Source organism: Streptomyces sp. NPDC029296 (assembly GCF_055569255.1).
The window spans coordinates 1-54,285 of sequence record NZ_JBVHXT010000030.1 but is presented as its reverse complement, the minus strand read 5'-3'; the positions used below and the strand labels follow the sequence as shown (position 1 = coordinate 54,285).

Below are 54,285 nucleotides of genomic sequence, written 5' to 3'. Positions count from 1 at the left end.
ACGATCGCCGCTGGATTTTGGAAAGAAGTTACCGCATAGCGAAAAAACCGGGAAGGCTAGAGCTTGACGACCATCTTGCCGATGTTGTCGCCGCGCAGCACCCCGAGGAACGCCTCCAGGGTGTTCTCGATGCCCTCGACCACGGTTTCGCGGTACTTCAGCGTGCCCGAGGCCACCCACGGGCCGACCTCCTGGACGAACTGCGGCTGGAGGTCGTAGTGGTCGCCGACGAGGAAGCCCTCGATCCGGCCGCGGGTCTGGATCAGCCGGGCCAGGTTCTTCGGGCCGGGCGCGGGCTCGGTGTTGTTGTAGACCGAGATCATGCCGCAGATCGCGATCCGGCCGCCCTGGTTGAGCGACCCGACGGCCGCCTCCAGGTGGTCCCCGCCGACGTTGTCGAAGTAGACGTCGATGCCGTCGGGCGCCGCCTCGCGCAGCTGCTCGGCGACCGGGCCGTTCTTGTAGTTGAACGCGGCGTCGAAGCCGTACTCGTCCACCAGCAGCCTGACCTTCTCGTCGGACCCGGCCGAGCCGATGACCCGGGAGGCGCCCTTCAGTTTGGCGAGCTGGCCCACCTGGCTGCCCACGGCACCGGCCGCGCCCGACACGAACACGCTGTCGCCCTCCTTGAAGGAGGCGGTGCGCAGCAGGCCGGCGTAGGCGGTCAGGCCGGTCATGCCGAGCACGCCGAGGTACGCCGACAGCGGCACGCCCTCGGTGCCGGCGTCGACCTTGACGGCGGGTACGGCCGTCGGCCCCACCTTGACGGCGTTCTTCGCGTCCACGACCGCGTACTCGCGCCAGCCGAAGAAGTGCAGGACGTGGTCGCCGGGCTCGATGCCCTCGGCCCTGGACTCGACCACCTCGCCGACCGCGCCGCCCTGCATGACCTTGCCCAGCTCGAAGGGGGCGGCGTACGACTTGGCGGCGCTCATCCGGCCGCGCATGTACGGGTCGACGGAGAGGTACTTGTTCCGCACCAGCATCTGGCCCTCGCCCGGGGCCGGGACGGGCGACTCGACGAGCGCGAAGTCCTCGGGCTTCGGCCAGCCGACGGGACGGCTGAGGAGGTGCCATTCGCGATTGATCATGACGGAGCCTTTCAGGGTGGTACTTCACTACCTGAAACAACCATGCGTCTGAATATTTCAGGATGTCAAGTAAGTCGGTATCCTGATGGGCATGTCCACCCCATCGCACGCCCGCCGCCCCGACCCCCTGACCATGGAGGTCGTCGAGCTGATCGGCGAGGTCGTCGCCCGCTTCTACGCGGACTACGAGGAGGCGGCCGGCGCGCACACCCTGACCGGCCCGCAGGCCCGGCTGCTCAGCCTGCTCTCCCTGGAGCCGCTGCCCATGCGCAAGCTGGCCCAGAAGCTGAAGTGCGAGCCGTCGAACGTGACCGGGATCGTGGACCGGCTGGAGTCCCGGGGACTGGTGGAGCGCCGCCCCGACCCCGCCGACCGCCGGGTGAAGGTGGCCGCCGCCACCGAGCGGGGCCGCGAGGTGGCCCGGGACCTGCGCGAGGGCCTGCGCTTCGCCCGCGAACCCCTGGCCGGCCTGTCCGAGGAGGAGCGCCGCTCCCTGCGCGACCTGCTGCGCCGCATGCTCGGGGACTGAGCCCCGCAACGCCCCGGCGGAGCCAGTAAAGTCCTCCGCATGCGCGATCTCGGGGTGGGTTTCGGTTATCTCCTGAAGGGCCAGCGGTGGGTGACCCGGCACGGGCGCCGGTACGGCTTCGGCCTGCTGCCCGGGCTGATCACGCTGGTGCTGTACGCCGCCGCGCTGGTCGCGCTGGCCCTGTGGGGCGACGACGCCGTCGGCTGGGCCACTCCCTTCGCCGACGACTGGTCCAGCCCCTGGCAGGGCCTGTTCCGCGGCTTCCTGACGGCCGTCCTGTTCGCGCTCGGCCTGCTGCTGGCCGTGCTCACCTTCACCGCCGTCACCCTGCTGGTCGGCCAGCCCTTCTACGAGTCCCTCTCCGAGCGGGTCGACGCCGACGTCTCGCCCGACGGCACCGCCCCCGTCTCCGGCCGGCCGCTCTGGCGCGAGCTGTGGATCTCGGCCCGGGACAGCCTGCGCGTCCTGGTCCGGGCCGGGCTGTGGGGCGTCCTGCTCTTCGCCCTCGGGTTCCTGCCGTTCGTCGGGCAGACCGTCGTCCCCGTGATCGGCTTCTTCGTCACCGGTTTCTTCCTCACCGAGGAACTCGCCGCCGTCGCCCTCCAGCGCCGGGACGTCGACCTGCGCGCCCGGCTCGCCCTGCTGCGCTCCCGCAAGACGCTGGTCTGGGGCTTCGGCACGCCCCTGGGCCTGGCCTTCCTGGTTCCGTTCGTCGCGGTGTTCCTGATGCCGGGCGCGGTCGCGGGCGCCACGCTCCTCGCCCGTGACCTGCTGGGCGAGGAGAACGCCGGCGACGGCTCCGCCGCCCCGGGCGGGCGGCCCGACACGGAGGACGTCACCTCGTGACCCAGTTACTCGCCGTCGCCGCCATCACGGTCCTCGCCGTGATCGCCCCCGGCGCCGACTTCGCGATGATCGTGCGCAACAGCTATCTGCACGGCCGCCGCACCGGCCTGCTCGCCGCCGCGGGCGTGGCGGCCGGCGTGCTGGTCCACGTCACCTACACCCTGCTGGGCGTCGGCCTGCTCATCGCCTCGTCCACCGCCGTCTTCACGGTCGTCAAGCTGATCGGCGCGGCCTACCTCGTCCACGTCGGCGTCCGCACCTTCCGCGCCCGCGGCGACGCCGAGGTCGACCTCGGCGACAAGACGGAGCTGACCCCGCTCGCCGCCCTGCGCACCGGTTTCCTCACCAACGTCCTCAACCCCAAGACGACCCTGTTCGTCGTCTCCACCTTCGCCCAGGTCGTCGGCCCCGGCACCCCGCTGTACCGGCAGGTGGGCTACGGCCTGTTCATGTCGCTGGCCCACCTGGTGTGGTTCGGCGTGGTCGCCGCGTTCTTCTCGCACTCGCGGATGCGCTCCGTGATGCTGCGCGGCCAGAAGATCCTCAACAAGGCGATCGGCACCGCCCTGGCAGGCCTCGGCGTCAGCCTCGCCCTGGCCCCCTCGCACTGACCGTCCCACCCGCCGGCCGGCCACCGTCGAACCGCCCCGCCGCGCCCGCGAGGTGGGGGACGACACCACGAAGACGCGGGCGTATGTGAAGGGTTCGTACGAGATCTCCGCCGGCCGCTCGATCACCGACCGCCGGCCCACCGCACCGATTAACGTCTGATCCGGGACACTCCCCGCACACCGCGGACAAAGTCCCCCACGAACAGCCCCGGTCCGGGACCTGACCCCTGGACCGGGGCTCACCGTCCTCAGCCGCGCACCCCGAAGCCGTACACCGTCTCCGAGCGGTAGGTCTCGCCGGGACGCAGGGTCGTGGCGGGGAAGTCGGGGCGGTTGGGGGAGTCCGGGAAGTGCTGGGTCTCCAGGGCCGTGCCGGCGTTCGGGGGGAACGGGCCGGACAGGTGGTCACCGGTGTAGAGCTGGAGGCCCGGCTCGGTCGTCGCCACCGTCAGGGTGCGGCCGGAAACCGGGTCGGACAGCTCCGCCACCTCCTCGGGCGCCCCGGTCGCGCCCTTGTCCAGGACGAAGTTGTGGTCGTAGCCGGAGCCCGTCGGGCGGGCCGCGCGGAAGTCGAGACGGGTGCCCGCCACGTCCGCCGGCGCCCCCACCGGAATCAGGTCCGTGCCCACCGGTGTGTACCGGGACGCGGCCAGCCGCAGTTCGTGCCCGCCGGTGTCACCGGACCCCGCGCCGCCCAGGTTCCAGTACGTGTGGTTGGTCAGGTTCACGACCGTCGGCGCGTCGGTGACCGCCTCGTAGCCGATGCGCAGCGCCCCCGACGCCGTCAGCGTGTACGTCACCGTCACCGACAGCCGCCCCGGGAAGCCCTCCTCGCCGTCGGGGCTGACCCGGCTGAGCCGCAGCCCGTGCTCCACCGGCGCCATCTCCCACACGCGCTTGTCGAAGCCCCGCTCCCCGCCGTGCAGGCAGTTGGCGCCCTCATTGCGCGTCACCTGGTACGTCCGGCCGTCCAGCGGGAACCGGCCGCCCGCGATCCGGTTGGCGTACCGCCCGATCACCGCGCCCAGATACGGCTCCGGGTGCCTCAGATAGCCGTCCAGGTCCGGGAAGCCCAGCACCACGTCGGCCGTCCGCCCCGCCCGGTCCGGGACCTCGGCCGACTGCACGATCCCGCCGTACGACAGCACCCGCACCCGCACCCCGCCGCGCTCCAGCGTCCACCGGTGCACCGGAGTGCCGTCGGGAAGTGTGCCGAAAAGTTCGTTCATGCGGGAAACCCTAGGACACGGACGCGGCCGTGACCTTCCGGTACGCGATCTCCGCCAGCCGCGCCTGCCCGTCCTTGCTGGGGTGGAACCAGTCCCAGTGGCTGAGCTGGTCCGTGCCGAAGCGGTAGTCGTACACCGCGCCCCCGTCGAAGCGGCAGCGGCGGTCCTTGGCGCAGACCTCCTCCAGCACCTTGTTGTACTCCACCACCCGCTGCTGCACGGTGTCCCGGCGCAGCATCGCCGCGCTGGTCAGATCGTCCGCGTCGCCCAGCATCGACGGGCAGATGCCCAGCTTCCACACCTGCTTGCCCAGCACGTTCGACCGGCCCTCGGACCACAGCCGCTTCAGGTTCGGCACACTCGACACGTACACCTGCGTCTTCGGCAGCGCCGAGCGCAGCGTGCGCATCGACTCCTCGAAGCCCGCGCGGAAGTCGGCCACCGACGTCATCGCCGACGCCGAGGCCCGGCAGGCGTCGTTCCCGCCGATCATCACCGTCACCAACTCCGGGCGGCGCGCCACCGCCTGCGCCATCTGCCCCGGCAGGTCGGCCATGCGGGCGCCGGTCACCGCGTAGTTCCAGCTGCGCTCCGCCGCCCCCCTCGTCCCCAGCAACCGCACCGCGAGGCTCTCCACCCCGGCGTCGCCGCCCGTCGCCCACGACGCCTCCGGGCAGTCCGACAGCACCGTGCACGCGTCGAACCCGCGGGTGATGGAATCGCCCACCGCCGCGACCGACTCCGGACTGCGGTCCCAGGCCGGCGGCCGGGCCGGGTGCGCCTTCGTGCCCTGGGCCGCCGGCGAACCGTCGCCCTGGCAGCCGGCGGCCCCCAGCACCACGGCCGTCACGACGGCGAGGGCGGCTTGCACACGGTGGCTTCGCTTCCGCATCCCTGCTGTTCCCCTCGCTCGACGGTCCGGCTCTCCGCTATGACAACGACTGAGGGTTCCCGGCCCGGCGCCCGGGAACGGCCGACCCCCGTACAAGCGTCCCCCTGGGTGAATGGCGGCGGTTTCCTGGCATCGGGACCGACGGTACGTCACACTCCTTGCCCCGCCGCAAGGTAGCCTCGCCATCAACGCGGCCGTCGTGCCACTGCCGCCCAGCCAGTCCGCAAGATGTCCCGCTCTGCCCGGAGGTTCCGGTGACGACACGTGGAGTTCTGTACGTGCACTCCGCGCCGCGCGCGCTGTGCCCGCACGTCGAGTGGGCCATCGCGGGGGTGCTCGGCACGCGCGTCAGCCTCGACTGGATCCGGCAGCCCGCGTCCCCCGGCACCTGGCGCTCGGAGTTCTCCTGGCAGGGCCAGGCCGGCACCGCCTCCAAACTCGCCTCCGCGCTGCGCGGCTGGCACCTGCTGCGCTTCGAGGTCACCGCCGAGCCCTGCCCGACCGCCGAGGGCGAGCGCTACAGCTGCACCCCCGACCTCGGCATCTTCCACGCCGTCACCGGCATCCACGGCGACATCCTGATCCCCGAGGACCGCCTGCGCGCCGCCCTGACCCGCTCCCAGCGCGGCGAGAGCGACCTGGAGGCCGAGATCGCCAAACTCCTGGGCAAGCCCTGGGACGACGAACTGGAGCCCTTCAGATACGCGGGAGAGGGCGCCCCGGTCCGCTGGCTGCACCAGGTGGTGTGAACCTCCCCGGGCGACCCGCACCCGGCGGCGGGGAGCCACCGCCGACGGAAAGGGCCCGGTCCCCCCACCAGGAGACCGGGCCCTTCCACGTCACGGGAGTCAGACCGTACGGAACGCCAGCACCACGTTGTGCCCGCCGAACCCGAACGAGTCGTTCAGCGCGGCGATCCGGCCCTCGGGCAGCGCCCGCGCCTCACCGCTCACGATGTCCGCGTTGACCTCGGGGTCGAGGTTGTCCAGGTTGATGGTCGGCGGAGCCGTGCGGTTCACCAGCGCCAGGATCGACGCGACGGTCTCCACACCACCGGCGCCACCGAGCAGATGACCGGTCATCGACTTGGTCGCGGAGACCGCCATGTGGTCGACGTCGTCGCCGAACACCTTGCGCAGCGCCTTGATCTCGGCCACGTCGCCCTGCGGCGTGGACGTGGCGTGCGCGTTGACGTGCACGATCTCGGCCGGCTTCAGGTCCGTGTTGTCCAGCAGGTTCTGCAGCGCGTGCGCGATCCCGTTGCCGGACGGCTCCGGCTGGGTGATGTGGTGGGCGTCCGCGGAGATGCCCTGCCCGACCGCCTCGGCGTAGATCCGGGCACCGCGCGCCTTCGCGTGCTCCTCGGACTCCAGGACGATCACACCGGCGCCCTCGCCGAGCACGAAACCGTCGCGGCCGGCGTCGTAGGGACGCGAGGCGCCCCGCGGGTCGTCGTTGTTCTTGGACATCGCCATCATGTTGCCGAACGCGGCGATCGGCAGCGGATGGATGGCGGCCTCGGTACCACCGGCCACGACCACGTCCGCACGCCCGGTGCGGATCATCTCGATCGCGTACCCGATGGCCTCCGCGCCCGAGGCGCAGGCCGAGACGGGGGTGTGCACACCGGCGCGGGCACCCAGCTCGATCCCGACGTTGGCCGCCGGGGAGTTGGGCATCAGCATCGGCACGGTGTGCGGGGAGACGCGGCGTACGCCCTTCTCCTTGAGTACGTCGTACTGGTCCAGCAGGGTCGTCACGCCGCCGATGCCGGAGGCGATGACCGCACCGAGACGGTCGGGGTTCACGGACGAGTCCACCCCGGCCTTGGCGGTGAAACCGGCGTCCTTCCAGGCCTCCTGAGCGGCGATCAGCGCGAACTGCGCGGACCGGTCCAGCTTGCGGGCCTGCGGCCGGGGGATGATCTCGCCCGGCTCCACGGCGATCTGCGCGGCGATGCGGACCGGCAGCTGAGCCGCCCACTCCTGCTCCAGCGGGCTGACACCGGACGTGCCGGCGACCAGGGCCTCCCAGGTCGAGGCTGCGTCGCCACCCAGCGGTGTGGTTGCGCCGATACCGGTGACGACCACGGTGCGATTGGTCGGGCTCACGGGGATTCTTTCTCCAACGGATACGGGGGAGGACTACCCCCGCCGGTGCGGGGATTACGGCGCCACCGCCGGGTGGCGGGGCCTTGCACGCGGCCTACGCGGTGGCTTTAGGCCTGGTGCTTGAGGATGTAGTCGGTCGCGTCACCGACGGTCTTGAGGTTCTTGACGTCCTCGTCCGGGATCTTCACGTCGAAGCGCTCCTCGGCGGCGACGACGACCTCGACCATGGACAGCGAGTCGACGTCCAGGTCATCGGTGAAGGACTTGTCCAGCTGGACGTCCTCGGTGGGGATCCCGGCGATCTCGTTCACGATCTCGGCGAGACCGGCGACGATCTCTTCCTGAGTGGCGGCCATGTCAGGCGCTCCTTCTTGATATTCCAGACGGGTTAACGGCATTTGTATCCGAACCGGACCGCATGATCCGGCACGGAGTGCCTAGGGGAGGGTAACGACCGTGGCGGCGTAGACGAGACCCGCCCCGAATCCGATGACGAGCGCGGTGTCGCCGCTCTTCGCCTCCCCGGTCGCCAGAAGCCGCTCCATCGCGAGCGGGATCGAGGCGGCCGAGGTGTTGCCGGTGGTGCGGATGTCACGGGCGACCGTGACGTGCTCCGGCAGCTTCAGCGTCTTCACCATCGAGTCGATGATCCGCACATTGGCCTGGTGCGGGATGAAGACGTCCAGGTCGTCCGCGGTGATTCCGGCCGCGTCCAGCGCCTGCTGGGCGACCTTCGCCATCTCGAACACGGCCCAGCGGAACACCGCCTGGCCCTCCTGCGTGATCGCAGGGAACTTGATGTTGCCCTCGCTGTCGACGGGCAGTTGCGACAGGTCGCCGATCCTGAAGCGGTCCCAGGAGACCGTCTGCTTGATCGTCTCGGCCTTGTCGCCCTCGGAGCCCCACACGGTCGGGCCGATGGCCGGCTCCTTGGAGGGGCCGACGACGACCGCGCCGGCGCCGTCGCCGAACAGGAAGGCGGTGGCCCGGTCCTCCAGGTCGGTGAGGTCGCTCAGCCGCTCCACGCCGATCACCAGCACGTGCTCGGCGGAACCTTCCACCACCATGCCCTTGGCGAGGGTGAGGCCGTAGCCGAAGCCCGCGCAGCCGGCCGAGATGTCGAAGGCGGCGGCCTTGTCGGTGCCGAGCTTGTCGGCGATCTCGGTGGCGATGGCCGGGGTCTGGCTGAAGTGCGAGACGGTCGAGACGACCACCGCGCCGATCTGCCCGGCGTCGATGCCGGCGTCCGCGATCGCCTTCCCGGAGGCCTCGATGGCCATCGCGGCCACGGTCTCCTCGGGACCGGCCCAGTGCCGGGTCTCGATGCCGGAGCGGGAGCGGATCCACTCGTCGGACGAGTCGATCTTCTCCAGGATCACTTCGTTCGGCACCACCCGGGTCGGCCGGTAGCCGCCGACACCGAGGATGCGCGCGTACGGGGCGCCCTTGCTGGGCTTGATCTTCGCCATGTACGGCTCCTTAGGCGCCGGCGTGCTCTGCGCACAGAGCCCGGGCCGCTTCGAGGTCGTCGGGGGTCTTCAGCGCCAGCGTCGCGACACCGGGCAGGGCCCGCTTGGCCAGGCCGGTCAGCGTGCCGCCGGGGCACACCTCGACGATCGCCGTGACGCCCAGCTCCTTGAAGGTCTCCATGCACAGGTCCCAGCGGACCGGGTTGGCGACCTGCCCGACCAGCCGCTGGAGCACCTCGGCACCGGCGGCGACGGTGCGGCCGTCCTTGTTGGAGACGTAGGTCACCTTCGGGTCGGCCGGCGCCAGCTCGGCCGCGGCCTTCTCCAGCGTCGCCACGGCCGGGGCCATGTGGTGGGTGTGGAAGGCGCCGGCCACCTTCAGCGCGACGACCTTGCGGACGCCCTCGGGCTTGTCCTCGGCCAGCGCGGCCAGCTGCTCCAGCGTGCCCGCGGCGACGATCTGGCCCGCACCGTTGATGTTCGCCGGCGTCAGGCCCAGCTTCTCCAGGTGCGGGACGGTGACGGCGGGGTCACCGCCGAGCAGCGCCGCCATGCCGGTCTCGGTGACCGCGGCGGCGTCGGCCATGGCCAGACCCCGCTTGCGGACGAGACCGAGGGCGTCCGTGTCGTCCAGGACGCCGGCGAAGGCCGCGGCGGTGATCTCGCCGACGCTGTGGCCCGCGACCGCGCCCGGCGCGATCTCGGAGATGTCACCGAGTGCCGCGGCCGACAGCAGGCCCGCGGCGACCAGCAGCGGCTGCGCCACCGCGGTGTCGCGGATGGCGTCGGCGTCGGCCTCGGTGCCGTAGTGGGCGAGGTCCAGTCCGATGGCGTCCGACCAGGCGGCCACGCGGTCCGCGGCACCGGGCAGGTCGAGCCAGGGAGTCAGGAAGCCGGGCGTCTGGGCGCCCTGGCCGGGAGCGACGAGTACGAGCACTCTCACACTCTCTCTTGGGGACGGCCGGGGCCGCCCGTGGGGACAGGGACGAAGAACACGAAGGGCTTTTGTAGAGCCCCGACAAAACCCTATGTCTGGGGTTCACCATCGGCCAGACGCCCCAGGATGAGCGCGATCCGTAGTGTGAACGCGGATCTTACATCCGAGGGGGACCAGCCGGTGACGTCAGTCACACGTCGGAGCCGGTAGCGCACGGTGTTCGGGTGAACGAAGAGCATTCTCGCCGCGCCTTCGAGACTGCTGGCCTGCTCCAGGTAGACACTCAGCGTTTCCAGCAGTGCCGAGCCCGCCTCCTCCAGCGGTCTGTAGATCTCCTCCACCAGCTGCTCGCGTGCGCTCGGATCGCCCGCGATGGCGCGCTCCGGGAGGAGGTCGTCGGCGAGCACCGGCCGCGGCGCGTCCTGCCAGGCGAAGCAGGCCTTCAGTCCGGCGGCGGCGGCCTGCGCGGACCGGGTGGCGGCCAGCAGGTCGGGGACGACGGGACCCGCCACGACCGGCCCGGCGGCGAACGGCCCGATCAGCGAGCGGGCGACGGCCAGCGGATTGTCGCTGCCGCCCGCGATGACCACGAGCCGGTCGCCGAGCACCCCGGTCAGCACCTGGAGCTTGGCGTGCCGGGCGGCCCGCCGGATGGCCTCCACGGTCAGCTCGCTGTCCCCGTCGGGCGCGGTCCCGAGCACCACGCACACGTGTTCCGGCGAGTTCCAGCCGAGCGCGGCGGCCCGGCTGACGGCGCCCTCGTCGGCCTCCCCGCTGAGCACGGCGTTCACCACCAGCGACTCCAGCCGCGCGTCCCAGGCACCGCGTGCCTCGGCGGCCTGGGCGTAGACCTGGGCGGTGGCGAAGGCGATCTCCCGGGCGTACACGAGCAGCGCCTCGCGCAGCACGCTCTCGTCGCCCGGGGCGGCCACCTCGTCGATGGCCGACTCCATGACCTCGATGGTGGTGCGCACCATCTCCACGGTCTGCCGCAGGGTGATGGCCCGGGTCAGCTCGCGGGGCGCGGTCCCGAAGACGTCGGTGGAGATGGCCTGCGGGGCGTCCGGGCGCCGGAACCACTCGGTGAAGGCCGCGATGCCCGCCTGGGCGACCAGCCCGATCCAGGAACGGTTCTCCGGGGGCATGGCCCGGTACCACGGCAGGGTCTCGTCCATCCGCGCGATGGCCTGCGCGGCGAGACTCCCGGAGGACTTCTCCAGCCGCTTCAGGGTCGCGGTGTGCGGATGGACGTGACGGGCTGCGGGGTCACCGTGGTGGGATTCGGGTTCGGGCACGGGGACAAGACTGCCTTATCGGGACGGGGCCGTGCGCCGCCGGGGGGGCGGTCCCCGGCGGCCCGGCCCGCGGCCCGCGCGGCCGGCGGCGCTACCGTGGGGGCCGTGACGACGGACGTACGCCGCGCCGGTGAGCGCTATCACGGAGGGGACCGGGAGGCCGGGATCGACACCCGGCACGCCTTCTCCTTCGGACCGCACTACGACCCCGACAACCTGCGGTTCGGCGCGCTGATCGCCTGCAACGAGGAGCGGCTCGCCCCGGGCGCCGGTTTCGGCGAGCACCCGCACAGCCACACCGAGATCGTCACCTGGGTCGTCGAGGGCGAGCTGACCCACCGCGACTCGGCGGGCCACGAGACGACGGTGCGCGCCGGGCAGGTGCAGCACCTCAGCGCCGCGGCGGGGGTGCGGCACGTGGAGCGCAACGACGGCCCGGTCCCGCTGACCTTCCTCCAGATGTGGCTGACCCCCCGGGAGCCCGGCGGCACCCCCTCCTACACCCTCGTCCCGGCCGGCGCGGGCCCCCTCGTGTACCCGGTCCCGGCCGCGGGCGCGGTGCTGCACGTACGGCGGCTGGAGCCGGGGGAGCGGACGGCGGTGCCGGAGGCGCCGCGGGTGTACGTCCATGTGGCGCGCGGCGCGGTCCGGCTGGCCGGGGAGGAGCTGGGCCCCGGCGACGCGGCGCGGATCACCGGTGCCGGGGGGCTCCGGGCGCTGGCGTCGGCCCCGGCGGACCTGCTGCTGTGGGAGCTGACGCCGTAGCCCCTCCGGTTCCCGTCAGCCGCGCAGGTCCGCCAGCACCGCGTCCGTGAAGGCCGGCCACGCCTCGATGGCCCAGGGGCCGAACGCGCGGTCGGTCAGGGCGATCCCGGCCGCCCCGGCGTCGGGATCGATCCACAGGAACGTCCCGGACTGCCCGAAGTGCCCGAAGGTGCGCGGCGAGGACGCGGCGCCCGTCCAGTGCGGTGACTTGCCGTCGCGGATCTCGAAGCCCAGCCCCCAGTCGTTGGGGTTCTGGTGCCCGTACCCCGGCAGTACGCCCTTGGTCCCCGGGTACTGCACGGTCATCGCCGCCGCCACGGTCCGCGGGTCCAGCAGCCGGGGCGCCTGCACCTCCACCGCGAACCGCAGCAGGTCCTCGACCGTCGACACCCCGTCCTTCGCCGGCGAGCCCTGCAGCGACGTGGCCGTCATGCCCAGCGGCTCCAGCACGGCCTGGCGCAGATACTCCGCGAACGGCATGTCGGCGGCCTTGGCGATGTGGTCACCGAGCTGCTCGAACCCGGCGTTGGAGTACAGCCGCCGCTCCCCGGGCGGGGCCGTCACCCGGTGCTCGTCGAAGGCCAGACCCGAGGTGTGCGCGAGGAGGTGACGGACCGTCGCCCCGGGCGGACCGGCCGGCTCGTCCAGCTCGATCGCGCCCTCCTCGTAGGCGACGAGCGCCGCGTAGGCCGCGAGCGGCTTGGTGACGGAGGCCAGCGGGAAGCGGTGCCCGACGGGACCGTGCGTCCCGAGGACGCTCCCGTCGGCTCGTACGACTCCCGCCGCGGCGGTGGGGACGGGCCAGTTCTCGATCAGCGCCAGGCTCTGCAACGACATGCGTCCGAGCCTATGCGGCGCACGGCGGCAGCCGCGCCGACGGGTCCGGATCCCGCCCGGGCCGCCCGTCGGCGGACCGGATCCGCGGGCCGGCCGCCGCCACCGGGCCGGGTCCTCGGGATTTCTCACCGGAGCGGCTTGCTTCGAGTGCACTCCAACGCCATAGCGTGGGGGCATGACGGTGATGCAGACCCCGCCAGCGGCCACCGAGCACGCCACCCCCGCCGACATCTGCTCCGCCCCTCCCCGGCGCCACCCCCGCCCCGACGGCCGCGACCGCTACACGATCAGCGAGGTCGTCGCGTTCACCGGGCTGACCGCGCATACCCTGCGCTGGTACGAGCGGATCGGGCTGATGCCGCACGTCGACCGCTCGCACACCGGCCAGCGCCGCTACAGCAACCGTGACCTGGACTGGCTGGACTTCGTGACCAAGCTCCGGCTGACCGGCATGCCGGTGGCGGACATGGTGCGGTACGCGGAACTGGTCCGCCGGGGCGAGGACACGTACGCGGAGCGGCAGGCCCTGCTGGAGTCGACCCGCCGGGACGTCCTGAACAGGATCGCCGAACTGCGGGACACGCTCGCCGTCCTCGACCGCAAGATCAGCTTCTACGCGACGGAGGGAACCCCTCGATGACCGACGCCAGGATTCCGACGGTACGGCTCGGCGCGGACGGACCGGAGGTGGGCGTACAGGGCCTGGGCTGCATGGGCATGAACTTCGGCTACGGCCCGACGGACGCCGGCCAGGCCCGCGCCGCGCTGGACCGGGCGCTGGAGCTGGGCGTCACGCTGTACGACACGGCGGACGCCTACGGGGACGGGGAGAACGAGCGGTTCCTCTCCCCGTTCTTCAAGGCGCACCGGGACGAGGTGGTCATCGCCACCAAGTTCGCCCTGTCGATCCCGCCGGACGACCCCACCAAGCGCATCATCCGCAACGACGCCCCGTACATCCGCCAGGCGGTCGAGGCCAGCCTGAAGCGGCTGGACGTCGACGTGATCGACCTCTACTACATGCACCGCCGCGATGTGGACGTCCCCATCGAGGAGACCGTCGGCACGATGGCGGAGCTGGTCCGCGAGGGCAAGGTCAAGCACCTCGGGCTCAGCGAGGTCACCGCGGACGAGCTGCGCGCCGCCCACGCCGTGCACCCGATCGCGGCCGTGCAGTCGGAGTGGTCCCTGTTCAGCCGGGACATCGAGGCCCGGGTCGTGCCGGCCGTGCGGGACCTGGGCGTGGCCCTGGTGCCGTACTCGCCGCTCGGCCGCGGCTTCCTCACCGGCTCCTTCACCGATGCCGAGCAGGACCTCACGTCCGACGACTTCCGCCGCCAGCACCCCCGCTTCACCGGTGCCAACGCGTCCGCCAACGCGGCCCTGCTGGAGCCGATCCGGGCGATCGCCGAGGCCCGCGGCGCCACGCTCGGCCAGATCGCCCTGGCCTGGGCGCAGCAGCGGGCGTCGGTCGCCGGGCTGTCCGTGGTGCCGATCCCGGGCACCCGCAAGCCGGGCCGGGTGGAGGAGAACGTGGCGGCGACCCGCATCACCCTGACGGAAGAGGAGCTGGCCGCCCTGGAGCCGATCGCCGGCCGGGTGGCCGGCGACCGCTACCCGGACATGCGGTTCGCCTCGGCGGGCCGGGAGTGACCCCCACCCGCCCGGCCCGCACGCCCGACCGCGCCGCCCGCCCGGCGGCATAACCCCCCCGGCCACACCGGCCGGTTCACCCGGGCGTCCGGTCACGTCGGCCGGTTCACCCGGGCGTCCTGTCGCGCCGACTGGTTCGCCCGGCGGCTGCTGACGTCGGCTCGTCCCCGGCCGCCGGTCATGCCGACCGGCCCGGCCCGGCGTCCGGTCGCGCCGGGGTGTCCGCTCGGGTCGGCTGGTCCGCCCGGGCGTCCGGTCACGCCGAGTCGTCCCCGGCCCCCGGTAGTGCCGCCCGGCCCGGGCGTCCGGTCACACCTACCGGCCCGCCCGGCCGCTGCTCACGTCGGCCGGTTCGCCCGGTCGCCGGTCAGCCGGCCGGCGACCGGGCGCCCGGGTCCGCCGGCCGGGTGGTTACAGCTCTGCCAGCAGTTCCGCCTTCTTGCTGGAGAATTCCTCGTCGGTGACCAGTCCGGCCCGGTGCAGTTCCCCGAGGTGCCGGATCCGTTCGGCGATGTCGGCGGGATCGCGCCGGGCCGGGGCCGGTATCGAGGGCACCGGCCCCCGGGTGCGCACGGCGGCGAGCACCGCCGCGGCGAACGGCAGCGACTCGTGCACCGGGCCGTAGCCCAGCCCGAAGACGACGGCCGCCGGATCCTGGTCGGGCTGCGCGGGCGCCGCCGGGCCGTCCGACCGCCTGATCAGCCGCAGGTGTCCCTCGAAGACCTCCGGCGACCGCCACTCCACCCCGCTCAGCTCGGTCACCGCGAAGCTCTGGTCGCCGGCCTTCCACTTCGCCGAGGACGCCCCCGTCCAGGACCAGCGGAACTGCACGGACGTCCCGTCGAAGGACGCCTTGCCGTCGTACGCCTTGAACTGGAGCGGCGCCCCGGGCGCCGCGACCAGGTGCCGGTCGGCGGGGCCGGACTCGGTGAGCAGCCCCCTCAGCTCGTCGGCGTAGTACTCCGCGAGGGTCTCCCGCTCGGCCGGCAGCACCAGCCGGTACGGGTCGGAGCCCTCCTTCAACTGCCCGTCGGCCGCCTCCATCAGCGGATCGGCGCCGGGGCGCGGCCGCAGGCGCAGGACGACCGTCCCCCGCCTGCCCGGCCCGAGGGTCACGCCCTCGACCGCGGCCAGCGGGATCCGGCGCTCGCCCAGCGCCTGGAAAAGCTTCGGTGTCCGAATCCCCCGTTCGAAACGGATGAGCACGGAGTCGGACTCGAACTCCCAGACGGCATGAAACCCCGCCAGTACGTCACCCATGCGGCTCATCGTATGCGGCACGTGTCCCTCCGTCGCCACCCGCGCAGACCGCACTTCCTGCTGTTTCTACGCGCGTTGGGCCGTCGGCGTGCCGGACAGACCGGACCGGCACGCATCGTCCTCCCGTGCGCACGTCACCTCGCTGTACGCGCCCACCCCGACGGCGGCGAGATTGCGCAGGCTGTCCGTGCCCGGCTGGAAGTAACCGCTGTGCCCCTCGGCGTCCCGGGCCGACAGCACCCGCGCCCCGAACCCCGCGGACACCGGGTCGGCGCCGTGGCCGAGGCCGCCCAGCTCCAGATAGGGCACGTCGCGCACCCAGTCGCTGGCGTCCCGCATCGCCCACACCCGGGCCGTCGTGCCGAGGCCGGCGGCGCCGGCGGCCCGCATGCCGGGGCTCGCGGCCACCGCTATGTCGGCGACCCGGCGCGGCATGCCGTGCGCGGCGACCCCGCAGAGCACCGAGCCGTAGCTGTGACAGAACATCGACACCGGGGCCCGGCCGGGCAGCGCGCGCAGCAGCGCGTTCAGCCGTACGGCGCCCTCCTCGGCGCGCAGTCCGGTGGCCGCGTCCACCCCGAGTCCGTCGGGCGAGGTGTAGTCGGCCCAGGCGATCACGGCCGTGCGGGTCGCGGGGCGCACCGCCCGCTCGGCCGCGTACAGCGCCTTGGCCATGCCGACCGGGGCGCTGTAGGGGCGGTTGGTCCGCTGGAAGGTGAGCAGGTCGGTGTCGACGCCGGGGACGACGACCGAGATCCGCCGCGCCGAGCCGAGGTCGCCGAACACCTCGGCGATCCGGCCCGAGCCCCCGGGATCGAAGGCCAGGATCTGCCGGCCCCCGCTCAGCAGGGATTCGTAGCGGTGCATCCGCCGGCCCGCGTCCTGCTGGCCGGCCGTGCTGAGCCGGCTGTCGTGCATGCGCCCGCGCTCGCTCTCGCGGGCCCGCTCCAGCGCGAGGTGGTTGGCGCGGTAGCGCAGCGACACCGGCGCGCCGTTCATGTTGCCGACCGCGAGCGGATAGCGGCGGGCCAGCCGGTCACGGTCGGCCGGGGTGAGCGAGCCGAAGAACCGGGCGAGCCGGGCCGGGGCGGCCTCGGGGTCCGGCAGCTCGAGTCCGTGCAGGCGGCCGTGGTGCCACTGGGCGAGCGAGGCCGCGAGCGCCGACGACTCCCGGTGGGTGCGCAGGGCGGTCCAGCCGGTGGTCGCGAGCATCACGAACACGACGGCCAGCGCCGGCAGGGCGCGCCAGAGGTTGAGGTGTGGGGAGGTGTCGAAGGAAGTCACTGGGAGGACACACTAGGAGAGCGAGCGAGTCTCGGGGTAACCGAGTGACAGGGATCACGTTTCGGCGGTCGGCGCCCATGGAGTGGGCGATCTGCCAACGATCTCAGGCGGTCCGCCAGTTTCCCGTCAGCGCCGAACCCACCTGATCGAGGTACGACGTGGTGAGCGTCCGGATCACCTCGGGCCCGGAGTCCTCGCTCGTGCACCACTGCCGCTCGGTGACCCGCATCACCCCGCCGAAGACGGCCACCGCCAGCCGGGGCCGCGGGTCGGTGTCCACGTCGACGCCCTCCCGCTCGGCCAGCACCCGTGCGAGGGCCTCCTCCGTCACGGCCAGCCGGCGCAGCCGGGCGGCGAGCAGCGCGGGCTCGGCCTCGATCGTCCGGTACATGCTCAGGTGCAGCTCGACCGGCACGACCGACTCGACGGTCTCGCGCATCTCGTCCCAGCTCTCCAGGAACGCCTGGCGCAGGGCCCGTATCGGCGCCTCGTGCGGCGGGCGGGTCCGTACGGCCGCGACGAAGGCCGCCTCCGCCATGTCCTGGACCGCGAAGGCCACGTCCTCCTTGCCCGCGAAGTAGCGGAAGAAGGTGCGCTGCGAGACGTCGACGGCCTCGGCGATCTCGTCGACGGTCGTCCGCTCGTACCCCTGCGTGGTGAACAGTTCGAGAGCGGCCCGCAGCAGCGATTCCCGTGTACGCCGCTTCTTGCGCTCGCGCAGCGTCTCCATTGGCCACTCTCCTGGTGAACGAGGGCGGAACGTCCGTCCGGCCCGGTCTGACCCCCATTTTCGTGTCAGTAACCGACTAGTGAATTGGTTTGTCAACTGTCAGCGGCTGTCACTAATCTGAGTGTATGACTAGTCAGACCACCATCGACGCGACGGGACCGGGCGACAGAACGCCGGCCGGCCCGTCCGGGCCGCAGCCGGCCGCGGGCCTGCGCGGCCACCCGTGGCTCACGCTGATCACCGTCGCCGTAGGGGTCATGATGGTGGCCCTCGACGGCACCATCGTGGCCATCGCGAACCCGGCCATCGGCAAGGACCTGCACGCCAGCTGGGCCCAGCTCCAGTGGATCACCAACGCCTACTTCCTGGCGCTCGCGGTCTCCCTGATCACCGCCGGCAAGCTGGGCGACCGCTTCGGCCACCGGCAGACGTTCCTGATCGGCGTCGCCGGCTTCGCCGCCGCCTCCGGTGCCATCGGGCTGTCGGACAGCATCGCCGCGGTCGTCACCTTCCGTGTCTTCCAGGGCCTGTTCGGCGCGCTGCTGATGCCGGCCGCGCTCGGCCTGCTGCGGGCGACCTTCCCGGCCGAGAAGCTCAACATGGCGATCGGCATCTGGGGCATGGTGATCGGCGCCTCCACCGCGGGCGGACCGATCCTCGGCGGTGTCCTCGTCGAGCACGTCAACTGGCAGTCGGTGTTCTTCATCAACGTGCCGGTCGGCGCCCTCGCCCTCGTGCTGGGCTCGCTGATCCTGCTCGACCACCGCGCCGAGAACGCCCCGCGCTCCTTCGACATCCTGGGCATCGCCCTGCTCTCGGGCGCGATGTTCTGCCTGGTCTGGGCCCTGATCAAGGCCCCGGCCTGGGGCTGGGGCGACGGCAAGACCTGGCTGTTCCTCATCGCCTCGGTCGTCGGCTTCGCCCTGTTCGCCCTCTGGGAGAAGCGGGTGCGCGAGCCGCTGATCCCGCTGGCGCTGTTCCGCTCGGTCGCGCTGTCCGCCGGTGTGGTCCTGATGGTCCTGATGGCCATCGCGTTCATGGGCGGTCTGTTCTTCGTCACCTTCTATCTGCAGAACGTCCACGGCATGAGCCCGATCGACGCGGGCCTGCACCTGCTGCCGCTGACCGGCATGATGATCGTCGGCTCCCCGCTGGCCGGTGCCCTCATCACCAAGGCCGGCCCGCGGATACCGCTGGCGGGCGGCATGGCCGTCACGGCGATCGCCATGTACGGCATGTCCACGCTGGAGGAGAACACCGGCAGCGGCCTGATGTCCGTGTGGTTCGCCCTGCTCGGTCTCGGTCTCGCCCCGGTCATGGTCGGCGCCACGGAGGTCATCGTCGGCAACGCCCCGATGGAACTGTCCGGTGTCGCGGGCGGTCTCCAGCAGGCGGCCATGCAGATCGGCGGCAGCCTCGGCACGGCCGTGCTGGGCGCGGTGATGGCCTCCAAGGTCGACCACACCCTCGCCGGCAACTGGGCGGACGCCGGGCTGCCGAAGCTGCCCCCGCAGCAGCTGCACCAGGCGGCCGAGGCGGTGCAGCAGGGTGTCGCGCCGGTGGCCGAGGGCACCCCGGCGCCCATCGCCGAGAAGATCACCGAGGTGGCCCACCACACCTTCATCGACGGCATGAGCCTCGCCTCCCTCGTGGCGGCGGGCGTGGCCGCGGTCGCCGTCCTCGTCGCGCTGCTCACCAAGCGCGGCACGAACGCGGAGGCGGGCGCGGGCGTGGGCCACATCTGACGGCCCTCCCGGCGGAGTTCGCCCATCAGGGTGACTCCCCTCAAGATCGCTGGCTCCCGGCGCGCGCCGCAGGTCACAGTGGGTCAACTCCTCCGCAGCGCATAGGAGGACCACGGGGCCGCGGCGCGCGCTGTCGGAGGGGGACAGCGCGCCCGGTCTGCTCCGGCGGAACCGGGGTACCCGCACCGTGAAGCCGAACTGTCCACAGGCCTCAGGGAGTTGATGATGGCAGGCTTCGGGCATGGAACACGCGGGTACCCCCGGTCGCGAGGCCGGACGTGGCAGCGCACCGGGCCGGACCGCGCGACGCTCGGGATCATCGGCGCGATCTGCGCGGTGGCCGGCTTCTTCGCGCTGGGGATCGTCCTCGGTCCCGTCGCGATCTTCTGCGGCTGGCAGTCGATGGGCCGCAGCTGGTCGGGCGAACGCAACGTGCCGGCGCTGGTGGCCCTGATCCTGGGCGCGATCGACACCCTGCTCGCCGTCATCGCCCTCGCCGGCGCGGCGGCCTGGGGCAACGGCCTCCTCTAGGCCGACAGGGCCTAACTAAGGGGCCGGTGGTCCGTTGCCGGGCGCGGGTTCGCTGTGGCTCGTCGCGCAGCTTCCCGCGCCCCTTCGGGGTGCCGCCTCCGTCAGCCGCGCCACCTCGGCGCGCAGCAGCCGCACCTCCTCGGCGAGGGAGGCGATCGCCTCCGTCTGCCGGCGCTCCTCCACGTCGTCCTTCTCGAAGCGGGAGATGAACCAGGCGGCGATGTTCGCGGTGACGACACCGAGCAGGGCGATCCCGGAGAGCATCAGCCCGACCGCGATCATCCGCCCGAGCCCCGTCGTCGGCGCGTGGTCCCCGTATCCCACGGTCGTCATCGTCGTGAACGACCACCACACCGCGTCACCCAGCGTCCGGATGTTCCCGCGCGGTGACTCCCGTTCCACGGACAGCACCGCCAGCGACCCGAACATCAGCAGGCCGACGACGGCCCCGACGACATACGTGGTCAGCCGGATCTGCGGGGCCATCCGGGCCCGCCGGCCCACCAGCAGCAGCGTCGACACCAGCCGCAGCAGCCGCAGGGGCTGCAGCAGCGGCAGCACGACCGCGCACAGGTCGAGCCAGTGGCGCCGGACGAACATCTGCCGGTGCGGGGCGAGCGCCAGCCGGACCAGGTAGTCCAGGGCGAACGCCCCCCACACCACCCACTCGACCCCCGTGCACAGCGCCGTCAGCGAGCGCCCGGCGGAGGCGTCCACGATGGGCACCGCGTAAGCGACGGCGAAGGCCACCGCGAGCGCCAACAGCGGCCGTTCGCTGTACCGCTCCCACCGCGCCTGCGCGGACAGTTGCTCCATGACGCAATCGTAAAGAAACCGTAAGTACAGCGCCCCGGCAGGGGCGCGGGGAACCGCGCGGCCGGCCGGCCACCGGCCGGCCGGCGCACACCGGCCCCCACACCCCTCGCCGGCCGAAGCCGAGCGCGGCGGCTACGCGTCGCCGCCGGCCGCCCCCGGGTCCGCCGCCCCGACGTCCAGCAGCTGGTACCGGTCGATGGCCTGCTTCAGCACGGACCGGTCGACCTTCCCCTCCCGCGCCAGCTCCGTCAGCACCGCCACCACGATCGACTGGGCGTCGATGTGGAAGAAGCGGCGCGCGGCGCCCCGGGTGTCGGCGAAGCCGAACCCGTCGGCGCCCAGGGACTGGTACGTGCCGGGCACCCAGCGCGCGATCTGGTCCGGAACCGATCGCATCCAGTCGGACACGGCCACGAACGGACCCTCCGCGCCGCCGAGCTTGCGCGTCACGAAGGGCACCCGCTGCTCCTCCTCGGGATGGAGCAGGTTGTGCTCCTCGCAGGCCACGGCCTCGCGGCGCAGCTCGTTCCAGGAGGTCGCGGACCACACGTCCGCCCGGACGTTCCACTCCTCGGCCAGGATCCGCTGGGCCTCCAGGGCCCACGGGACCGCCACGCCCGACGCCATGATCTGCGCCGGGATCGCGCCGCCGGTGGCCTCGCCGATCTTGTGGATGCCCCTGACGATGCCCTCGACGTCCACGTTCGGCGGCTCGGCCGGGTGCCGGATGGGCTCGTTGTAGACGGTGAGGTAGTAGAAGACGTCCTCGCCGTGCGGGTGCTCGGTCGAGCCGCCGTACATCCGGCGCAGGCCGTCCTGGACGATGTGCGCGATCTCGTAGGCGTACGCCGGGTCGTAGGCCACGCACGCCGGGTTGGTGGAGGCCAGCAGCTGGGAGTGGCCGTCCGCGTGCTGGAGCCCCTCGCCGGTCAGGGTCGTCCGGCCGGCGGTCGCGCCCAGGACGAATCCGCGCGCCAGCTGGTCGGCCATCTGCCAGAACTGGTCGCCGGTGCGCTGGAAGCCGAACATCGAGTAGAAGACGTACACCGGGATCAGCGGCTCGCCGTGCGTGGCGTACGCCGAGCCCGCCGCCGTCAGCGAGGCCGTGCAGCCCGCCTCGGAGATGCCGTCGTGCAGCATCTGGCCGGTCGGCGACTCCTTGTAGGCCAGGAGGAGTTCCCGGTCCACGGACTCGTACTGCTGGCCCAGCGGGTTGTAGATCTTCGCACTCGGGAAGAAGGAGTCCATGCCGAACGTGCGGTACTCGTCCGGCGCGATCAGCACGAACCGCTTGCCGATCTCCTTGTCCCGCATGAGGTCCTTCAGGAGCCGGACGAAGGCCATGGTCGTCGCGATGGACTGCTGGCCCGTGCCCTTCTTCACGGTCGCGTACGCCTTGTCGTCCGGCAGGGCGAGCGGCTGGGAGCGCACGACACGCGTCGGGACGTAACCGCCGAGGGACCGGCGGCGGTCGTGCATGTACTGGATCTCCTCCGAGTCCGGGCCCGGGTGGTAGTACGGCGGCGGGCCGGACTCCAGCTCCTTGTCGGAGATCGGCAGGTGCAGCCGGTCCCGGAAGCGCTTGAGGTCGTCGACCGTCAGCTTCTTCATCTGGTGCGTGGCGTTGCGGCCCTCGAAGTTCGGGCCCAGCGTCCAGCCCTTGATCGTCTTGGCCAGGATGACCGTCGGCTGGCCCTTGTGCTCCTTGGCCGCCTTGAACGCCGCGTAGATCTTGCGGTGGTCGTGACCGCCGCGCCCCAGGTGCAGGATCTGGTCGTCGCTCATGTTCTCGACCATCGCGCGCAGCCGGTGGTCGTCGCCGAAGAAGTGCTCGCGGATGTAGGCGCCGGACTCGGTGGCGTAGGTCTGGAACTGCCCGTCCGGGGTCGTGTTCATCTTGTTGACGAGGATGCCGTCCCGGTCCTGCGCGAGCAGCGGGTCCCAGGAGCGGTCCCAGATCAGCTTGATCACGTTCCAGCCGGCGCCCCGGAAGACCGACTCCAGCTCCTGGATGATCTTGCCGTTGCCGCGCACCGGCCCGTCCAGCCGCTGGAGGTTGCAGTTGACCACGAAGGTCAGGTTGTCCAGGCCCTCGCGGGCGGCCAGGGAGAGCTGGCCGAGCGACTCCGGCTCGTCCATCTCGCCGTCGCCGAGGAACGCCCACACGTGCGACCGCGAGGTGTCGGCGATGCCGCGCGCCTGCATGTAGCGGTTCATCCGCGCCTGGTAGATCGCCCCCAGCGGGCCGAGGCCCATGGAGACCGTCGGGAACTCCCAGAAGTCCGGCATCGAGCGCGGGTGCGGGTAGCTGGACAGTCCGTCCGGGTACTTCGACTTCTCCTGGCGGAAGCCGTCGAGCTGCTGGGCGGTGAGCCGGTCGAGCAGGTAGGCGCGGGCGTAGATGCCGGGGGAGGCGTGGCCCTGGAAGAAGACCTGGTCGCCGCCGTCGCCCTCGTCCTTGCCGCGGAAGAAGTGGTTGAAGCCGACGTCGTAGAGCGAGGCGGAGGAGGCGAAGGTGGCGATGTGACCGCCGACGCCGATGCCCGGGCGCTGGGCGCGCGAGACCATCACGGCCGCGTTCCAGCGGGTGGCGTTGAGGATCCGGCGCTCGATCTCCTCGTTGCCGGGGAAGAACGGCTCGCTCTTGGTGGGGATCGTGTTGACGTAGTCCGTGCTGCGCATCTCGGGCACGGCCACGCGCCTCTCGCGGGCCCGCTCGATCAGGCGCAGCATGAGATAGCGGGCCCGCTCCCGGCCGCGCTCGTCGACGGCGGCGTCCAGGGAGTCGAGCCATTCCCGGGTCTCTTCGGGATCGAAGTCGGGAACCTGACTCGGAAGGCCGCCAATGATGATCGGATTGCGATCGGATGCGGAAGCCACGCTGTTCCTTACCTGTCGGAGGGCCGGTTCTCGTTGCAGCTGCCTACACCGCGTTCCCCATCGTGTACCTGGGGAAGCCGTACGTCATCTCCACGCTCGTCTCGGCCGGCGCACCACCGGTCAAAACGCAACGATACGCCCGGGGTGTGACGTGCTTGGCAAAATTGTTCGAGCGACGTATCCCAGGATGATTCCGAACGGGGCAAACCGGGCACACCGGCGTGATGTGGGTCGGGGAAAAGCGCGATACGGTGCCAGGAGTTGCGACGACCCGGCCGGGATCGTCACCGTTTCGACGGTCCCGACGGCCGGGTACTTGCGCGATCCGTTCCGCCCGTGTGGACTACGGCCAATGCTTCGCGCACGCGCGTGGCTGAGATAATCGACAAGACATGATCAGGAGGCAACCCGTGAGCGCGACCGCGGACCACGCGGAGGAGCGGACGAACCCTGCCGCCAGGCTGGGGTTCCAGCCCGGGCAGGTGGTCCAGGAGATCGGCTACGACGACGACGTCGATCAGGAGCTCCGCGAGGCCATCGAGGAAGTCACCGGGACTGACCTCGTGGACGAGGACTACGACGACGTGGCCGACGCCGTTGTGCTGTGGTTCCGTGACGACGACGGCGACCTGACGGATGCGCTGGTGGATGCCACCACGTACATCGAAGAGGGCGGCGCGATCCTGCTCCTCACGCCGAAGACCGGCCGTGCGGGGTATGTGGAACCGAGCGACATCCAGGACGCCGCCTCGACGGCCGGCCTGACGGCGTCGAAGGGCATCAGCGTGGGCAAGGACTGGAGCGGCTCGCGTCTGGCGACGCCCAAGGCCGCCAAGTCCAAGCGGTGACCGTGTACGGCTGACCGCCGGCCGGGCGGGCCCCCACCGGGCCCGGCCCGGCCGCCGCGTACCCTCCGGTGGCCGCTGCGTAGGGTGGACCCGAGCGCTTGTGCGTTCATCCGTACTCCACCCAGGACGGCCCACCGAAGGGATGCACGACGATGGCGATCCAGGTCGGCGACAAGGCACCCGACTTCGAGCTCAAGGACAACCACGGCCGCGGTGTGAAGCTCTCGGACTTCCGCGGCGAGAAGAACGTGGTCCTGCTCTTCTACCCGTTCGCCTTCACCGGCGTGTGCACCGGCGAGCTGTGCGAGCTGCGGGACAACCTGCCGAAGTTCACGGAGCGCGACACCCAGCTGCTCGCCGTCTCCAACGACTCCATCCACACCCTGCGCGTCTTCGCCGAGCAGGAGGGCCTGGAGTACCCGCTGCTGAGCGACTTCTGGCCGCACGGCGAGGTCTCGCGCGCCTACGGCGTCTTCGACGAGGACAAGGGCTGCGCCGTCCGGGGCACCTTCGTCATCGACAAGGAGGGCGTCGTGCGGTGGACCGTGGTCAACGGCCTGCCGGACGCCCGTGACCTCGGCGACTACGTGAAGGCGCTCGACACCCTGTGAGCCAGGCGGGCCGACATCCGGGTTTCCTCGGTCAAGGTCCGCGGGGGGCGGGAACCCGTCACTAGGATCGGCACGTTGATCCCATATCCGAAGCACGACGGGGCTCCCCGCCCCTGAACACCACATGGAGGACCCGTGGGAGTCAGCCTCAGCAAGGGCGGCAACGTATCGCTGACGAAGGAGGCCCCGGGCCTGACCGCGGTCATCGTCGGTCTGGGGTGGGACGTGCGCACCACGACCGGCACCGACTTCGACCTCGACGCGAGCGCGCTGCTCCTCGACAACGCCGGCAAGGTCATCAGTGACCAGCACTTCGTCTTCTTCAACAACCTCAAGAGCCCCGACGGCTCGGTCGAGCACACCGGTGACAACCTCACCGGCGAGGGCGAGGGCGACGACGAGCAGATCAAGGTGAACCTGGCCGGCGTCCCGGCCGACGTCGACAAGATCGTCTTCCCGGTGTCGATCTACGACGCCGAGAACCGCCAGCAGTCCTTCGGCCAGGTCCGCAACGCCTTCATCCGCGTCGTCAACCAGGCCGGCGGCGCCGAGATCGCGCGCTACGACCTGAGCGAGGACGCCTCCACCGAGACCGCCATGGTCTTCGGCGAGCTGTACCGCCACGGCACGGAGTGGAAGTTCCGCGCCATCGGCCAGGGCTACGCCTCCGGCCTGCGCGGCATCGCCCAGGACTTCGGCGTCAACGTCTGATCCCGGCACGTCACGACACCCGCAGCAGCCGGCGCCGCACCGTTCACGGGCGGCGCCGGACGCGCAGAACAACCAGGACAAGCACCAGCAGGGGAGGACCAGCATGGGCGTCACGCTCGCCAAGGGAGGCAACGTCTCCCTCTCCAAGGCCGCACCGAACCTCACCAACGTCCTGATCGGGCTCGGCTGGGACGCGCGCTCCACCACCGGGGCCCCCTTCGACCTCGACGCCAGCGCGCTGCTGTGCGGGGCCGGCAACCGGGTGCTGGGCGACGAGTGGTTCGTCTTCTACAACCAGCTCAAGAGCCCCGACGGCTCGGTGGAGCACACCGGTGACAACCTCACCGGTGAGGGCGAGGGCGACGACGAGTCGGTCCTGGTGGACCTCGCCAAGGTCCCGCTCCACTGCGAGAAGATCGTCTTCCCGGTCTCCATCCACATGGCGGACGAGCGGGGCCAGACCTTCGGCCAGGTGTCCAACGCCTTCATCCGTGTGGTCAACCAGGCCGACGGCCAGGAACTGGCCCGCTACGACCTCAGCGAGGACGCCTCCACCGAAACCGCGATGATCTTCGGTGAGCTGTATCGCCATCAGGGCGAGTGGAAGTTCCGGGCGGTCGGTCAGGGGTACGCGTCGGGCTTGCGGGGCATCGCTCTAGACTTCGGAGTCAACGTTTCGTAAAGCCGCGTACCGCGCGGGGGAGAACTCTCCTCGGAATTCGTCCGGGAGGGGCCTCAACGGATGATGGGGTAGCCAGTGCTTCTCAAAACCTTCGGATGGTCCTTCGCGATCACCGTGCTCGGTCTGATCGCGGCGGCGTTCTACGGGGGATGGACCGGCTTCGGGGTCGTGGCGATCCTGGCCGTCCTGGAGATCTCGTTGTCCTTCGACAACGCGGTGGTCAACGCCGGAATCCTGAAGAAGATGAGCCCCTTCTGGCAGAAGATCTTCCTCACGGTCGGCGTGCTCATCGCCGTGTTCGGCATGCGGCTGGTCTTCCCCGTCGTCATCGTCGCCATCAGCGCCAAGATGGGCCCGATCGAGGCCGTCGACCTCGCGATCAACAACAAGGTCCGCTACGAGCAGCTGGTCACCGACGCCCACCCGGCGATCGCCGCGTTCGGTGGCATGTTCCTGCTCATGATCTTCCTCGACTTCATCTTCGAGGACCGGGACATCCAGTGGCTGCGCTGGCTCGAGCGGCCCCTGGCCAAGCTCGGCAAGGTCGACATGCTGTCGGTCTGCATCGCCCTGGTCGTCCTGCTGATCACGGCCTTCACCGTCGCCACCCACGCCCACCAGCACGGCGGCCTGCACGTCGACAAGGCCCAGACGGTCCTGATCTCCGGTATCGCCGGCCTGATCACCTACATGATCGTCGGCGGTCTCTCCGGCTACTTCGAGGACAAGCTGGAGGAAGAGGAGGAGCGCGAGCACGAGCAGGAGGAAGAGGCCGCCCGCAGCGGCAAGAAGAAGCCCGCGATCGTGCTGGCGGGCCAGGCCGCGTTCTTCATGTTCCTCTACCTGGAGGTCCTGGACGCGTCCTTCTCCTTCGACGGGGTGATCGGCGCCTTCGCCGTCACCAACGACATCGTCCTGATGGCCCTCGGCCTCGGCATCGGCGCCATGTACGTCCGTTCGCTGACCGTCTACCTGGTCCGCCAGGGCACGCTGGACGACTACGTCTACCTGGAGCACGGCGCCCACTACGCCATCGGCGCCCTCGCCGTGGTCCTGCTGATCACCATCCAGTACGAGATCCACGAGGTCATCACCGGCTCCATCGGCGTGATCCTGATCCTGGCGTCCTTCCTCTCCTCCGTCCGCCGCAACCGCGCCCTGGCCGCCGCGGGCGAGGGCGGCGGCCGGAAGGCCGAGGTGTCCTCCGGGGTGTGACACCCCGGCGGGTGAGGAACGCTCTGAGCGGGGCGGCCGACGCGGTCGGCCGCCCCGTCGGTGTCACAACGGGTACCTGGGGGCGGGAATGGGTTTCTTCGACGGACTGCTCGGCGGGCGTGCCGCCGACTTCGACTCGGGCAGCGCGGCCACCAACGCCATCGAGCTGACCAGGCGGCACCCGACGGTGTCCCTCACCAAGCAGGGCGCGGCCACCGGCAACCTGCGGGTCAACCTCACCTGGCGGATGCGGACCTCCGACTTCGACGGGTCCTCCCGCACCAGCCTGCTGCGCCACCCCTTCAAGGCGCTGAAGCCGCCGGAGATCCTCGGCCACGGCCAGAGCATGGTCAACGTCGACCTCGACCTCGGCTGCCTGTACGAACTCACCGACGGCAGCAAGGGAGTCGTCCAGCCGCTCGGCGGCTACCTCGGCGACGTCAACGCTCCGCCGTACATCAAGCTCAGCGGCGACGACCGGTTCGGCTCCGGGTCCGGCGAGACGATGTACGTCAACCTCGACCACCGCGAGGAGATCAAGCGGCTGCTGGTCTTCGTCTACATCTACGACCAGACGCCCGCCTTCGACCGCACCCACGCCGTGGTCACCCTCTACCCGGGCAACGGCCCCCGCATCGAGATCAGCCTGGACGAACGCCACCCCCAGGCCCGGTCCTGCGCCGTCGTCCTCCTGGAGAACGTCAAGGGCGAACTGACCGTCCGCCGCGAGGTCAAGTTCGTCTACGGCTTCCAGGGCGAACTGGACCGCCTCTACGGCTGGGGCCTCCAGTGGGGCAGGGGCTACAAGACGAAGGTGGACCGGTGAACGGGCCGCCTCCCCCTACCGCCCGATGAACTGAGGCCCTTGCGGCGGCATCCGGAAGTACCCGTCCCCCACGGAAGCCGCCGGCACCGGCTGCGGATACCCGTACGCCGGAACCGCCGGGGGCAACGGCAGGGCGGAGGTCGGCGGCTCCTCCTCGGCCGCCTCCGACTCGTCCACCGAGATGCCGAAGTCCGTCGCGAGCCCCTTCAGCCCGTTGGAGTAACCCTCGCCCAGCGCCCGGAACTTCCAGCCCTCCCCGCGCCGGTACAGCTCACCGCAGATCAGCGCCGTCTCGGACCCGGTTTCCGGCTTGATGTCGAACCGGGCCAGCGGCTCCCCGTCGGTGACCGCGGCGTCGTGGACCGCGATGCCCAGCGCCGGCACCCGGTCGAAGGCGACCCCGTCGGCGGAGGCGACCAGCAGGATCCGGGAGATGCCCGGCTCGACCCCGCCCAGGTCTGTCCGGATCGTGTCGGTCAGCCCCTCGGCGACCCGCTCCTTGCCCAGCCGCCACACCGCTCCGGAGGGGTGCCGGGGCTGGTTGTAGAAGACGAAGTCCTCGTCGGAGCGCACACGGCCGTCGGGGCCCAGCAGCAGCGCCGACACATCCACGTCCGGAACTCCCTGCCCGGGTGTCCAGCGCAGCACGGCGCGTACCGTGGTGGCCTCCAGCGGGACGTTCGACCCCTTCAGCATCGCGTGCGTCATGCGGTCATCCTGCCCTCTCGGTCCTGGTCACGACAATGCGGGGCGGTGGTGCCGACACGGGGGAGTTACCGGAAATTCATGCCCGCAGGGAACCTCCGACATGGGTCCCTACGTACTATTACCGGCCACCCTTTACCGAACCCAGAGGCTTGGCCGGAGTCCAAAGGGAGTCCTATGCGTCATTTCGGGCACATCGCCCCCGAGGTGCGGAAGCGCCTCTTCCATCAGGAGCCGTGCGCGTTCACCGCCGGCTCCCCGGCCCGGCTGCTCTCCGCGGCCCTGGGCGCCACGCTGTACAGCCCGGCGACCCGGCCCCGGCTCGCGGACGACATCGTCAAGCAGGCCGGCAGCGGCGTGGTCTCGATGGTGCTGTGCCTGGAGGACTCGATCGGCGACGCGGACGTGGCGGCGGGCGAGGAGAACCTCGTCCGGCAGTTCGCCGACCTCGCCGCCCGGCCCGCGGCCGAGCCGCCGCTGCTGTTCATCCGGGTGCGCGCCCCCGAGCAGATACCGGACCTGGTCCGCCGCCTCGGCCCGGCCGGGCGCCTGCTGTCCGGGTTCGTGCTGCCCAAGTTCACCGAGGAACGCGGCATCCCCTTCCTGGAGGCGCTGACGACGGCGGAGGCCGCCTGCGGCCGCCGGCTCTTCGCCATGCCCGTCCTGGAGTCCCCCGAGCTGCTGTACCGCGAGTCGCGCATGGAGACCCTGGAAGGCATCTTCCGGGCGGTCGACAAGTACCGCGACCGGGTGCTGGCCCTGCGCCTCGGCGTCACCGACTTCTGCTCCTCCTACGGCCTGCGCCGGGCCCCCGACATGACCGCCTACGACGTCCAGCTGGTCGCCTCCGTGATCGCCGACGTCGTGAACATGCTCGGCCGGGCCGACGGCACGGGGTTCACCGTCACCGGCCCGGTCTGGGAGTACTTCCGCGCTTCGGAACGCATGTTCAAGCCGCAGCTGCGGCAGAGCCCGTTCCTCCAGGTGCAGGCCGCCGAGCTGCGCGACCGGCTGATCGCCCACGCCATGGACGGGCTGCTCCGGGAGATCTCCCTGGACCAGGCCAACGGCCTGCTGGGCAAGACCTGCATCCACCCCTCCCACGTCCTGCCCGTGCACGCGCTCTCGGTGGTCAGTCACGAGGAGTTCAGTGACGCCCAGGACATCCTGCGGCCGGAACGCGGCGGCGGGGGTGTACTGCGGTCGGCCTACACGAACAAGATGAACGAGGTGAAGCCGCACCGCGCCTGGGCCGAGCGGACCCTGCTGCGGGCCGAGGTGTTCGGCGTCGCCCACGAGGACGTCGGCTTCGTGGAACTGCTCGCCGCCGGCATACCCGGCTGAACCTTTCTCCACCTGACCAAGGAACGCATGAAGAACGCAGTGAACGACGGGGTCTGGTCCGGCAGCTGGGTCGCCGAGCGACTCGGGGTCGGGCTCGTGGGCGACGACGGGCTGCCGGCCCTGCTCGGGCTCGCGCTGCGCCGCAACCCCAAGCGGGCCCACCTGCTCGTCTCCCACGTCCTCGGCAAGCACGTCCCGCAGTCGCCGTCCGTGGTCTACGACCACGGCCTGGACCTGGGCCGCCGGGTCGCCGCGCTGCTCGGCGCCGAGGCGGCGGACGCGGTCGTCCTCGGGTACGCCGAGACCGCGACCGGGCTCGGGCACTCCGTGGCGGACGGGCTCGGCGCGGTGCCGTACCTGCACTCCACGCGGCGGCCGGTGCGCGGGGTCGCCCGCGCGGGCGGGTTCGAGGAGGCGCACTCCCACGCCACGTCGCACCTGCTGCTTCCCGAGGACCCGGGGCTGCTGTCCGGACGGGGGCCGCTGGTGCTGGTGGACGACGAGTTCTCCACCGGCAACACCGTGCTGAACACCATCCGTGACCTGCACGCGCGGTATCCCCGCCGGCGCTACGTGGTGGTGGCTCTGGTGGACATGCGGTCGGCCGGGGACACGGCCCGGCTGGAGCGGTTCGCCGGGGAGACCGGGGCGCGGGTGGACGTGGTCGCCCTCGCTTCCGGGACCGTGGAGCTGCCGGAAGGAGTGCTGGAGAAGGGGCAGCGGCTGGTCGCGGAGTGCGAGTCCGCCGGGTGCGGGTCCGTCGTGGCCGGCCGTGCCCACGGCGACCCCGAGGGGGCGCCTCGGCCGGGCCGGGTCGCGAAGGTCGGCCTGCGCTGGCCCGCCGGCCTCCCCGACGGCGGCCGGCACGGGTTCACCCCGGCCCACCGCGCCCGTCTCGAGGCCGCGCTCCCCGCCATGGCCGCCCGGATCCGGGACGCCCTGCCCGGCGACGCCCGCCGGGTGCTCGTGCTCGGCTCCGAGGAGCTGATGTACGCGCCGCTGCGGCTCGCGCGGGAGCTGGAGCGCGGCACGGACGCCGAGGTGCGGTTCTCCACCACCACCCGGTCGCCCGTCCTCGCGGTGGACGACCCGGGCTACGCGATCCGTACCCGCCTCGTCTTCCCCGCCCACGACGACCCGGCGGACGGCCCCGGCGAGCGCTACGCCTACAACGTGGCCGGCGCCGGCTTCGACGCCGTCGTGGCCGTGGTCGACTCCGTCGCCGACACCCCCGCCCTGCACGCGCCCGACGGCCTGCTGGCCCGGCTCGCCGAGCGGGTCCCGCACGTTCTGCTCGCGGTCGTACCGTCGTACGTCCCGCACGTCCCCGAAAGGCCGGCCATGCTGCCCGAGCCCCTCCGCGGCCCCGCGTTCTCCTCGTACGCGCCCGAGGAGGTCGGCTGGCTGCTCCAGGACCTGTCCGACGTGCCCCTGGAGGCGCCGACCGAGGAACGCGAGGAGGCCGTCCAGAGCGGCGGCGCGCACTACGCCGAGTCGCTGCCGGTGGAGTACCAGCCCAGCGAGCGGTACCAGGAGCTGTTCCACGCGGCCCTGGAGGCGTCGGCGGCGCGGCTGGCGCGGGCGGTGGGCGTGGTCACCGAGATGGTGATCGGCGAGCGTTCGCCCCGCCCGGTGCTGGTCTCCCTGGCCCGCGCGGGCACCCCGGTGGGCATTCTGATGCGGCGCTGGGCGCGGTACCGGCACGGGCTGGACCTGCCGCACTACGCGGTGTCGATCGTGCGCGGCCGGGGCATCGACGCCAACGCGCTGCGCTGGCTGGCCGCCCACCACGACCCCCGGGACGTCGTCTTCGTCGACGGCTGGACCGGCAAGGGCGCCATCACCCGGGAACTCGCGCGGGCCGTGGCCGAGTTCGAGGAGAAGCAGGGCGTCACCGGGTTCGACCCGGAGATCGCCGTCCTCGCCGACCCCGGCTCCTGCGTGCGCACGTACGGCACCCGGGAGGACTTCCTCATCCCCTCCGCGTGCCTCAACTCCACGGTGTCCGGGCTGGTCTCGCGCACGGTGCTGCGCGCGGACCTGGTCGGCCCGGACGACTACCACGGCGCGAAGTTCTACCGCGAACTGGCCGGCGCCGACGTCTCCGTGGCCTTCCTCGACGCCGTCTGCGCCCGGTTCGAGGAGGTCGCCGGCACCGTGGCCGGCGCGGTCAAGGAGCTGCTCGCCGCGGACCGCGCCCCGACCTGGGCGGGCTGGCGGGCGGTGGAGCGGATCAGCGAGGAGTACGGCATCCACGACGTGAACCTCGTCAAGCCGGGCGTCGGCGAGACCACCCGGGTGCTGCTGCGCCGGGTGCCGTGGAAGATCCTGGCCCGCGCGGGCGCCGGCGCCGACCTGGACCACGTACGCCTGCTCGCCGAGCAGCGGGGCGTCCCGGTGGAGGAGGTCGGCGAGCTGCCGTACAGCTGCGTCGGGCTGATCCACCCCAAGTACACACGCGGTGCCACGGGCGCCGACGGAAGGGCGGTGCACCCGTGATGCCGGTGCTGGTGGCGAGCGATCTCGACCGCACGCTGATCTACTCCGCGGCGGCCCTCGCGCTGACCATGCCGGACGCGCGGGCGCCCCGGCTGCTGTGCGTGGAGGTGCACGAGGCCAGGCCGCTGTCCTTCATGACGGAGACGGCGGCCGGGCTGCTGGCCGCCCTCGGCGACGCGGCCGTGTTCGTGCCGACCACCACCCGGACGCGCAAGCAGTACCAGCGCATCAACCTGCCCGGCCCGCCGCCGCGGTACGCGATCTGCGCCAACGGCGGCCATCTGCTGGTCGACGGGGTCACCGACGCCGGCTGGCACGCGCGGGTGCTGGCGCGGCTCGCCGACGAGTGCGCGCCGCTGGAGGAGGTCCGCGAGCATTTGCTGCGCTCCGCCGACCCCGTGTGGGTGCGCAGGCACCGGGTCGCCGAGGACCTGTTCGCCTATCTGGTGGTGGAGCGCGAGCTGCTGCCCGAGGACTGGGTGAAGGAGCTGGCGGTATGGGCGGAGACGCGGGGCTGGACCGTCTCGCTCCAGGGCCGCAAGATCTACGCCGTGCCCAAGCCGCTCACCAAGGGCGCCGCCGTCCGCGAGGTCGCCCGCCGCACCGGCGCGGACCTGACCCTGGCCGCCGGGGACTCCCTGCTGGACACCGACCTGCTCCTGGCGGCGGACCGGGGCTGGCGCCCCGGTCACGGCGAACTGGCCGACACCGGCTGGACGGCCCCCCGGATCACCGCCCTGCCGGAACGGGGCGTGCTGGCGGGGGAGCGGATCCTGCGGGAGTTCCTCGGAACGGCCCGGGATCCCGGGCGGAGCTAGCCGCAGCACCCTCCGCCGCAGCACCCCCCGCCCCCGCCCGCCCGGGGAGCGGGGGCGCCGGCGACGCCCCCCACGGCCACCGTGGACAAAAGCTTCACCGTGTCGTCGTGCCCGGCGGGGCATGGCGCGGGGTCGGCGGACTCCGCCATAGGACGGTTCAGTTCGAACGTGTCGCCGCAGCTCCGGCAGCGGTACTCGTAGCGAGGCATGGGCTCAGGTTAGCCGTCGGGGGCGTGTCGAGGGCAGCTCGATGTCTCACGGGTGTTGCCATCCGTCCGGCATATGTGCGGGGCATTCGAAAACGTTACTGATAATTTGTGAACGCCGTGGCGAGGATGCTCAGCTCACCCGCGCGAGCGAGACCGAGTGCGGAGGGAGACGCAGGCGTGACCGATGCGTCGCAGGGGGAGGACGGCACCGTGACCGGTGGCCGTGGCGAGAAGCCGGCGGGCGCCGACGAGACCCTGCATCTGAGAGTCGACGCCCTCCGGGCGGACGAGACGATGCGGCTGCGGGTCCCCCCACCGCCCGGGACGCCCGCGCCGGCCGGCGGCCGGGCCGAGCGCCGGCGCGGCGCACGCTCCGCCGCCCGGAAGCGCACCGCCGAGCCGGGCGCGGCCACGGCCGCCTCCTTCCGCCGGCTCGGGCCACTTGCCCCGTACGCGCGCCGAACAGCCCCCTTCGCGCGCCGTCTAAAGCCCGTCTATCCGCGCCCGGGCCGCACCGGCTGGCGCCGCTGGATGCCCTCCTGGCGCCAGTGGATCGGCGCCGTCCTGACCTCGTTCGGCCTGCTCGGCGCGTTCCTGGTCACCGCCTACGCGATGACGGACATACCGGCCAACATCAACTCGTACGCCACGCAGCAGGACAACGTCTACTTCTGGTCCGACGGCACGCCCATGGCCCGTACGGGCTGGGTGCAGCGGCAGGCGATGCCGCTGAAGGACATCCCGCAGGACGTGCGCTGGGCGGTCCTCGCGGCGGAGAACGAGAGCTTCTACTCGGACCCGGGCATATCCCTCAAAGGCATCAGCCGGGCGCTGTTCCGCACGGTGGGCGAGGGGGACACCGAGGGCGGTTCCACCATTACCCAGCAGTATGTGAAAAACGTTTACCTGACGCAGAACCAGACGGTCAGCCGTAAATTCACCGAGGCGATGATCGCCCTCAAGCTCGACAACAAGATGAGCAAGGACGAGATCCTGGAGGGTTATCTCAACACCAGCTGGTTCGGCCGCGGCACCTACGGCATCCAGCGCGCCGCCCAGGCCTACTACGGCAAGGACGTCGGCAGGCTCAACGTGTCCGAGGCGGCCATGCTCGCCTCGCTGCTCAAGGGCGCCGGGCTGTACGACCCCACGCTCGGCAAGGCCAACCGCGCCCGCGCGGTGGAGCGCTGGTCGTGGACCCTGGACCGGATGGTCAAGATCGGCAAGCTGTCGCCGCGGGAGCGGGCGAAGTACACGAAGTTCCCCGACCCGCTGAAGACCAACCCGCTGTACGACACCGGCGAGCAGAGCGACTACCTGGTGGAACTGGCGTCGCAGTACGCCAAGAAGGCCGCGCACCTGACGGACAAGCAGTTCGACCTGGGCGGCTACCAGATCTACACGACCTTCGACCGCAAGCGGGAGCGGGCCCTCACCGACGCCGTCGCCAAGGCCCGCAAGGAGGCCGGGGCGAACGATCCCGAGGTGGCGGAGAGCGGCCACTACGGCGCCGCATCGGTGGCCGCGGACGGCCGGGTCCTCGCCGTCTACGGCGGCCCGGACCACCGCAAGCAGGGCTACAACGAGTCCAACGCCACCACGGTCCCGGCCGGCACCGCGTTCCTGCCGTTCGTCTACGCCGCCGGACTCGAACACGGTGTGCACAAGACGCGCAGCGGCCCCGCGACCCCCATCGGGCCGGACAGCGTCTACGACGGCGACGACGGCGTGCCCGTCACCACGCCCGAGGGGCCGTACTGGGACCGCAGCGGCAAGAAGGTCGCCGCCCACAACGACGGCGGGAAGTCCTACGGGAAGATCACCCTGCGCGAGGCGCTCGCCAAGTCGGTGAACACCCCCTTCATGCAGCTCGGCATGGACACCGGACTGGACAAGGTGCGCGACACCGCCGTGGCCTCCGGGCTGCTGCGCTCCAGCATGGGCCCCCAGGTGCCCGGGCTGTCGCTGGGCACCTCCACGCCCAGCGCGATCCGGATGGCGAGCGGCTACGCCACCTTCGCCGCCGGGGGCAACCACACCGAGCCGTACTCGGTGCGCCGGATCACCCGCAACGGCGCCCCCCTCGCGCTGAACACCCCGCACCCGAAGCGGGCCGTCGGCGCCCGGGTGGCCGAGCGGGTCACCGAGGCGCTCACCGACTCCTTCCGCACCGCCCACCCCGACGCGGCGGCCGGCCGGTCCGGGGTGTCGGGGAAGGCCGGCGGCAACGAGAAGGACACGGCCGCCTGGTACGTGGGCACGGCCGACGCCGTGTCCACCGCGATCGTCGTCTACCGGATCGACCTGGCCAAGTCCCTGGAGCCGCTGCCGCTCAGAGGTCTGGCCGGGTCCGCCCACAGCGTTCCGTACGCCCTCTGGTCGGCCGCGACGGGCCTCGGCTGAGCAGGGATCACCCGTCTACCCTCCCCTTCCCCAGAATGAGCCGCGCATGTCCCGCAAGATGTCGTCGTCAGGCCGCCGTCGAGCCCCCCGCCGCCGCGGCGCGCCCCGCGCCACCCGCCCCCAGGTCCTGACACTGGCCGCGCTCCTCGTCGTGGCCTCGCTGGTGGCCGGGTTCCTGGCGCTGTCCGGCACGGACGGCGACAACACCCCGGCCGCCGCGACCGGCAAGAAGCCGAGAACGGCCGCGCCCAGGCCCAGCCCGACCCCGTCGTGGGACGGCAAGGTCAAGGTCCTCGGGGACGGCTCGACCTCCTACACGGGCCCGCAGAAGGGGCAGTTGAAGCCCGAGCCGCTCAAGCCCGGGGAGAAGCCGCCGCAGTTCGTGGTGTTCTCCTGGGACGGCGCGCTGGAGGGCGGGGACCACCTGTTCTCGCACTACCGGGAGCTGGCCAGGCAGTACGACGCCCACATGACCTTCTTCCTCACCGGCATCTACCTGCTGCCCAAGAGCAAGAAGGCGCAGTACCACGGCCCGATGCACTCCCCGGGCGACGCCGCGATCGACTACGCCACCGACGACCACATCCGCACCACCCTGGAGCAGTTGTCCAAGGCGTACGAGGACGGCAACGAGATCGGCACCCACTTCAACGGCCACTTCTGCGACGCCAAGGGCGGCGGCGACTGGAGCGTGGCGGAGTGGAAGAGCGAGATCGACCAGTTCTTCGAGTTCGCGGAGCACTGGAAGACCAACACCGGTTTCACCGACCTGCCCCCGCTGCCCTTCGACTTCAGGAAGGAGGTCGCCGGCGGCCGGGCGCCCTGCCTGGAGGGCCAGCCGAACCTGCTGAAGGCCATCAAGGACTACGGCTGGCGCTACGACGCCAGCTCCCCGGGCGACTTCCAGATATGGCCCGCCAAGAAGAACGGCATATGGGACTTCCCGCTGCAGATGCTGCCGTACGAGAGCGGCAAGTACCAGGGCCTGTCCATGGACTTCAACTTCCTCTACAACCAGTCCGAGGGCGAGACGCAGGGCGATCCCGCCAAGTTCCCCCACTGGGAGCAGCAGACCGTCGACTCGTACATGGCCGGCTTCAACCGGGTCTACTACGGCAGCCGCGCGCCGCTGTTCATCGGCAACCACTTCGAGGACTGGAACGGCGGCATCTACATGAAGGCCATCGACCAGGTGGTCAAGAACGTGTGCACCAAGAAGGGCGTCAAGTGCGTGTCCTTCAAGGAGCTGGCCGACTGGCTCGACGCGCAGAAGCCGTCGACCCTGGCCGCGCTGCGCAGCCTCGATCCGGCCCAGTCGCCGGACTGGTCGGCGGTCGTCAAGTAACAAGTCAGCACGGCTGATTCCGCTTGTGCGCCCCTCTTCACATCCGGTGTACCGGCCATGCGAAGATGCCCCTCGCCCGGTAGGTGTACCGGCGTAGAGGGGAACATCATTGAAATCCAGAAGACTGAGCCGTAGTCGGCGCCGTACCGCCATAGTGACCGCCGCGGCCGCCTCGGTGGTCGCCGGTGTGGCCCTGGTGCCGAACTGGAGCGCGGGCGCCGCGGTGACCGACGACCCGACGGTGGACGCGGCCACCAAGGCGACCTTCCAGCGACTGGCCGACGCGGTCTTCACCGACCGCACGCAGGCCCTGGTGGAAGGCGCCGGGACCAAGGAGACCCGGCACACGGCCGGCTTCTCCGGGTCCGTGCGGCTGTCCGGCGGGCAGACGCGGGAGCAGAAGTCGGCGCTGAAGGAGCTGAACGACCGCCGCGGCCGGCTCGCCCGGCTGGGCGAGACGTACCACGCGGGCAGCACCGAGGTCACGCTCGACGCGACCCGGGTGAAGGGCCGCCACGCGAAGGTCGCCGTCACCGAGACCACGACGCTGACGTACGGCGAGGCCGCCGGGAAGAGCCCGAAGTCGACCGGCTTCCAGGCGCACCACGAACTGAGCTTCACGGCCGGCCGGCACGGCGACTGGCGGCTCACCGGCATCCGCGACACCGACGACGGCTACCTCGCCGTGAACCAGGTCGCCAAGCCGGAGGTCGCCACGCCGCGGACCGCGGCCGAGGACGGCGGCCCGCCGAGCGCGGCCCGCGCCGCCACCACCCGGCCGGCGCCCGCCAGCCCGAAGAACTTCACCGCGAGCGGCTACGACTACAAGGCCATGGTCGCCTACGCGCAGAAGTACTGGAACAACTACAACCCGGACTACCCCAGCTTCAACGGCCAGGGCGCCGGGGGCGACTGCACCAACTTCGTCAGCCAGGCCCTGAAGGCCGGCGGCTGGAAGCACGTGCCCGGGTACACGTACGACTTCCACAAGTGGTTCGGCAACTCCGAGATCCAGTCGGACTCCTTCGTCGGCGTGAACGAGTTCTCCTGGTTCGCCCTGTCCTCCAAGCGGGTCACCAGCCTCGCCAACGTCTACCAGCTGGACCTCGGCGACGTGCTCCAGGTGGACTTCAACCGGGACGGGTCCAAGGACCACTCGATGATCGTCACCTCCCGGGACCGCCGGGGCGTGCCGTACGTGAGCTACCACTCGACCAACACCTACAACCGGTCGGTGGCCAGCCTCGTCGCCTCGTACCCGAACGCGGCGTTCTACGCCTACCGGACCTGATCCGGACCCCGCCGCGGGCCCTGCCGCCGGCCGTCCTCCTCCCGCTCGTCCCGCGTTCGCCGCTCCTGCGGGGAGGGCTCGGGGTGGCGGGCCCGCCAGTAGGGGTTGTCGTGCGGCAGCGCGTGCCCGACCCGGCCGTACATGCCGAAGGTCATCAGCAGCAGGCCGACGACGAAGCTGAAGTACACGTTCTGGATCTTGAAGGCCAGGAAGTTGCTGCCGGTGTCCAGCAGGCCGAGGAACAGGAAGCCGTTCAGCAGGAACAGCACGCCGAGGACCATGTTCAGGGTGGACGCGAAGTTCCCGCCGACGGCCGCGCCCGCCAGCAGCAGCAGGCCGATGCAGATCGACAGCACGCTGAGCGCGCCGTTGGTGTTCAGCCCGGCGACCTGGTTGCCGCCCGTGCTGAAGAAGCCGATCTGGTCCAGCAGGCCGAGAATGCCGAAGGCGACCAGGAACGCGCCGATCAGGCCGGCGCCGACGCGGTAGACCCGGTTGAGCCGGTGATCCACGGGCAGGTGATCGTCCAGCCGGGTCCGCTTGCGTTCCCGGGCGTTCCTCGTCCGCACTGCGTGTGTGGCCATGTCCGCCTCCTCGGGCGCTAGCGGAGGCCGTCCGTCTCGTTTCTTCACTATCCGTCCGGCTCCGCCGGGCGGCAACACGCGGTGCTCCGTGCGGCTCAGTGCCCGGCGCCGCGCTCCTCGCGGATCAGTGTCACCACCCGTGCCACGCTCTGCCGCACCGCGTCCGTCTCACCCAGGAAGTGCCAGTAGTCCGGGTGCCGTTCCGTCAGCGTGCCGACCGCCCGCTCCAGCCGGGCCACCGCGTCGTCCAGCGGCCGGGCGTGCCGGGGGTCGGGTGTCGTGCGGCCCGCCATCGCCAGCCGCTGGGCGTCCCGGATCGCGAACCGGGTCCGCTCGATCTCCGCCTGCGGGTCCTTCTGTACGGCGTTCAGCCGGGCCAGCCGGTCGCCGGCGGCCGACACCGCCTCGGCGGTGGCGTTCAGCAGCGCCCGGACGGTCGCCAGCAGCGCGGTGGCGTCCGCCCACCGCTGGGCGTCCCGCGCCGCCCGTGCCTCCGCCAGCCGCAGCTCGGCCTGCCGCACGTTCTCCGCCGTGAGCGCGGGCACCCGCTGGAGGTCCTGCCAGCACGCGGCGGTGAACCGGCGGCGCAGCTCGCTGAGGACCGGCTCGACCTGTTCGGCCCGGGTGGTCAGCGCCTGGGCCCGGGTGCGCAGGGACACCAGCCGGTGGTCGATCTCGGCGGCCCGCTCCGGCAGCCGCTCGGCCCCGGCCCGGATCGCCCCGGCCTCCCGCTGCACCCGCTCGGCCCGCTCCAGCGTGGCGTCCACGCCGTGCTGCCCGGCGCCCTGGTTCAGCCGGGTCAGCTCCGGGGACAGGGCCGCGAGCCGTGCGGCCAGGTCGTCGGCGCGCAGGCCCCGCGCGCGTACGGCGTCCAGGGCGTCGCTCGCGGCCAGCAGCGACTGCCGGGCCCGCTCCACGGCGGGCGCCAGCCGGGCCAGCCGGGTCTCCGCCTTGTCCAGCAGCGGCCCGAGCGAGCGGCCGAACTCCTCCAGCTCCCGCCGCGCCCGCAGCAGTTCGTCCCGGGCCGCGCCCAGTTCGGCCCGCGCCCGGGCGGCCGGGCCCGCCTCCAGGCCGTCCCGGTCCAGGTCGTGGGCGTCCACGGCCTCGATGTACTGCCGGCTGGCCTCGTCGATGCGCCGCCCGAGCGCCGCGAAGTCCGTGACGGCGCGGCGGGCGGCGGGGGAGTCGTCCACCGCCGCGATGGTCTCCACCGGGATCCGCAGGTCCCGCTGGGCGGTGTCGAGTTCGTAGAAGGCCGCCGCGGCGGCGTCCTTGGCGGCCTGCGCCTCGGCGCGCTGGTTCTCCGCCCGGCCGCCGAACCAGCGCCGGGTGCCCCCGCCGGCGAACGCGGCGGCCAGCGGCGGCGCGGCCAGCACCGGCAGGACCAGGAGGACGAGGGCGTCCCGCACGGCACGGCGGCCGCGCCGGGTCCGTGCGGCGGACGGCGGCGGGTACGGCGCTGTCGCCGGCGTGCCCGGTGTCGCCGTCACATTCCTCTCCCGTGTGGTGGTTCGCCCTGGGTGGTGTCATTCTCCCACCCGTGGGAGACGAACACACGGGCCGGTCGGTTCGCTTCCCGCGCGTGACGTCGCCGTCTGTTTGCGGTGCGGGCCGCCGGGCCATGTAGGCTGTCGACCTGTCCCGGGTGCGTAGCTCAGGGGTAGAGCGCCTGCCTTACAAGCAGGATGTCGGCGGTTCGAAACCGTCCGCGCCCACAGATCCGGCCCCTCGGAGAAGTCTCCGAGGGGCCGTTTCCGTATCTTCCGTTTCCCCGTGTCCCGGATCCCCGCGTGCCCGCTATTCCCCGGCCTGCTCCTCGCGGACGTGCTTCAGCCGGGTGCGGGCGTCCATCCGGTCCGCCACCGGGACCTCCGTCCAGAACCGGTGGGTGCTGACGAACACCGCCAGCTCGTGCTCGCGCCGCCGCAGCTTCTCCACCTGGGCCTGCTCGTCCTCCGTCCAGCCGGGGGACGCGGGCCGCTCCACCTTGCGCCAGCCGTTGTCGTCGCTGAAGCCGTCCATCGGCTCGACCGACCAGGGCAGCCGCTTGAGCAGGGCCGACAGCTCGGCCCGGACCTGATGCAGCTCCTCCTGACCGGCGAGGAGGTCACTGGGGAATTCATAGGTCGTAGCCACACGGCAATGGTACGCCTGTTCGAATTACCGGGGCGAGCTCCGACCAGGGGTACGGGTGTGGTTTCAGCCGTACGAGTGACCGGTGGTCAGTATCCCGCCGCCCGCAGCTCTCCCACCAGCCGCCGCGCCACCGGCACCGGCACCCCGTGCCGTTCGGCCGCCCTCAGCAGGGCGCCGCCGATGGCGTCCAGCTCCAGCGGGCGGCCCGCCTCGGCGTCGCGCTGCATGGACGACCTGGCGGCGGGCGGGAAGGCGTCGTACCGGGCCAGGGCCTGGCCGGGATCGGCGGGGACGCCGCACGCGCGGCCCACGGCGGCCGTCTCGGCGACCAGTGCCTCCAGCTCGGCGCGGTGCCGGGTGCGGGCGGTGCCGAGGGGGACGCCGTAACGGGTGGTGAGCAGGGCGAACGGCGCGAGGAACGCCATCTTGGCCCACAGCGCCGCCGTCTCGTCCCCGGCCACCCGCGCGGCCGTGCCGGCCTCCCGCAGCGCGGCGGCCAGCGCCTCCAGCCGGTCGCGCGGCACGTCGTCTCCGGCCAGCTCGATCTCGGTGAACGGGCTGCCGTGTTCGATCACGCCGGGCGCGACGCGGGTGGACTCCACGCGGATCACGCCCGGCGCGACCCGGTCGGGCCGGTACCGGGCGCGCAGGGCCGCCGGGTGCTCGACGCCGTTCAGCAGCGGGACGACCAGAGCGTCGCCGAGCACGGCGGGCGGGACGCGGGTCAGGGCGGCGTCGAGCGCGGTGTGCTTGACGGTGACCAGGCAGGCGTCCACCGGCACGCGCAGCGCGGTGTCCGCGTCGACGGCGGCGGTGAAGTCGCCGAACTGCGGGCTGCGGACCGTGATGCCGGTGCGGCGCAGCGCGTCGGCCGTCGCCCGGCCGGCCAGGCAGATCACCCGGTGGCCGGAACGGGACAGCAGGGCGGCGAGCAGGCCGCCGGTGCCGCCGGGGCCGAGGACGGCCACGGTGAGCGGATGCGTCATGGAGTTGTTCCCTTCGACGGTCGGCCCCGGGAGTCGGTGGCCGCCTTCGCGCTGATCATCGCAGGGCGCGGCGGCCGGCGCGAGACTGGGCGCATGTGCCGAAGCATCAAGACGCTGCGCCCGCCCGTGCTGCCCGGCGAGGCCACGGACGAGGACATCCGCGCGGCCGCGTTGCAGTACGTCCGCAAGGTCTCGGGCTTCCGGGCCCCCGCCGCCCACAACCGCGAGGCGTTCGACGCGGCGGTGGACGCCGTGGCCCGCGCCACGGCGGAACTGCTGGGGGCGCTGGAGGTGCGGGGGCGGACCGGGCCTGGCCAAAAATAGGCTTGATGTTGAACTTGCAAGCACAGATTAGGTACCCCTAACCTTGGCTCGATTTCGGTACCCGTCCCCATGGCCGGCCGTCCCCAGTCCCCGCCGGCCAGACACCGAAGAAGGAGTCGTCCCCACATGTCCGCTCGTCTCAATTCCGCTCAGCCCTATGTCCTGGGGCTCTTCCGCGTCGTCGTCGGCCTGCTCTTCGCCGTCCACGGCACCGCCTCCCTGTTCGGCGTCCTCGGCGGCGCCGCCGGCACCCACGGCGGCACCCTCGCGGCCGGCACCTGGCCCGGCTGGTACGCGGCTGTGATCCAGCTCGTGGCCGGCACCCTGGTGCTGCTCGGTCTCGGCACCCGGGGGGCCGCACTGGTCGCCTCCGGCTCGATGGCCTACGCCTACTTCGACGTCCACCAGCAGGCCGCGCTGTGGCCGATACAGAACGGCGGCGAGCTGTCGGTGCTGTTCTGCTGGTCGTTCCTGCTGCTGGTCTTCACCGGCTCCGGCGCCTTCGGCCTGGACCGCCTCCTCGCCCGGCGCCCCGCGCCGGAGAGCGGCACGACGGCCGAGCAGACCCCCGTGGCCGCCTGAGTCCACACGGCACGGGCGGCCGGCGGCGAAAACCGGCCACCTGTGAACAGCGGCCCGCCGGTGAACGGCGGGCCGCTGTGAACGTCCCGTGATCGCTTCCCGAACCCCCGCGAACCTCCTGTCACACCCCCCGCGTACGCTGTACAGCCGTCAACGGGGGAATGTCGGGAGTCGTCGTGTGGGAAAGCGTGGGGTCGCTCGCGGCCGGGCCGTGGATCTATGCCGTGGTGGCCGTCTCGGTGCTGCTCGACGTGTTCCTGCCGGTCCTGCCCAGCGGAGTGCTGGTCATCACGGCTGGCACGGCGGCGGCCGCGGGCACCGGCGCGGCCGGCCAGGTCGCGCACGAGGTGCCGGACATCCTGGCTCTGATCCTGTCCGCCGCCACGGCCTCGGTCCTCGGTGACCTGGTGGCCTACCGCCTCGCCTGGCGCGGCGGCGAGCGGCTGGACCGGGCCATAGCCCGCTCCCGCAGGCTCACCTCCGCGCAGGAACGCCTCGGTGAGGCCCTTGCCCGGGGCGGCGGCGCCCTGGTCGTCCTCGCCCGCTTCGCCCCCGCCGGCCGCTCGGTCGTCTCCTTCTGCGCCGGCGCCGCCCACCGCCGCGCCCGCGACTTCCTGCCCTGGTCCGCCCTGGCGGGCCTGTCCTGGGCCGCCTACAGCGTGGCCCTCGGCTACTACGGCGCCCAGTGGCTCGGCGCCACCTGGCTGGCCACCGGGGTGTCGGTGGCGGCGCTGTTCGGGGCGGGGGCGGCGGCGGGTTTCCTCATGCGGCGCAAGCCCGCTTCCTGACGCGGGCCCGCGCGGGTGCGCCGCTCAGCAGCCCGCCAGCTGATTCGTGAGCGCGCTCTTCTCGGCCGAGTCGACCGACAGGCCGTAGTAGTACTTCACCTGGACCCACGCCCGCACGTACGTGCACACGTACGCCGACCGCGACGGCACCCACGTGGCCGGGTCCTGGTCTCCCTTCGCCTGGTTGACGTTGTCGGTCACGGCGATCAGCTGCGGCCGGGTCAGGTCGTTGGCGAAGGACTGCCGCTGCGCGGTGGTCCACTTGCTCGCGCCCGAGTCCCACGCCTCGGCCAGCGGGACGAGGTGGTCGATGTCGAGGTCGGACGCGGCGGTCCAGGTCGCGCCGTCGTAGGGGGAGTACCAGCTGCCGCCGGTCGCGGCGCAGGAGGAGTCGGTGACGACGTTCGTGCCGTCCCGCTTCAGGACCGTCTCGCGGGTGTTGCAGGTGCCGCTGACGGTGATCCAGTGCGGGAACAGGTCGCGGCTGTAGCCGGTGCGGTTCTCCGTGGCCACGGTGAGCTGGGCGAGGTAGCCGCGCGCGGTCGCGCCGCTGACCGGCGTGGGCAGGGCGGCGGAGGCGTTCGGCGAGTTGAACAGGGCGACGGAGGCGATCAGGCCGGTGAGGGCGGCCAGGATGCTCGTCCGTCGACGCGCGTAGAATCTGGGCATGCGTGAACTCCCTTTGGAGCTGGGGGTGTTGGGGTGCGGGCGAGGGAATGCTCGCGGTGAGGGGTTGCCGGCGGATGAGCGCTTGGTAAGAAGGTAGTGACGTGATCATGTCAAGACAAGGTTGACGGCAGAACTTTCACATCCCGTACCATGGGAGGCGCAGAAGGGGAGTAGCTCTTCGCCGGACCGTCGACATACTGCTCAGCGAGCCTGAGCCGGCGCCCGGAGGCGGCCTCCAGCGGGAGCCGCCAGCGAGACCTTCGGCAAAGCAGTGCACGTCCGTGCCCCACCGGGCCCGGGCGATGAGAGCGCTGCCGTGCCGAGGTGTCATCGCGTGACGTACCGCACTCTCGGCCGGGCAGCCCGACCGATTGAGGAACCTTGATCAGCATCACCGTGACGGCGCTCGTCTTCGGCGTCGTCTTCCTCGCCGAACTGCCGGACAAGACCGCGCTCGCCGGCCTCGTCCTCGGCACCCGCTACCGCGCCTCGTACGTCTTCGCGGGCGTCGCCGCCGCCTTCCTGCTGCACGTCGTGCTCGCCGTCGCGGCCGGCAGCGTGCTCACCCTGCTGCCGCAGCAGCTCGTGCACGCGATCACCGGCGTGCTCTTCCTCGGCGGGGCCGCGATGCTCCTGCTGAAGAAGGACGAGGACGAGGAAGAGGTCAAGAAGCCCGCCGACCAGTCCTTCTGGAAGGTCGCGGGCACCGGCTTCATGCTCATCCTCGTGGCCGAGTTCGGCGATCTCACCCAGATCATGACCGCCAACCTCGCCGCCCGCTACGACGACCCGATCTCCGTCGGCCTCGGTGCGGTGCTCGGTCTGTGGGCCGTCGCCGGACTGGGCATCGTCGGCGGAAAGGCCCTGATGAAGCGGGTGCCGCTGCGGCTGATCACCCAGATCGCGGCGCTGCTGATGCTGGCGCTCGGCGCGTGGAGCCTGTGGGAGGCGGTGGCCGGCTGAGCGGGCGGGCGGGCGAACGCGGGGTGAATCCTCGCCGGGGCGGTGGCGGAAACACGGCCCCGTTTTGTACCGTGGAGAAACAAAGTGGCTCCCGCCCGTTCTCCCTGACCGGCGGGCGGGGCCGCCTTGTCCCTCCCGCCGTCCCACCCGACACGGGCCTTCCTCCCTTCTGGAGCTCGCCGATGCCGGCCACCGCCACGCCCACCGTCCTCACCTGCCGTGCCCTCCTGCTCGACATGGACGGCACCCTCGTCAACTCGGACGCCGTGGTCGAGCGGGTCTGGCGGCGCTGGGCCGGACGGCACGGGCTGGACGGCGACGAGGTGATGCGGGTCATCCACGGCCGGCAGGGGCACGCGTCCATGGCCCTGCTGCTGCCCGGCCGGCCGATGGAGGAGAACGTCGCGGAGAACGAGCGGATGCTCGCGGAGGAGACCGCCGACATGGAGGGCGTGGTCGAGATCCCCGGCGCCGGGGCGTTCCTCGCGTCGCTGGCGGGGCTTCCGCACGCGCTGGTGACCTCGGCCGACCTCGGGCTCGCGACCGCGCGGATGACCGCCGCCGGGCTGGAGCCGCCGGCGGTCCGGATCACCGCGGAGTCGGTCGGCGCGAGCAAGCCCGATCCCGAGGGTTTCCTGAAGGGCGCGGCCGAGCTGGGGATCGATCCGGCCGACTGCGTCGTGTTCGAGGACTCCGGTGCGGGGATCGCGGCGGGGCGCTCCGCGGGGATGCGGGTCGTGGGGATCGGGCCGCGGGCGGTCGCCCACGAGCCGGACGTGGCCGTGCCGGACCTCACGCGGGTGGCCGTCGAGGCCGACGCCGACCGCACGCTCCGCCTGCGGATCGGCTGACCCGCGCGGCGGAGCCGCATGCCGGGTACGGCCCGTGTCCCCTCAGGGGTCCTCGGTTTCCCGTTCCAGGCTTCGTCTCGTCGCCGGGCCGTATTCGCCGAGGGGGTCGTCCTTGATGCCCCGGGCCAGTTGGTAGTTGCGCACGGCGTCCTCCAGGGGGCGGGTGAAGATGCCGTCGATCCGGTCGCCGTAGAGGTTGAGCTGCCGTAGACGCTGCTGGAGTTCCGTCACCTCCGGGCCGCTGTCGCCGCGCCGCAGCACCGGGGCCACCGCCAGGGTGGGCGGCGGGGCGGAGGACGCCGAGGGGGACGGGGTGGGGGAGTGGGTCGGGGACGGTGTCGGCGTGGGGGTCGGGGACGGGGACGCGGGGGTCGGTGAAGGCGTCGGGGCGGTCGGAGCCGGCGAGGACGGCGGGGGAGCGGGCGGGGGTGCCTCGGACGCCGGTGCCGGGGGTGGCGCGGGAGTCGTCGCCGGCTTGGCCGGGACGCTCTGCCTGATCTCGTCGGCCGCCCGGTCGTGGGTCGGGGTCCGGTAGGAGACCAGGGCGAAGGCGGTCGCCGCCAGGAGGGCCGCGCCGAGGGCCGCGCCCACGACCAGCACGGTACGGCGGGAGCGGGACCCGGGCCCGGCGTCCCGCTCCGGGGCCGGCGGCCGGGGGGCGGGTACGGGCGGGAGCGGGGGTCCGGGGACGCCGGTGCGCACGGGCGGGAGGGCCGTCGTGGCCGGTGCCGCCGTGACGTACGGACGTATCCGCAGCGGGTCGAAGTCCTCCGCCGCCGCGGCCTGTGCCGTGCGCGTCTCGCGCAGCGCCTCGGCCGCGCGCTCGGTGCAGTCGCACGCCGGCGTGTTGTCCGGCCCCCTCGGCGTCCCGCACTCCGGGCACGTGGTGCCCCGCTCTCCCGTCACGCCCGTCCCCCTCCCCTCGGGAACTTCAGAGGTTATGCGGACGAGCGCCGTTTCCGCAGGACTCGACAGGCCATAACCGGCCACACCGATGACGATGGAAGGTGCACCCGAGCCCCGGGAGGTCTCCATGGCCCTGGACACGCACGGCACGGCCGAGCACACCGGAAGCGGCGAACACGTTCCGGGCGGCGTGCTGGTGCCGATCGGCGCGCTGTTGCTCGGCCTGCTGCTGGCCGCCCTCGACCAGACCATCGTCGCGACCGCGCTGCCGACGATCGTGAGCGACCTCGGCGGGCTGGAGCACCTCTCCTGGGTCGTCACCGCCTATCTGCTGGCGTCCACCGCCGTGACCCCGCTGTGGGGCAAGCTCGGCGACCTCTACGGCCGCAAGCGGCTGTTCCAGGCCGCCGTCGTGATCTTCCTGATCGGTTCCGCGCTGTGCGGCACGGCCCGGGACATGCCCCAGCTCATCGCCTTCCGGGCGCTCCAGGGGCTCGGCGGCGGCGGGCTGATGGTGCTGTCGATGGCGATCGTCGGCGACCTCGTGCCCCCGCGCGAACGCGGGCGCTACCAGGGCCTGTTCGGTGCCGTGTTCGGCGCCACCAGCGTGCTCGGCCCGCTGCTCGGCGGCCTGTTCACCGAGCATCTCGGCTGGCGCTGGGTGTTCTACGTCAACCTGCCCGTCGGCGCCGTCGCGCTCGCCGTGATCGCCGTCGCGCTGCGCCTGCCGCGGCACGCCGCCCACCACGTCATCGACTACCTCGGCACCTTCCTGATCGCCGCCGTCGCCACCTGCCTGGTGCTGGTCGCCTCGCTCGGCGGTACGACCTGGGCCTGGGGCTCGGCGCGGATCATCGGGCTCGCCGTGCTCGGCGTCGTCCTCGCCGTGGTGTTCGTCGCCGTGGAGCGGCGGGCCGCCGAACCCGTGCTGCCGCTGCGGCTGTTCCGCGTGCGCACCTTCACCCTGGCGTCCGTCATCAGCTTCGTCGTCGGCTTCGCCATGTTCGGCGCGATGACCTATCTGCCGACGTTCCTCCAGGTCGTGCACGGCGTCTCCCCGACGCTGTCCGGCGTGCACATGCTGCCCATGGTGTTCGGCCTGCTGCTGTCGTCCACCGTGTCGGGGCAGATCGTCAGCCGCACCGGCCGCTGGAAGGTGTTCCCGGTCGCCGGCACCGCCGTCACCACGCTCGGCCTGCTGCTCCTGGCCCGGCTCGACGAGCACGACGGGACGGCGGTGACGAGCGTCTACTTCCTCGTCTTCGGCCTCGGCCTCGGCCTGGTCATGCAGGTGCTGGTGCTCATCGTGCAGAACGCCGTCTCCTACGAGGACCTCGGCGTCGCCACCTCCGGCGCCACCTTCTTCCGCTCCATCGGCGCCTCCTTCGGCGTGGCCGTCTTCGGCACGGTCTTCGCGAGCCGCCTCGGCGACAAGCTCACCGACGCCTTCCGGGGCGTGCGGCTGCCGCCCGGCGTCGGCGCCGACGCGCTGAGGTCGGACCCGCGGGGCATCGCCGCGCTGCCGCCCGTGCCGCGCCAGGCCGCCCTGCACGCCTACGCTTCCGCCATCACCGACGTCTTCCTCTACGCGGCCCCCGTCGCCCTCCTCGGCTTCGTGCTGGCCTGGTTCCTCAAGGAGGACCGGCTGCGCGGCTCGGTCACCGCGCCGGACGTCTCCGAGACGATCCCGCCCAACCCGGTCCAGCGCTCCTCCTACGACGAGTGCTGCCGGGCCCTGTCCGTGCTGGGCACCCGCGAGGGCCGCCGCGAGGTCTACCGGAAGATCACCGAACGGGCCGGGTACGACCTGCTGCCCGCCGCCGGCTGGCTGCTGCTGCGCATCCGCCGCTACGGCTCGGTGGAACCGGGGATGCTGGCCGAGCGCAACGCGGTCCCGCTCCAGGCGGTCATGGCCGCCGCCCGCCAGGTGGAGGAGCGGCGGCTCGCCGAGCGCCGGGGACTGGACCTGGTGCTGACCGGCTCCGGCCGCGAGGTCGCCGAACGGCTCGCCGCCGCCCGCGAGGAGTCGCTGGCCTCGATGCTCGGCGACTGGTGGCGGCCCGGCCGCTCCGACGACCTGGCCCGGCTGGTCCACGACCTCACCGGCGAACTGTGCGGCGCCGAGCGGGAACGGCCGCACGACGGGACCACGCTGACCAAGGTCAGCTGAGGAAGTCCGCCGACTCCGGCCACGAGGCCGGGTCCGACCCCAGTTCCTTGCGGAACCAGTGGTCGGCGTAGGGGTCGGTGTTGTGCGGGGCGGTCTCGGTGTAGCCGAGGCGGGCGTACAGGGCGCGGGCCTCGACCAGGTCGCCGCGGGTGTCCAGGACGATCCGCCGGGCGCCCAGCAGCCGGGCGCGCAGCTCGGCGGCGGCCACGAGCAGCGCGGCCCCGTTCCGGCCGCGCCACTCGGGCAGCACGAACACCCGGGTCAGCTCGGCGGTGTCCGCCTCCAGGAGCCGTACGCCCGCCGTACCGGCCGGGGTGCCGTCGTACCGCCCGACGAGCAGGCACCCGGTGGGCGGGGCGAGTTCCGCGCCGGTCGTGGCCGCGATCTCCCGCTCCAGTTCGCCGGGGTGGGTGCGGCGCCCCTCGTGCAGGAGGTACCAGCGGTCGCTGACCTCCGTGTAGTACGCCCGCCAGAGTGCGGCGGCGGCCGGGGAGTCGTACGGCTCGGCGGTGATCGTCCACGTCATGGCGGCCATTGTGCGGCGCGGGCCGTCGTTTGTGGACCGGGTTCCGGGTCACCCGGGGGATGAACCGGCCGGCGGAGCCGGTCCGATCGGAAGGGGCCGGAAGGCAACCATGTCGACTTGGCTGATCATTCTGCTGATCGTGATCGCGGTCGTGGTCCTCGGCGCGGCCGGGCTCGTGGCCTGGCGGGGTCGCGACCGGCGCGGCGGGCACAGCCTGAAGCGTCGCTTCGGGCCCGAGTACGAACGGGTCGTCGCCCTGCACGACGGCGACACCAAGGCCGCCGAACGGGAGCTGGCCGAGCGCGTCGAGCGCCATGGCGAGCTGCGGGAACGGCCGCTGGACGGGGCCGGGCGGCAGCGGTACGCGGATCTCTGGACGGCCGTGCAGGAGCGGTTCGTGGACTCGCCGAAGGAGGCGGTGGCCGAGGCCGACCGGCTGCTGGCGCGGCTCGCGGCGGAGCGCGGCTACCCCGACGGCGGGCGGTACGAGGAGCAGGTCGACGCGCTGTCCGTGCACCACGCCGACCACGTCGACGGCTACCGGCGGCTGCACCGGGTGGCGCGTGCGGGCGGCGGGACGGAGGAGCTGCGGTCCGCGCTGCTCGGCGGGCGCGCCCTGTTCGACGACCTGACCAGCACGGAGGCGGGCCGGCACCGGGCGCCGGCGAAGACGGTCCGCGCCACGCCGTCCGACGGCGGCGGCTCCCGTGCCCGCTCGCACACGCCGTGGGCCCTGCACCGGAGCCGACCGAAGGAGAGCTGAGACCAGTGCGGGACATGACGAGCGGCCCCGGCGACGACCGCCGCCGCACCGAACGCCTCTCCCGGGCCCCGGGCGAGGAATGGACCCCGGAACAGGACACGCCGGACACCGAAGAGGGGGCCCCGGGCCGGCGGACCGCCAGAAGTCCCCGCCCGGAGGAACGCCTCCCGGGCGAGCCGGGCCGGGCCCCGGGAGGTGCGGGAGCATCGGGCGCCCCGATACCGGCCGGGGAAGCGCCGGCCGGCCGGCCGCCGGGCGAGGGGGCGCACGGCGCGTGGACGGCGGGCGCCGGCACCCCGGGCGCGGGCGCCACGGGACCCTCGGGCGGGCGGCTCGCCGGCTCCACCGGCCCCGGCCGCGAGGGCCTGACCGGCGACGACCGGACCCCCGAGGACACCCCGCCGCCGCCCCCGGGCCCGGCGGGCCTCGGCGCGGAGGACGCGCGCGGGTCCGGCGGGGAGGAACCGGCCGGGTACGGACACGCCCCGCATGAGACCCCGCCGCCGCCTCCGGGCCCGGCGGGCATGGAGGGGCTGCGGCCGGGGACCGAGGGCAGGGGCGCGGGGAACGCGCGCGGGTCCGGCGGGGAAGGGCCGGCCGGGCACGGACACGGCCCACAGGGCACGGGGCAGTGGCACGGGACGGAAGGGCTGGGGGCCGGAGCCGACGAGGGGTTCGGGGCCAGTCACCGCGCGGAACGGGAAGCGATCTCGGAGGAGGACCGGATGCCCGACAACGGTCTGGGCGCGCCGGCGCCCGGCGAGGCGTCCCGGCGGGAGTCGGCGACGACCGACGCCCCGGGCCACGACACCTGGCCGACGGCACCGGGCACACCGTCCGGCGACACGCCCCGCACGGACGACGGACCGGGCGCCTCCGCCCAGGGTTCCCCCCTGCTCGCGGGGGAGGAGGTCCAGGAGTGGCAGCGGCGGCTGCACGAGGTCGTCGCCGGGTTCGTGGACCACCCGAAGGGCGCCGTGGAGCGCGCCGACCGCACCCTGGAGGAGATCGCCGCCCGGTTCACCGAGGCGGTGACGCGGCGGCGCCGCACGCTGCGGATGTCCTGGGAGGGCGCCGAGGAACGCGGGCCCGGTGCCGGGACCGACACCGAGCAGCTGCGGCTCGCCCTGCGCGACTACCGGGAACTCGCGGAACGGCTGCTGCGCGGCTGAACGGCTAGCGCGCGGCCGGGTCCGCGCCGTCGGCGGCAGCCCTGCGCTGCCGCCATTCCCGTACGACCTCCTCGACGTCGTACGGCTTCTTCCCCAGCGGCGGCCCGGGCGGCGGCTTGAACATCATGTCGCGGATCCTGACGTTCACGTCCTCGATGATCTTGCGCGCGATCCGCTCCGAGGGTGCCGCGTACGCCGCCGCGAGCGCGTCCTCCGCCTCCTTGCGCAGCGCCAGCGCGGGCGGCAGGAAGGCCAGCCCCTCCCGCGCCATCTTCCGCTTGACCCACCACAGCTCGTCGTACGTGGAGTCGACCTCCGCCGGCAGCGGCGCCCCCGCCCCCGGCAGCGCCTCGAACTCCCCGCGCCGCTGCGCGTCGCGTATCTGCTTGTCCACCCAGGAGTCGAACGGAACGCCCGGTGGCTTTCGCTCGGTCATGACCCCAGTGTGCCGGACGCCACCGTGCCGGGCGTCTTATCATGCGGCGACGGTACGGCGGCCCGCCCGCCGCAGCCCACCGCCGCACAAGGACGTTTCAGGGGGGAACGCTCGTGCTCGAACTCACCATGGTCGCCGTCTCCGGAGCGGACGCGGGTGCCACCGCCGGCATGACGCTGGCCGAGGTGCCCAGCGCGCCCGGCACCGCGCTGCGGGTCGGCCGGGACGGGGCGGTGTGCCGACTGGTCACCCCGGAGGACTGGCTGTTCGTCTCCCGCGTCCACCTGGAGTTCCGCTGCGCCCCCGACGGCACCTGGGAGCTGACCTGGCTGCGCGGCTCCCGGCCCGACCCGGCCTCCGAGGTCCGGCTCACCCACGGCCCGCACGCCCGCCCCGTCGGCTACGGCGCGACCGTGCCGCTGCCGCGCGGCGGTTCCGGCGAGATCGTCGTCCAGGACCGCTCCGGCCCGCGCAGCGTCAGCGTCGGGTTCTTCCACGAGGTGTGAACCGGGCCGGGCCGCGCGCTCAGTCCTGCACCCGCGCCAGCGCGAAGCCGTCGTAGCCCTTGAGGCCGACCGTCTGGATGGCCGTGCCGCTCAGCCGGGGGTGCGAGGCGATCAGTTCCAGCGCGGCGCGGGTGCCGAGCACGTCCGGCTCGGTGCTGCGGGCGTCGGCCACCCGCCCCCCGCGCACCACGTTGTCCAGGACGATCAGGCTGCCCGCCCGGGTGAGCTTGAGCGCCCACTCCACGTAGTGCCGGTTGTTCACCTTGTCCGCGTCGATGAAGACCAGGTCGAAGGGCGCCGGGTTCTCGTCGGCGAGCTTGGGCAGCGACTCCAGGGCCGGGCCCACCCGCACCTCCACGACCCGCTCCAGCCCGGCCCGGGAGATGTTGCGGACGGCCACGTCGGCGTGCTTGGCGTTGTACTCCAGCGACACCAGCCTGCCGTCCTGAGGCAGGGCGCGGCCCAGCCAGATCGTGCTGTACCCGCCGAGGGTGCCGATCTCCAGGACGTGCCGGGCGCCCTGCGTCTGGGCGAGGAGGTGGAGGAGCTTGCCCTGCGCGGCCGTGACCGCGATCGGGGGCAGCCCGGCGGTCTCGCTGTCCCGCAGGGCCGCCCGCAGCGCCTCGTCGTCCGGGGAGAGATGGCTGGTGAAGTAGTCGTCGACGTCGACCCAGAGCTGCGACCCGCTCATAGCGCCTGCTGCCTTTCCCGAGTGTCTTCCGGAGGCTGTTCCGCCCTGCACGTCCGATGATCCCAGCAGACGGGCCCGGACGGGGCGGTTACCCGGCGGCCGGAGCCCACGGGTACGGCAGGGGGGGGGGGGGGGGGGGGGGGGGGGGGGGGGGGGGGGGGGGGGGGGGGGGGGGGGGGGGGGGGGGGGGGGGGGGGGGGGGGGGGGGGGGGGG

At 72.4% G+C, this 54,285-nt stretch carries 55 protein-coding genes and 1 tRNA gene; 31 read left to right on the top strand and 25 right to left on the bottom strand.

Features of this window, described 5'->3' with window-relative positions; translation table 11 throughout:
• Window positions 1-56 precede the first annotated feature (56 nt).
• Complete coding sequence (locus ACZ4W9_RS25310) at window positions 57-1,091, bottom strand: NADP-dependent oxidoreductase (RefSeq protein ID WP_467939556.1); 1,035 nt, start codon at window positions 1,089-1,091, stop codon at window positions 57-59.
• A 91-nt stretch (window positions 1,092-1,182) separates the two neighbouring features.
• On the opposite strand from ACZ4W9_RS25310, the gene ACZ4W9_RS25305 reads away from it, so the two are divergent.
• The 3 genes from ACZ4W9_RS25305 to ACZ4W9_RS25295 are packed head-to-tail and all read left to right on the top strand — an operon-like array spanning window position 1,183 to window position 3,077.
• A complete protein-coding gene (locus tag ACZ4W9_RS25305) occupies window positions 1,183-1,620 on the top strand; it encodes a MarR family winged helix-turn-helix transcriptional regulator (protein WP_467939554.1) in 438 nt (145 codons plus the stop codon).
• Window positions 1,621-1,659: 39 nt separating this feature from the next.
• A complete protein-coding gene (locus tag ACZ4W9_RS25300) occupies window positions 1,660-2,466 on the top strand; it encodes an EI24 domain-containing protein (RefSeq protein WP_467939552.1) in 807 nt (268 codons plus the stop codon).
• Window positions 2,463-3,077, top strand: a complete 615-nt coding sequence (locus ACZ4W9_RS25295; protein ID WP_467939550.1) for a LysE family translocator — start codon at window positions 2,463-2,465, stop codon at window positions 3,075-3,077. The genes ACZ4W9_RS25300 and ACZ4W9_RS25295 overlap by 4 nt, the downstream gene beginning before the upstream one ends.
• Before the next feature lie 248 nt (window positions 3,078-3,325).
• On the opposite strand, the gene ACZ4W9_RS25290 is transcribed toward ACZ4W9_RS25295, so the two are convergent.
• Both ACZ4W9_RS25290 and ACZ4W9_RS25285 read right to left on the bottom strand, forming a co-directional pair.
• On the bottom strand, window positions 3,326-4,306 hold the full coding sequence (locus tag ACZ4W9_RS25290; RefSeq protein WP_467939548.1) for an aldose epimerase family protein: 981 nt from the start codon (window positions 4,304-4,306) through the stop codon (window positions 3,326-3,328).
• A 10-nt stretch (window positions 4,307-4,316) separates the two neighbouring features.
• Window positions 4,317-5,198 (bottom strand): SGNH/GDSL hydrolase family protein, encoded by an 882-nt coding sequence (locus tag ACZ4W9_RS25285; RefSeq protein WP_467939546.1) that lies wholly within the window; start codon window positions 5,196-5,198, stop codon window positions 4,317-4,319.
• Between the two features lie 254 nt (window positions 5,199-5,452).
• On the opposite strand from ACZ4W9_RS25285, the gene ACZ4W9_RS25280 reads away from it, so the two are divergent.
• Window positions 5,453-5,947: a DUF3145 domain-containing protein gene (locus tag ACZ4W9_RS25280; RefSeq protein WP_467939544.1), complete on the top strand. Its 495-nt coding sequence runs from the start codon at window positions 5,453-5,455 to the stop codon at window positions 5,945-5,947.
• A gap of 99 nt (window positions 5,948-6,046) precedes the next feature.
• Here ACZ4W9_RS25280 and fabF read toward each other — a convergent pair whose 3' ends face one another.
• The 5 genes from fabF to fasR all read right to left on the bottom strand — a co-directional run bounded on the left by fabF (window position 6,047) and on the right by fasR (window position 11,010).
• Window positions 6,047-7,309 carry a beta-ketoacyl-ACP synthase II gene (gene fabF / locus ACZ4W9_RS25275; RefSeq protein ID WP_467939542.1) on the bottom strand — a complete coding sequence of 421 codons (1,263 nt, stop codon included), beginning with the start codon at window positions 7,307-7,309 and terminating at the stop codon, window positions 6,047-6,049.
• A gap of 107 nt (window positions 7,310-7,416) precedes the next feature.
• Entirely contained in the window at window positions 7,417-7,665 is a 249-nt protein-coding gene (locus ACZ4W9_RS25270; RefSeq protein WP_018545314.1) for an acyl carrier protein, read from the bottom strand.
• 81 nt (window positions 7,666-7,746) lie between these two features.
• Window positions 7,747-8,778, bottom strand: a complete 1,032-nt coding sequence (locus tag ACZ4W9_RS25265) for a beta-ketoacyl-ACP synthase 3 (RefSeq protein ID WP_467939540.1) — start codon at window positions 8,776-8,778, stop codon at window positions 7,747-7,749.
• Window positions 8,779-8,788: 10 nt separating this feature from the next.
• Window positions 8,789-9,715 (bottom strand): ACP S-malonyltransferase, encoded by a 927-nt coding sequence (locus tag ACZ4W9_RS25260; RefSeq protein ID WP_467939538.1) that lies wholly within the window; start codon window positions 9,713-9,715, stop codon window positions 8,789-8,791.
• An 89-nt stretch (window positions 9,716-9,804) separates the two neighbouring features.
• A complete protein-coding gene (fasR, locus tag ACZ4W9_RS25255) occupies window positions 9,805-11,010 on the bottom strand; it encodes a fatty acid biosynthesis transcriptional regulator FasR (RefSeq protein WP_467939536.1) in 1,206 nt (401 codons plus the stop codon).
• 105 nt (window positions 11,011-11,115) lie between these two features.
• Here fasR and ACZ4W9_RS25250 point away from each other — a divergent pair, with 105 nt between their 5' ends.
• Window positions 11,116-11,775, top strand: a complete 660-nt coding sequence (locus ACZ4W9_RS25250) for a pirin family protein (RefSeq protein WP_467939534.1) — start codon at window positions 11,116-11,118, stop codon at window positions 11,773-11,775.
• A gap of 15 nt (window positions 11,776-11,790) precedes the next feature.
• Here ACZ4W9_RS25250 and ACZ4W9_RS25245 read toward each other — a convergent pair whose 3' ends face one another.
• Window positions 11,791-12,612: a serine hydrolase domain-containing protein gene (locus tag ACZ4W9_RS25245; RefSeq protein ID WP_467939532.1), complete on the bottom strand. Its 822-nt coding sequence runs from the start codon at window positions 12,610-12,612 to the stop codon at window positions 11,791-11,793.
• A gap of 175 nt (window positions 12,613-12,787) precedes the next feature.
• Between ACZ4W9_RS25245 and ACZ4W9_RS25240 the strand changes: the two genes are divergently transcribed.
• Window positions 12,788-13,252, top strand: a complete 465-nt coding sequence (locus tag ACZ4W9_RS25240) for a MerR family transcriptional regulator (RefSeq protein ID WP_467939530.1) — start codon at window positions 12,788-12,790, stop codon at window positions 13,250-13,252.
• Entirely contained in the window at window positions 13,249-14,265 is a 1,017-nt protein-coding gene (locus ACZ4W9_RS25235) for an aldo/keto reductase (RefSeq protein ID WP_467939528.1), read from the top strand. The genes ACZ4W9_RS25240 and ACZ4W9_RS25235 overlap by 4 nt, the downstream gene beginning before the upstream one ends.
• A gap of 411 nt (window positions 14,266-14,676) precedes the next feature.
• On the opposite strand, the gene ACZ4W9_RS25230 is transcribed toward ACZ4W9_RS25235, so the two are convergent.
• The 3 genes from ACZ4W9_RS25230 to ACZ4W9_RS25220 all read right to left on the bottom strand — a co-directional run bounded on the left by ACZ4W9_RS25230 (window position 14,677) and on the right by ACZ4W9_RS25220 (window position 17,539).
• The gene (locus tag ACZ4W9_RS25230) at window positions 14,677-15,525 is read right to left on the bottom strand and encodes a DUF4429 domain-containing protein (RefSeq protein WP_467939526.1); all 849 of its coding nucleotides are present in this window, start codon (window positions 15,523-15,525) and stop codon (window positions 14,677-14,679) included.
• Window positions 15,526-15,591: 66 nt separating this feature from the next.
• The gene (locus ACZ4W9_RS25225; protein ID WP_467939524.1) at window positions 15,592-16,809 is read right to left on the bottom strand and encodes an alpha/beta hydrolase; all 1,218 of its coding nucleotides are present in this window, start codon (window positions 16,807-16,809) and stop codon (window positions 15,592-15,594) included.
• Window positions 16,810-16,912: 103 nt separating this feature from the next.
• Window positions 16,913-17,539, bottom strand: a complete 627-nt coding sequence (locus ACZ4W9_RS25220) for a TetR/AcrR family transcriptional regulator (protein ID WP_467939522.1) — start codon at window positions 17,537-17,539, stop codon at window positions 16,913-16,915.
• A gap of 125 nt (window positions 17,540-17,664) precedes the next feature.
• Here ACZ4W9_RS25220 and ACZ4W9_RS25215 point away from each other — a divergent pair, with 125 nt between their 5' ends.
• The gene (locus tag ACZ4W9_RS25215) at window positions 17,665-19,284 is read left to right on the top strand and encodes an MFS transporter (RefSeq protein WP_467939520.1); all 1,620 of its coding nucleotides are present in this window, start codon (window positions 17,665-17,667) and stop codon (window positions 19,282-19,284) included.
• A gap of 222 nt (window positions 19,285-19,506) precedes the next feature.
• Window positions 19,507-19,815 (top strand): small hydrophobic protein, encoded by a 309-nt coding sequence (locus tag ACZ4W9_RS25210; protein ID WP_467939518.1) that lies wholly within the window; start codon window positions 19,507-19,509, stop codon window positions 19,813-19,815.
• Window positions 19,816-19,830: 15 nt separating this feature from the next.
• Here the strand turns inward: ACZ4W9_RS25210 and ACZ4W9_RS25205 are convergent, their stop codons facing one another.
• Together ACZ4W9_RS25205 and aceE are read right to left on the bottom strand one after the other, a co-directional pair.
• Window positions 19,831-20,631 (bottom strand): potassium channel family protein, encoded by an 801-nt coding sequence (locus ACZ4W9_RS25205; RefSeq protein ID WP_467939516.1) that lies wholly within the window; start codon window positions 20,629-20,631, stop codon window positions 19,831-19,833.
• 132 nt (window positions 20,632-20,763) lie between these two features.
• Entirely contained in the window at window positions 20,764-23,511 is a 2,748-nt protein-coding gene (aceE, locus tag ACZ4W9_RS25200; protein WP_467939514.1) for a pyruvate dehydrogenase (acetyl-transferring), homodimeric type, read from the bottom strand.
• A gap of 410 nt (window positions 23,512-23,921) precedes the next feature.
• On the opposite strand from aceE, the gene ACZ4W9_RS25195 reads away from it, so the two are divergent.
• The 6 genes from ACZ4W9_RS25195 to ACZ4W9_RS25170 all read left to right on the top strand — a co-directional run bounded on the left by ACZ4W9_RS25195 (window position 23,922) and on the right by ACZ4W9_RS25170 (window position 28,404).
• The gene (locus tag ACZ4W9_RS25195) at window positions 23,922-24,359 is read left to right on the top strand and encodes a DUF3052 domain-containing protein (RefSeq protein WP_467939512.1); all 438 of its coding nucleotides are present in this window, start codon (window positions 23,922-23,924) and stop codon (window positions 24,357-24,359) included.
• Window positions 24,360-24,511: 152 nt separating this feature from the next.
• Window positions 24,512-24,970: a peroxiredoxin gene (locus ACZ4W9_RS25190; protein ID WP_467939510.1), complete on the top strand. Its 459-nt coding sequence runs from the start codon at window positions 24,512-24,514 to the stop codon at window positions 24,968-24,970.
• A 135-nt stretch (window positions 24,971-25,105) separates the two neighbouring features.
• Window positions 25,106-25,681 carry a TerD family protein gene (locus ACZ4W9_RS25185; RefSeq protein ID WP_467939508.1) on the top strand — a complete coding sequence of 192 codons (576 nt, stop codon included), beginning with the start codon at window positions 25,106-25,108 and terminating at the stop codon, window positions 25,679-25,681.
• 103 nt (window positions 25,682-25,784) lie between these two features.
• The gene (locus ACZ4W9_RS25180) at window positions 25,785-26,363 is read left to right on the top strand and encodes a TerD family protein (RefSeq protein ID WP_467939506.1); all 579 of its coding nucleotides are present in this window, start codon (window positions 25,785-25,787) and stop codon (window positions 26,361-26,363) included.
• 75 nt (window positions 26,364-26,438) lie between these two features.
• A complete protein-coding gene (locus ACZ4W9_RS25175) occupies window positions 26,439-27,578 on the top strand; it encodes a DUF475 domain-containing protein (protein ID WP_467939504.1) in 1,140 nt (379 codons plus the stop codon).
• Window positions 27,579-27,666: 88 nt separating this feature from the next.
• On the top strand, window positions 27,667-28,404 hold the full coding sequence (locus ACZ4W9_RS25170) for a TerD family protein (protein ID WP_467939502.1): 738 nt from the start codon (window positions 27,667-27,669) through the stop codon (window positions 28,402-28,404).
• Window positions 28,405-28,419: 15 nt separating this feature from the next.
• Here ACZ4W9_RS25170 and ACZ4W9_RS25165 read toward each other — a convergent pair whose 3' ends face one another.
• Complete coding sequence (locus tag ACZ4W9_RS25165; RefSeq protein WP_467939500.1) at window positions 28,420-29,112, bottom strand: TerD family protein; 693 nt, start codon at window positions 29,110-29,112, stop codon at window positions 28,420-28,422.
• A gap of 174 nt (window positions 29,113-29,286) precedes the next feature.
• On the opposite strand from ACZ4W9_RS25165, the gene ACZ4W9_RS25160 reads away from it, so the two are divergent.
• From ACZ4W9_RS25160 to ACZ4W9_RS25150, 3 genes are read left to right on the top strand one after another with little or no spacing between them, the layout of a single operon-like run.
• A complete protein-coding gene (locus tag ACZ4W9_RS25160) occupies window positions 29,287-30,453 on the top strand; it encodes an HpcH/HpaI aldolase/citrate lyase family protein (RefSeq protein WP_467939498.1) in 1,167 nt (388 codons plus the stop codon).
• A gap of 27 nt (window positions 30,454-30,480) precedes the next feature.
• Entirely contained in the window at window positions 30,481-32,952 is a 2,472-nt protein-coding gene (locus tag ACZ4W9_RS25155; RefSeq protein ID WP_467939496.1) for a phosphoribosyltransferase, read from the top strand.
• Window positions 32,952-33,770, top strand: coding sequence for an HAD family hydrolase (locus tag ACZ4W9_RS25150; RefSeq protein ID WP_467939494.1), 819 nt, complete (start codon window positions 32,952-32,954; stop codon window positions 33,768-33,770). The genes ACZ4W9_RS25155 and ACZ4W9_RS25150 overlap by 1 nt, the downstream gene beginning before the upstream one ends.
• On the opposite strand, the gene ACZ4W9_RS25145 is transcribed toward ACZ4W9_RS25150, so the two are convergent.
• A complete protein-coding gene (locus ACZ4W9_RS25145; protein WP_467939492.1) occupies window positions 33,767-33,979 on the bottom strand; it encodes an FmdB family zinc ribbon protein in 213 nt (70 codons plus the stop codon). The genes ACZ4W9_RS25150 and ACZ4W9_RS25145 overlap by 4 nt on opposite strands.
• Window positions 33,980-34,156: 177 nt before the next feature.
• On the opposite strand from ACZ4W9_RS25145, the gene ACZ4W9_RS25140 reads away from it, so the two are divergent.
• The 3 genes from ACZ4W9_RS25140 to ACZ4W9_RS25130 all read left to right on the top strand — a co-directional run bounded on the left by ACZ4W9_RS25140 (window position 34,157) and on the right by ACZ4W9_RS25130 (window position 39,018).
• Window positions 34,157-36,382, top strand: coding sequence for a transglycosylase domain-containing protein (locus ACZ4W9_RS25140; protein WP_467939490.1), 2,226 nt, complete (start codon window positions 34,157-34,159; stop codon window positions 36,380-36,382).
• A 46-nt stretch (window positions 36,383-36,428) separates the two neighbouring features.
• Window positions 36,429-37,727 carry a polysaccharide deacetylase family protein gene (locus ACZ4W9_RS25135; protein ID WP_467939488.1) on the top strand — a complete coding sequence of 433 codons (1,299 nt, stop codon included), beginning with the start codon at window positions 36,429-36,431 and terminating at the stop codon, window positions 37,725-37,727.
• A 175-nt stretch (window positions 37,728-37,902) separates the two neighbouring features.
• Entirely contained in the window at window positions 37,903-39,018 is a 1,116-nt protein-coding gene (locus ACZ4W9_RS25130; protein ID WP_467939676.1) for an amidase domain-containing protein, read from the top strand.
• On the opposite strand, the gene ACZ4W9_RS25125 is transcribed toward ACZ4W9_RS25130, so the two are convergent.
• Together ACZ4W9_RS25125 and ACZ4W9_RS25120 are read right to left on the bottom strand one after the other, a co-directional pair.
• Window positions 39,006-39,602: a DUF4383 domain-containing protein gene (locus ACZ4W9_RS25125; protein ID WP_467939486.1), complete on the bottom strand. Its 597-nt coding sequence runs from the start codon at window positions 39,600-39,602 to the stop codon at window positions 39,006-39,008. The genes ACZ4W9_RS25130 and ACZ4W9_RS25125 overlap by 13 nt on opposite strands.
• A gap of 95 nt (window positions 39,603-39,697) precedes the next feature.
• A complete protein-coding gene (locus tag ACZ4W9_RS25120; RefSeq protein WP_467939484.1) occupies window positions 39,698-41,092 on the bottom strand; it encodes a hypothetical protein in 1,395 nt (464 codons plus the stop codon).
• A 153-nt stretch (window positions 41,093-41,245) separates the two neighbouring features.
• Between ACZ4W9_RS25120 and ACZ4W9_RS25115 the strand changes: the two genes are divergently transcribed.
• A tRNA-Val gene (locus tag ACZ4W9_RS25115) sits at window positions 41,246-41,317 on the top strand.
• An 82-nt stretch (window positions 41,318-41,399) separates the two neighbouring features.
• Here ACZ4W9_RS25115 and ACZ4W9_RS25110 read toward each other — a convergent pair.
• A complete protein-coding gene (locus tag ACZ4W9_RS25110) occupies window positions 41,400-41,738 on the bottom strand; it encodes a hypothetical protein (RefSeq protein WP_467939482.1) in 339 nt (112 codons plus the stop codon).
• A gap of 86 nt (window positions 41,739-41,824) precedes the next feature.
• Window positions 41,825-42,724 carry a ketopantoate reductase family protein gene (locus ACZ4W9_RS25105; RefSeq protein WP_467939480.1) on the bottom strand — a complete coding sequence of 300 codons (900 nt, stop codon included), beginning with the start codon at window positions 42,722-42,724 and terminating at the stop codon, window positions 41,825-41,827.
• A gap of 93 nt (window positions 42,725-42,817) precedes the next feature.
• Here ACZ4W9_RS25105 and ACZ4W9_RS25100 point away from each other — a divergent pair, with 93 nt between their 5' ends.
• From ACZ4W9_RS25100 to ACZ4W9_RS25090, 3 genes are all read left to right on the top strand, one after another.
• A complete protein-coding gene (locus ACZ4W9_RS25100) occupies window positions 42,818-43,048 on the top strand; it encodes a DUF2277 domain-containing protein (RefSeq protein ID WP_467939478.1) in 231 nt (76 codons plus the stop codon).
• A 126-nt stretch (window positions 43,049-43,174) separates the two neighbouring features.
• Window positions 43,175-43,630, top strand: coding sequence for a DoxX family protein (locus tag ACZ4W9_RS25095; RefSeq protein WP_467939477.1), 456 nt, complete (start codon window positions 43,175-43,177; stop codon window positions 43,628-43,630).
• Between the two features lie 176 nt (window positions 43,631-43,806).
• Window positions 43,807-44,418, top strand: coding sequence for a DedA family protein (locus tag ACZ4W9_RS25090; protein ID WP_467939475.1), 612 nt, complete (start codon window positions 43,807-43,809; stop codon window positions 44,416-44,418).
• Window positions 44,419-44,442: 24 nt separating this feature from the next.
• Here the strand turns inward: ACZ4W9_RS25090 and ACZ4W9_RS25085 are convergent, their stop codons facing one another.
• Window positions 44,443-45,087: an HNH endonuclease family protein gene (locus tag ACZ4W9_RS25085; RefSeq protein WP_467939473.1), complete on the bottom strand. Its 645-nt coding sequence runs from the start codon at window positions 45,085-45,087 to the stop codon at window positions 44,443-44,445.
• A gap of 381 nt (window positions 45,088-45,468) precedes the next feature.
• Between ACZ4W9_RS25085 and ACZ4W9_RS25080 the strand changes: the two genes are divergently transcribed.
• Window positions 45,469-46,050 carry a TMEM165/GDT1 family protein gene (locus tag ACZ4W9_RS25080; protein ID WP_467939471.1) on the top strand — a complete coding sequence of 194 codons (582 nt, stop codon included), beginning with the start codon at window positions 45,469-45,471 and terminating at the stop codon, window positions 46,048-46,050.
• A gap of 182 nt (window positions 46,051-46,232) precedes the next feature.
• Complete coding sequence (locus ACZ4W9_RS25075; protein ID WP_467939469.1) at window positions 46,233-46,901, top strand: HAD family hydrolase; 669 nt, start codon at window positions 46,233-46,235, stop codon at window positions 46,899-46,901.
• Window positions 46,902-46,943: 42 nt separating this feature from the next.
• Here ACZ4W9_RS25075 and ACZ4W9_RS25070 read toward each other — a convergent pair whose 3' ends face one another.
• A complete protein-coding gene (locus tag ACZ4W9_RS25070) occupies window positions 46,944-47,807 on the bottom strand; it encodes a peptidoglycan-binding domain-containing protein (protein ID WP_467939467.1) in 864 nt (287 codons plus the stop codon).
• Between the two features lie 127 nt (window positions 47,808-47,934).
• On the opposite strand from ACZ4W9_RS25070, the gene ACZ4W9_RS25065 reads away from it, so the two are divergent.
• Window positions 47,935-49,977 (top strand): DHA2 family efflux MFS transporter permease subunit, encoded by a 2,043-nt coding sequence (locus ACZ4W9_RS25065; protein WP_467939674.1) that lies wholly within the window; start codon window positions 47,935-47,937, stop codon window positions 49,975-49,977.
• Here ACZ4W9_RS25065 and ACZ4W9_RS25060 read toward each other — a convergent pair.
• The gene (locus tag ACZ4W9_RS25060; protein ID WP_467939465.1) at window positions 49,970-50,512 is read right to left on the bottom strand and encodes a GNAT family N-acetyltransferase; all 543 of its coding nucleotides are present in this window, start codon (window positions 50,510-50,512) and stop codon (window positions 49,970-49,972) included. The two genes, ACZ4W9_RS25065 and ACZ4W9_RS25060, sit on opposite strands and share 8 nt — an antisense overlap.
• A gap of 100 nt (window positions 50,513-50,612) precedes the next feature.
• On the opposite strand from ACZ4W9_RS25060, the gene ACZ4W9_RS25055 reads away from it, so the two are divergent.
• Window positions 50,613-51,266 carry a hypothetical protein gene (locus ACZ4W9_RS25055; protein WP_467939463.1) on the top strand — a complete coding sequence of 218 codons (654 nt, stop codon included), beginning with the start codon at window positions 50,613-50,615 and terminating at the stop codon, window positions 51,264-51,266.
• 5 nt (window positions 51,267-51,271) lie between these two features.
• Window positions 51,272-52,438, top strand: a complete 1,167-nt coding sequence (locus ACZ4W9_RS25050; protein ID WP_467939461.1) for a hypothetical protein — start codon at window positions 51,272-51,274, stop codon at window positions 52,436-52,438.
• Between the two features lie 4 nt (window positions 52,439-52,442).
• Here the strand turns inward: ACZ4W9_RS25050 and ACZ4W9_RS25045 are convergent, their stop codons facing one another.
• Window positions 52,443-52,874, bottom strand: coding sequence for a DnaJ family domain-containing protein (locus ACZ4W9_RS25045; protein WP_467939459.1), 432 nt, complete (start codon window positions 52,872-52,874; stop codon window positions 52,443-52,445).
• 113 nt (window positions 52,875-52,987) lie between these two features.
• Between ACZ4W9_RS25045 and ACZ4W9_RS25040 the strand changes: the two genes are divergently transcribed.
• Complete coding sequence (locus tag ACZ4W9_RS25040) at window positions 52,988-53,380, top strand: FHA domain-containing protein (protein ID WP_467939457.1); 393 nt, start codon at window positions 52,988-52,990, stop codon at window positions 53,378-53,380.
• Between the two features lie 19 nt (window positions 53,381-53,399).
• Here the strand turns inward: ACZ4W9_RS25040 and ACZ4W9_RS25035 are convergent, their stop codons facing one another.
• On the bottom strand, window positions 53,400-54,071 hold the full coding sequence (locus tag ACZ4W9_RS25035) for an O-methyltransferase (RefSeq protein WP_467939455.1): 672 nt from the start codon (window positions 54,069-54,071) through the stop codon (window positions 53,400-53,402).
• Window positions 54,072-54,285: the final 214 nt, after the last annotated feature.

What these genes read in the sequence shown, in the direction of transcription:
- ACZ4W9_RS25310 (WP_467939556.1), bottom strand. Translation starts at nt 1,091, where the DNA reads ATGATCAATCGCGAATGGCACCTCCTCAGCCGTCCCGTCGGCTGGCCG.
- ACZ4W9_RS25305 (WP_467939554.1), top strand. Translation starts at nt 1,183, where the DNA reads ATGTCCACCCCATCGCACGCCCGCCGCCCCGACCCCCTGACCATGGAG.
- ACZ4W9_RS25300 (WP_467939552.1), top strand. Translation starts at nt 1,660, where the DNA reads ATGCGCGATCTCGGGGTGGGTTTCGGTTATCTCCTGAAGGGCCAGCGG.
- ACZ4W9_RS25290 (WP_467939548.1), bottom strand. Translation starts at nt 4,306, where the DNA reads ATGAACGAACTTTTCGGCACACTTCCCGACGGCACTCCGGTGCACCGG.
- ACZ4W9_RS25285 (WP_467939546.1), bottom strand. Translation starts at nt 5,198, where the DNA reads ATGCGGAAGCGAAGCCACCGTGTGCAAGCCGCCCTCGCCGTCGTGACG.
- ACZ4W9_RS25270 (WP_018545314.1), bottom strand. Translation starts at nt 7,665, where the DNA reads ATGGCCGCCACTCAGGAAGAGATCGTCGCCGGTCTCGCCGAGATCGTG.
- ACZ4W9_RS25265 (WP_467939540.1), bottom strand. Translation starts at nt 8,778, where the DNA reads ATGGCGAAGATCAAGCCCAGCAAGGGCGCCCCGTACGCGCGCATCCTC.
- ACZ4W9_RS25245 (WP_467939532.1), bottom strand. Translation starts at nt 12,612, where the DNA reads ATGTCGTTGCAGAGCCTGGCGCTGATCGAGAACTGGCCCGTCCCCACC.
- ACZ4W9_RS25240 (WP_467939530.1), top strand. Translation starts at nt 12,788, where the DNA reads ATGACGGTGATGCAGACCCCGCCAGCGGCCACCGAGCACGCCACCCCC.
- ACZ4W9_RS25235 (WP_467939528.1), top strand. Translation starts at nt 13,249, where the DNA reads ATGACCGACGCCAGGATTCCGACGGTACGGCTCGGCGCGGACGGACCG.
- ACZ4W9_RS25230 (WP_467939526.1), bottom strand. Translation starts at nt 15,525, where the DNA reads ATGGGTGACGTACTGGCGGGGTTTCATGCCGTCTGGGAGTTCGAGTCC.
- ACZ4W9_RS25220 (WP_467939522.1), bottom strand. Translation starts at nt 17,539, where the DNA reads ATGGAGACGCTGCGCGAGCGCAAGAAGCGGCGTACACGGGAATCGCTG.
- ACZ4W9_RS25215 (WP_467939520.1), top strand. Translation starts at nt 17,665, where the DNA reads ATGACTAGTCAGACCACCATCGACGCGACGGGACCGGGCGACAGAACG.
- ACZ4W9_RS25210 (WP_467939518.1), top strand. Translation starts at nt 19,507, where the DNA reads ATGATGGCAGGCTTCGGGCATGGAACACGCGGGTACCCCCGGTCGCGA.
- ACZ4W9_RS25205 (WP_467939516.1), bottom strand. Translation starts at nt 20,631, where the DNA reads ATGGAGCAACTGTCCGCGCAGGCGCGGTGGGAGCGGTACAGCGAACGG.
- ACZ4W9_RS25190 (WP_467939510.1), top strand. Translation starts at nt 24,512, where the DNA reads ATGGCGATCCAGGTCGGCGACAAGGCACCCGACTTCGAGCTCAAGGAC.
- ACZ4W9_RS25180 (WP_467939506.1), top strand. Translation starts at nt 25,785, where the DNA reads ATGGGCGTCACGCTCGCCAAGGGAGGCAACGTCTCCCTCTCCAAGGCC.
- ACZ4W9_RS25170 (WP_467939502.1), top strand. Translation starts at nt 27,667, where the DNA reads ATGGGTTTCTTCGACGGACTGCTCGGCGGGCGTGCCGCCGACTTCGAC.
- ACZ4W9_RS25165 (WP_467939500.1), bottom strand. Translation starts at nt 29,112, where the DNA reads ATGACGCACGCGATGCTGAAGGGGTCGAACGTCCCGCTGGAGGCCACC.
- ACZ4W9_RS25160 (WP_467939498.1), top strand. Translation starts at nt 29,287, where the DNA reads ATGCGTCATTTCGGGCACATCGCCCCCGAGGTGCGGAAGCGCCTCTTC.
- ACZ4W9_RS25155 (WP_467939496.1), top strand. Translation starts at nt 30,481, where the DNA reads ATGAAGAACGCAGTGAACGACGGGGTCTGGTCCGGCAGCTGGGTCGCC.
- ACZ4W9_RS25150 (WP_467939494.1), top strand. Translation starts at nt 32,952, where the DNA reads ATGCCGGTGCTGGTGGCGAGCGATCTCGACCGCACGCTGATCTACTCC.
- ACZ4W9_RS25145 (WP_467939492.1), bottom strand. Translation starts at nt 33,979, where the DNA reads ATGCCTCGCTACGAGTACCGCTGCCGGAGCTGCGGCGACACGTTCGAA.
- ACZ4W9_RS25135 (WP_467939488.1), top strand. Translation starts at nt 36,429, where the DNA reads ATGTCCCGCAAGATGTCGTCGTCAGGCCGCCGTCGAGCCCCCCGCCGC.
- ACZ4W9_RS25125 (WP_467939486.1), bottom strand. Translation starts at nt 39,602, where the DNA reads ATGGCCACACACGCAGTGCGGACGAGGAACGCCCGGGAACGCAAGCGG.
- ACZ4W9_RS25105 (WP_467939480.1), bottom strand. Translation starts at nt 42,724, where the DNA reads ATGACGCATCCGCTCACCGTGGCCGTCCTCGGCCCCGGCGGCACCGGC.
- ACZ4W9_RS25100 (WP_467939478.1), top strand. Translation starts at nt 42,818, where the DNA reads ATGTGCCGAAGCATCAAGACGCTGCGCCCGCCCGTGCTGCCCGGCGAG.
- ACZ4W9_RS25095 (WP_467939477.1), top strand. Translation starts at nt 43,175, where the DNA reads ATGTCCGCTCGTCTCAATTCCGCTCAGCCCTATGTCCTGGGGCTCTTC.
- ACZ4W9_RS25085 (WP_467939473.1), bottom strand. Translation starts at nt 45,087, where the DNA reads ATGCCCAGATTCTACGCGCGTCGACGGACGAGCATCCTGGCCGCCCTC.
- ACZ4W9_RS25075 (WP_467939469.1), top strand. Translation starts at nt 46,233, where the DNA reads ATGCCGGCCACCGCCACGCCCACCGTCCTCACCTGCCGTGCCCTCCTG.
- ACZ4W9_RS25065 (WP_467939674.1), top strand. Translation starts at nt 47,935, where the DNA reads ATGGCCCTGGACACGCACGGCACGGCCGAGCACACCGGAAGCGGCGAA.
- ACZ4W9_RS25060 (WP_467939465.1), bottom strand. Translation starts at nt 50,512, where the DNA reads ATGGCCGCCATGACGTGGACGATCACCGCCGAGCCGTACGACTCCCCG.
- ACZ4W9_RS25055 (WP_467939463.1), top strand. Translation starts at nt 50,613, where the DNA reads ATGTCGACTTGGCTGATCATTCTGCTGATCGTGATCGCGGTCGTGGTC.
- ACZ4W9_RS25045 (WP_467939459.1), bottom strand. Translation starts at nt 52,874, where the DNA reads ATGACCGAGCGAAAGCCACCGGGCGTTCCGTTCGACTCCTGGGTGGAC.
- ACZ4W9_RS25035 (WP_467939455.1), bottom strand. Translation starts at nt 54,071, where the DNA reads ATGAGCGGGTCGCAGCTCTGGGTCGACGTCGACGACTACTTCACCAGC.